49 protein-coding genes and 1 pseudogene (2 of these 50 cut by a window edge) are annotated in these 57,671 nt (G+C 56.5%); 20 read left to right on the top strand and 30 right to left on the bottom strand.

Annotated features, from left to right (window positions below; genetic code table 11):
* Both NB063_RS32455 and NB063_RS11040 read left to right on the top strand, forming a co-directional pair.
* Nucleotides 1-1,463: the 3' portion of a sensor histidine kinase gene (locus NB063_RS32455; RefSeq protein WP_250928785.1), read on the top strand. 682 nt of this gene lie to the left of the window's left edge; 1,463 of the gene's 2,145 nt are visible here — the last part of the coding sequence; its start codon lies beyond the left edge, outside the window; the stop codon is at nucleotides 1,461-1,463.
* Nucleotides 1,464-1,468: 5 nt separating this feature from the next.
* Nucleotides 1,469-2,818, top strand: a complete 1,350-nt coding sequence (locus NB063_RS11040) for a sigma-54-dependent transcriptional regulator (protein WP_250928784.1) — start codon at nucleotides 1,469-1,471, stop codon at nucleotides 2,816-2,818.
* A 64-nt stretch (nucleotides 2,819-2,882) separates the two neighbouring features.
* Here the strand turns inward: NB063_RS11040 and NB063_RS11035 are convergent, their stop codons facing one another.
* From NB063_RS11035 to NB063_RS10915, 25 genes are all read right to left on the bottom strand, one after another.
* Nucleotides 2,883-3,452 carry an adenylate kinase gene (locus NB063_RS11035; protein ID WP_250928783.1) on the bottom strand — a complete coding sequence of 190 codons (570 nt, stop codon included), beginning with the start codon at nucleotides 3,450-3,452 and terminating at the stop codon, nucleotides 2,883-2,885.
* 164 nt (nucleotides 3,453-3,616) lie between these two features.
* A complete protein-coding gene (gene secY, locus NB063_RS11030; RefSeq protein WP_250928782.1) occupies nucleotides 3,617-5,011 on the bottom strand; it encodes a preprotein translocase subunit SecY in 1,395 nt (464 codons plus the stop codon).
* Between the two features lie 304 nt (nucleotides 5,012-5,315).
* Nucleotides 5,316-5,813 (bottom strand): 50S ribosomal protein L15, encoded by a 498-nt coding sequence (gene rplO, locus NB063_RS11025; RefSeq protein ID WP_250928781.1) that lies wholly within the window; start codon nucleotides 5,811-5,813, stop codon nucleotides 5,316-5,318.
* Between the two features lie 104 nt (nucleotides 5,814-5,917).
* Nucleotides 5,918-6,454 carry a 30S ribosomal protein S5 gene (rpsE, locus tag NB063_RS11020; RefSeq protein ID WP_250928780.1) on the bottom strand — a complete coding sequence of 179 codons (537 nt, stop codon included), beginning with the start codon at nucleotides 6,452-6,454 and terminating at the stop codon, nucleotides 5,918-5,920.
* A gap of 81 nt (nucleotides 6,455-6,535) precedes the next feature.
* Entirely contained in the window at nucleotides 6,536-6,904 is a 369-nt protein-coding gene (gene rplR, locus NB063_RS11015; RefSeq protein ID WP_250928779.1) for a 50S ribosomal protein L18, read from the bottom strand.
* Between the two features lie 63 nt (nucleotides 6,905-6,967).
* Nucleotides 6,968-7,513 (bottom strand): 50S ribosomal protein L6, encoded by a 546-nt coding sequence (gene rplF, locus NB063_RS11010; RefSeq protein ID WP_250928778.1) that lies wholly within the window; start codon nucleotides 7,511-7,513, stop codon nucleotides 6,968-6,970.
* Between the two features lie 79 nt (nucleotides 7,514-7,592).
* On the bottom strand, nucleotides 7,593-7,988 hold the full coding sequence (gene rpsH / locus NB063_RS11005) for a 30S ribosomal protein S8 (RefSeq protein WP_009104912.1): 396 nt from the start codon (nucleotides 7,986-7,988) through the stop codon (nucleotides 7,593-7,595).
* A 31-nt stretch (nucleotides 7,989-8,019) separates the two neighbouring features.
* Nucleotides 8,020-8,205: a type Z 30S ribosomal protein S14 gene (locus tag NB063_RS11000; protein ID WP_008674324.1), complete on the bottom strand. Its 186-nt coding sequence runs from the start codon at nucleotides 8,203-8,205 to the stop codon at nucleotides 8,020-8,022.
* A 96-nt stretch (nucleotides 8,206-8,301) separates the two neighbouring features.
* On the bottom strand, nucleotides 8,302-8,877 hold the full coding sequence (gene rplE, locus NB063_RS10995) for a 50S ribosomal protein L5 (protein WP_250928777.1): 576 nt from the start codon (nucleotides 8,875-8,877) through the stop codon (nucleotides 8,302-8,304).
* Nucleotides 8,878-8,957: 80 nt separating this feature from the next.
* Nucleotides 8,958-9,305, bottom strand: coding sequence for a 50S ribosomal protein L24 (rplX, locus tag NB063_RS10990; protein WP_250928776.1), 348 nt, complete (start codon nucleotides 9,303-9,305; stop codon nucleotides 8,958-8,960).
* 102 nt (nucleotides 9,306-9,407) lie between these two features.
* A complete protein-coding gene (rplN, locus tag NB063_RS10985; protein ID WP_250928775.1) occupies nucleotides 9,408-9,776 on the bottom strand; it encodes a 50S ribosomal protein L14 in 369 nt (122 codons plus the stop codon).
* A gap of 90 nt (nucleotides 9,777-9,866) precedes the next feature.
* Nucleotides 9,867-10,223 (bottom strand): 30S ribosomal protein S17, encoded by a 357-nt coding sequence (rpsQ, locus tag NB063_RS10980; RefSeq protein ID WP_456061991.1) that lies wholly within the window; start codon nucleotides 10,221-10,223, stop codon nucleotides 9,867-9,869.
* Between the two features lie 84 nt (nucleotides 10,224-10,307).
* Nucleotides 10,308-10,514 (bottom strand): 50S ribosomal protein L29, encoded by a 207-nt coding sequence (gene rpmC / locus NB063_RS10975; protein WP_250928774.1) that lies wholly within the window; start codon nucleotides 10,512-10,514, stop codon nucleotides 10,308-10,310.
* Between the two features lie 66 nt (nucleotides 10,515-10,580).
* On the bottom strand, nucleotides 10,581-10,988 hold the full coding sequence (gene rplP / locus NB063_RS10970) for a 50S ribosomal protein L16 (protein ID WP_250928773.1): 408 nt from the start codon (nucleotides 10,986-10,988) through the stop codon (nucleotides 10,581-10,583).
* On the bottom strand, nucleotides 10,936-11,646 hold the full coding sequence (rpsC, locus tag NB063_RS10965; protein ID WP_250928772.1) for a 30S ribosomal protein S3: 711 nt from the start codon (nucleotides 11,644-11,646) through the stop codon (nucleotides 10,936-10,938). Before rpsC ends, rplP begins: the two co-directional genes overlap by 53 nt.
* A gap of 121 nt (nucleotides 11,647-11,767) precedes the next feature.
* Nucleotides 11,768-12,127 carry a 50S ribosomal protein L22 gene (gene rplV, locus NB063_RS10960; RefSeq protein ID WP_250928771.1) on the bottom strand — a complete coding sequence of 120 codons (360 nt, stop codon included), beginning with the start codon at nucleotides 12,125-12,127 and terminating at the stop codon, nucleotides 11,768-11,770.
* Between the two features lie 17 nt (nucleotides 12,128-12,144).
* Nucleotides 12,145-12,414: a 30S ribosomal protein S19 gene (gene rpsS / locus NB063_RS10955; RefSeq protein WP_044257302.1), complete on the bottom strand. Its 270-nt coding sequence runs from the start codon at nucleotides 12,412-12,414 to the stop codon at nucleotides 12,145-12,147.
* A 29-nt stretch (nucleotides 12,415-12,443) separates the two neighbouring features.
* Nucleotides 12,444-13,304 (bottom strand): 50S ribosomal protein L2, encoded by an 861-nt coding sequence (gene rplB / locus NB063_RS10950; protein ID WP_250928770.1) that lies wholly within the window; start codon nucleotides 13,302-13,304, stop codon nucleotides 12,444-12,446.
* A gap of 110 nt (nucleotides 13,305-13,414) precedes the next feature.
* A complete protein-coding gene (rplW, locus tag NB063_RS10945) occupies nucleotides 13,415-13,738 on the bottom strand; it encodes a 50S ribosomal protein L23 (protein WP_250928769.1) in 324 nt (107 codons plus the stop codon).
* A 54-nt stretch (nucleotides 13,739-13,792) separates the two neighbouring features.
* Complete coding sequence (rplD, locus tag NB063_RS10940) at nucleotides 13,793-14,464, bottom strand: 50S ribosomal protein L4 (protein WP_250928768.1); 672 nt, start codon at nucleotides 14,462-14,464, stop codon at nucleotides 13,793-13,795.
* An 11-nt stretch (nucleotides 14,465-14,475) separates the two neighbouring features.
* Entirely contained in the window at nucleotides 14,476-15,126 is a 651-nt protein-coding gene (rplC, locus tag NB063_RS10935; protein ID WP_250928896.1) for a 50S ribosomal protein L3, read from the bottom strand.
* 387 nt (nucleotides 15,127-15,513) lie between these two features.
* Nucleotides 15,514-15,840, bottom strand: coding sequence for a 30S ribosomal protein S10 (rpsJ, locus tag NB063_RS10930; protein ID WP_083905006.1), 327 nt, complete (start codon nucleotides 15,838-15,840; stop codon nucleotides 15,514-15,516).
* Nucleotides 15,841-15,985: 145 nt separating this feature from the next.
* Nucleotides 15,986-16,609 (bottom strand): LutC/YkgG family protein, encoded by a 624-nt coding sequence (locus NB063_RS10925; protein WP_250928767.1) that lies wholly within the window; start codon nucleotides 16,607-16,609, stop codon nucleotides 15,986-15,988.
* The gene (locus NB063_RS10920) at nucleotides 16,606-18,015 is read right to left on the bottom strand and encodes a lactate utilization protein B (RefSeq protein ID WP_250928766.1); all 1,410 of its coding nucleotides are present in this window, start codon (nucleotides 18,013-18,015) and stop codon (nucleotides 16,606-16,608) included. Before NB063_RS10920 ends, NB063_RS10925 begins: the two co-directional genes overlap by 4 nt.
* A gap of 143 nt (nucleotides 18,016-18,158) precedes the next feature.
* Nucleotides 18,159-18,932 carry a (Fe-S)-binding protein gene (locus NB063_RS10915; protein WP_250928765.1) on the bottom strand — a complete coding sequence of 258 codons (774 nt, stop codon included), beginning with the start codon at nucleotides 18,930-18,932 and terminating at the stop codon, nucleotides 18,159-18,161.
* Between the two features lie 261 nt (nucleotides 18,933-19,193).
* Here NB063_RS10915 and NB063_RS10910 point away from each other — a divergent pair, with 261 nt between their 5' ends.
* The 12 genes and pseudogenes from NB063_RS10910 (at nucleotide 19,194) to NB063_RS10855 (ending at nucleotide 42,781) form a co-directional block, all read left to right on the top strand.
* Nucleotides 19,194-20,807: an ABC transporter permease gene (locus NB063_RS10910; RefSeq protein WP_250928764.1), complete on the top strand. Its 1,614-nt coding sequence runs from the start codon at nucleotides 19,194-19,196 to the stop codon at nucleotides 20,805-20,807.
* Nucleotides 20,808-20,812: 5 nt separating this feature from the next.
* Nucleotides 20,813-21,616, top strand: a complete 804-nt coding sequence (locus tag NB063_RS10905; RefSeq protein WP_250928763.1) for an ABC transporter ATP-binding protein — start codon at nucleotides 20,813-20,815, stop codon at nucleotides 21,614-21,616.
* 289 nt (nucleotides 21,617-21,905) lie between these two features.
* Complete coding sequence (locus tag NB063_RS32450) at nucleotides 21,906-23,285, top strand: A24 family peptidase (RefSeq protein WP_322975116.1); 1,380 nt, start codon at nucleotides 21,906-21,908, stop codon at nucleotides 23,283-23,285.
* Nucleotides 23,286-23,348: 63 nt separating this feature from the next.
* Nucleotides 23,349-23,942, top strand: a complete 594-nt coding sequence (locus tag NB063_RS10895) for an RNA polymerase sigma factor (RefSeq protein ID WP_250928762.1) — start codon at nucleotides 23,349-23,351, stop codon at nucleotides 23,940-23,942.
* A gap of 451 nt (nucleotides 23,943-24,393) precedes the next feature.
* Nucleotides 24,394-25,857: a BON domain-containing protein gene (locus tag NB063_RS10890; RefSeq protein ID WP_250928761.1), complete on the top strand. Its 1,464-nt coding sequence runs from the start codon at nucleotides 24,394-24,396 to the stop codon at nucleotides 25,855-25,857.
* 263 nt (nucleotides 25,858-26,120) lie between these two features.
* On the top strand, nucleotides 26,121-26,621 hold the full coding sequence (locus NB063_RS10885; protein ID WP_250928760.1) for a Fur family transcriptional regulator: 501 nt from the start codon (nucleotides 26,121-26,123) through the stop codon (nucleotides 26,619-26,621).
* 253 nt (nucleotides 26,622-26,874) lie between these two features.
* Nucleotides 26,875-28,485 (top strand): 2,3-bisphosphoglycerate-independent phosphoglycerate mutase, encoded by a 1,611-nt coding sequence (gene gpmI / locus NB063_RS10880; RefSeq protein ID WP_250928759.1) that lies wholly within the window; start codon nucleotides 26,875-26,877, stop codon nucleotides 28,483-28,485.
* Between the two features lie 202 nt (nucleotides 28,486-28,687).
* Entirely contained in the window at nucleotides 28,688-30,085 is a 1,398-nt protein-coding gene (locus NB063_RS10875) for a glycosyltransferase family 87 protein (RefSeq protein WP_250928758.1), read from the top strand.
* A gap of 550 nt (nucleotides 30,086-30,635) precedes the next feature.
* Nucleotides 30,636-33,644, top strand: a complete 3,009-nt coding sequence (locus NB063_RS10870; RefSeq protein WP_250928757.1) for an AsmA-like C-terminal region-containing protein — start codon at nucleotides 30,636-30,638, stop codon at nucleotides 33,642-33,644.
* 160 nt (nucleotides 33,645-33,804) lie between these two features.
* On the top strand, nucleotides 33,805-34,938 hold the full coding sequence (locus tag NB063_RS10865) for a polysaccharide biosynthesis/export family protein (protein ID WP_250928756.1): 1,134 nt from the start codon (nucleotides 33,805-33,807) through the stop codon (nucleotides 34,936-34,938).
* 5 nt (nucleotides 34,939-34,943) lie between these two features.
* Nucleotides 34,944-35,095 (top strand): annotated as a pseudogene (locus NB063_RS10860) (transposase); the annotation flags it as partial.
* A gap of 624 nt (nucleotides 35,096-35,719) precedes the next feature.
* Nucleotides 35,720-42,781, top strand: a complete 7,062-nt coding sequence (locus tag NB063_RS10855) for a CARDB domain-containing protein (protein WP_250928755.1) — start codon at nucleotides 35,720-35,722, stop codon at nucleotides 42,779-42,781.
* Between the two features lie 260 nt (nucleotides 42,782-43,041).
* Here NB063_RS10855 and NB063_RS10850 read toward each other — a convergent pair whose 3' ends face one another.
* The gene (locus NB063_RS10850; RefSeq protein ID WP_250928754.1) at nucleotides 43,042-44,202 is read right to left on the bottom strand and encodes a transposase; all 1,161 of its coding nucleotides are present in this window, start codon (nucleotides 44,200-44,202) and stop codon (nucleotides 43,042-43,044) included.
* A gap of 277 nt (nucleotides 44,203-44,479) precedes the next feature.
* On the opposite strand from NB063_RS10850, the gene NB063_RS10845 reads away from it, so the two are divergent.
* The 5 genes from NB063_RS10845 (at nucleotide 44,480) to NB063_RS10825 (ending at nucleotide 50,019) form a co-directional block, all read left to right on the top strand.
* Entirely contained in the window at nucleotides 44,480-46,021 is a 1,542-nt protein-coding gene (locus NB063_RS10845; protein ID WP_250928753.1) for a YifB family Mg chelatase-like AAA ATPase, read from the top strand.
* A 10-nt stretch (nucleotides 46,022-46,031) separates the two neighbouring features.
* Entirely contained in the window at nucleotides 46,032-46,586 is a 555-nt protein-coding gene (locus NB063_RS10840; protein WP_250928752.1) for a hypothetical protein, read from the top strand.
* Nucleotides 46,587-46,996: 410 nt separating this feature from the next.
* Nucleotides 46,997-47,662, top strand: coding sequence for a zinc metallopeptidase (locus NB063_RS10835; RefSeq protein WP_250928751.1), 666 nt, complete (start codon nucleotides 46,997-46,999; stop codon nucleotides 47,660-47,662).
* Complete coding sequence (locus NB063_RS10830) at nucleotides 47,655-49,652, top strand: YjhG/YagF family D-xylonate dehydratase (protein WP_250928750.1); 1,998 nt, start codon at nucleotides 47,655-47,657, stop codon at nucleotides 49,650-49,652. The genes NB063_RS10835 and NB063_RS10830 overlap by 8 nt, the downstream gene beginning before the upstream one ends.
* 4 nt (nucleotides 49,653-49,656) lie before the next feature.
* Nucleotides 49,657-50,019, top strand: coding sequence for a DUF971 domain-containing protein (locus NB063_RS10825; RefSeq protein ID WP_250928749.1), 363 nt, complete (start codon nucleotides 49,657-49,659; stop codon nucleotides 50,017-50,019).
* Nucleotides 50,020-50,041: 22 nt separating this feature from the next.
* On the opposite strand, the gene NB063_RS10820 is transcribed toward NB063_RS10825, so the two are convergent.
* The 3 genes from NB063_RS10820 to NB063_RS10810 all read right to left on the bottom strand — a co-directional run bounded on the left by NB063_RS10820 (nucleotide 50,042) and on the right by NB063_RS10810 (nucleotide 54,570).
* Nucleotides 50,042-51,385: a tRNA modification GTPase gene (locus NB063_RS10820; RefSeq protein WP_250928748.1), complete on the bottom strand. Its 1,344-nt coding sequence runs from the start codon at nucleotides 51,383-51,385 to the stop codon at nucleotides 50,042-50,044.
* Nucleotides 51,386-51,646: 261 nt separating this feature from the next.
* Entirely contained in the window at nucleotides 51,647-53,266 is a 1,620-nt protein-coding gene (locus tag NB063_RS10815) for a di-heme oxidoredictase family protein (protein ID WP_250928747.1), read from the bottom strand.
* Nucleotides 53,263-54,570, bottom strand: coding sequence for a hypothetical protein (locus NB063_RS10810; protein WP_250928746.1), 1,308 nt, complete (start codon nucleotides 54,568-54,570; stop codon nucleotides 53,263-53,265). The genes NB063_RS10815 and NB063_RS10810 overlap by 4 nt, the downstream gene beginning before the upstream one ends.
* Before the next feature lie 597 nt (nucleotides 54,571-55,167).
* Here NB063_RS10810 and NB063_RS10805 point away from each other — a divergent pair.
* A complete protein-coding gene (locus NB063_RS10805) occupies nucleotides 55,168-56,730 on the top strand; it encodes an alpha-L-fucosidase (protein WP_250928745.1) in 1,563 nt (520 codons plus the stop codon).
* A 51-nt stretch (nucleotides 56,731-56,781) separates the two neighbouring features.
* On the opposite strand, the gene NB063_RS10800 is transcribed toward NB063_RS10805, so the two are convergent.
* A protein-coding gene (locus tag NB063_RS10800; protein WP_261367321.1) for a trypsin-like peptidase domain-containing protein crosses the window boundary here: on the bottom strand, nucleotides 56,782-57,671 show its 3' portion. 508 nt of this gene lie beyond the right edge of the window; only the last 890 of its 1,398 coding nucleotides appear in the window; its start codon lies off the right edge, out of view; its stop codon occupies nucleotides 56,782-56,784.

The following is a 57,671-nucleotide window of genomic DNA, read 5'->3' as shown; positions in this document are numbered from 1 at the left end:
CACTGCGTGGCCGACTGCTGCCCCTGATCATGGAACGCACCGTCGGCTATGCCGTGATCTTTGTCGGCATCATGCTGCTACATCGCTTAGCAATCGTTCCGTTGGTCCGGTCGATGGGTGCTAAGACGAATGTGGATTTTTTCTGGATCGAGGGCATGATGATCGCGGCCGTCGTGCTGTGCATTCCAACACTGCGACGCCGTGTCGGCGAGTCCCTTCGGTATCTCTTGAGCACTAACGTGAATCAAGTTCGCGACGAGATGCGTGGCCTAACCCTTCGCCTGGCACAGAATGGATCGAATGACCGAGCCGAGCTGCTGCGTTGGTTCGCCACGGATCTTCGCCGCTGTCTCGACTTGGACTATGTGACCATCACTCTCAACGGCGACGCTGCCATATCAGACGATATAAAGCCTGAAGCAATTGCGATTCGCGCCGATACCGGTTCAACGTCCTCGTCTGAGACTCAATTGACGGATCGACAACGACTCATCCACAACAGCGTATCGGATCATGTTCGCATCGCCGAACGAGGCACGCTGGAGTCACAAAAACTCGAACAAGCATTCACCGAAGAAGATGCCTTGATGGCGGTTCGATTGTCGTTCGGTTCCACCTGCGGATCGGTGGTGTTGGGCAATCGGCTCCGCAACGATCGTTTGACGAGCGATCAAATCGTCGTCCTCGCCCTGGTCATCGACCAATTCGCGGCCACCCTGCACCACCGGCATGAACAAAACATCCTTCAACAAACGCAGCGAAAAGTACTGCATCAAGAAAAGCTATCCGTGCTGGGTTTGCTCTCGGGATCGCTCGCCCATGAGCTTCGGAATCCGCTTTCATCGATTCGCACAATCACCACTCTGGCAATGGAGGATCTCGGCCCCTCACATGAATCCGTCTCGGACTTACGAATGGTGGTCGAAGAAATCGACCGTCTCACGCAAACAACCAACCAACTACTAGACTTCGCCAAACCCGACCAGCAAAGATCCGCTCTGGTTGAGATCGATCCAATCATCAATCGAATCGTTTGCATCCTCCGTCACTTAGCCAAACAATACGGGGTCGAATTGACGATTCAATTAGATTGTCCTGAGATTAAAATCGCATCGACCGAATCGAGTTTTTCGGAAATCGTTTTGAACCTAACCAAGAATGCGATCGAAGCGGCACGCGAAGTAGCAGATGGAAAGGTGACGGTATCCTCAAAAACAGACGAGCAACATCTCGTGGTGGCAGTCTGCGATAATGGCCCTGGGATCCCCGTCGAAAGCGAAACCGAACTGTATCAACCATTTGTCACGGCCAAATCCGACGGCAACGGATTGGGCCTGTTTGTGGTCGCTGAGCGTGTCAAAGAAATCGGTGGGACGATCACCTATCACCCGAACGAGCCTTGCGGTGCCCTGTTTGAACTTCGAGTGCCGATCCATTCGGTCGATTCAACTTCAGAACGATAGACGACATGATCATCCTGGTTGTCGATGACGAAAGACCGGCCCGTTACGCACTTTGTAAGACACTGCGTGGTGATGGACGAACGATTCTCGAGGCCGACAACGGTGAACTCGCCGTATCGGTGATCACCTCTCAATCTCCCGATTTGGTTTTCCTCGATCTGACCATGCCGGGTAAGGACGGTTTAGCCGTGCTCGATGAACTCTCGAGCCACAGCGAAAACGAGATACCCGAAATCGTAATCGTGACCGGAAGTGATTCGATCGCAAACGCCGTGCAATGTGTTCGTCGCGGGGCAACTGACTTCGTTACCAAACCATACGACGTCGAACACATCCGTTCGATCGCCTCCCGAACCGAGCACCGTGTTCGTCTCCAAGAACAACTCGCTCGACTCCGAGACGATTGTGCAAACTCCCATTCGCGAGGCCCCATCATCGGCGCCAGTCGAGCGATGCGACACATCTTTGAACAAATCGACCGCGCCGCAAACGCTAATCTGCCGGTATTGATTCGGGGCGAGAGTGGCACCGGCAAGGAACTCGTCGCTCAACAGCTACACGAACGCAGCGATCGTAAAAACGGTCCGTTCCTCCCCGTAAACACCGCTGCGATTTCGGCAACGTTGATTGAGAGCGAATTGTTCGGACATGTCAAAGGCGCGTTCACCGGTGCCGAACGATCACGCGAAGGGGTGTTTCGTCGCGCCGATGGTGGAACCTTGTTTCTGGATGAAATTGGCGACATGCCCGCCGAAGTTCAAACGCGACTGCTGAGGGTGCTACAAGAAAGCGTCGTCCAACCGGTGGGCAGCGAAGAGTCGATCCCGGTTGACGTGCGCATCATCAGCGCCACTCACCAAGACCTCGAATCAGCCATCGAAAACAAATTGTTTCGCCTGGATCTCTTTTACAGACTCCAAGGCATCGAGATCGCTCTGCCACCGCTGCGACAACGTCACGAAGACATCCTTTTGTTGGCAACCGACTTCCTCTCCAACTCTTCTCGTGAGCTTGACCGTTCGGCCGTTGCGGCTTTGGTCGCACACCACTGGCCCGGAAACGTTCGTGAACTGAAGCAGCGAATCCAATCGGCCGCGGCAATGTCACCGAACCCCAAAATCACCGCGCGTGACCTCGGGCTTTGTCCCGAAACATCGAAACTGAACGAACAACTCTTCAACGACTACTTCGACCTGCCGCTAACCGAGGCGCGAGAACAACTCTCAAGTGATTTCGAGCGTGCCGCCATCATCCGGGCCCTCGAACACTCCGAAGGGAACGTCAGCGCCGCCGCACGCTCATTGGGCATCCACCGGCAAAGCCTTCAACAAAAGATGACGAAGCTCGGTCTCTAGAGCAAACCGGAAGGCAACACACACTAGTCACGAAAACGCGACTCAATGCTGTTACACGACAGACTCATTGGCGCATCGAACCGTCGGTGATCGCCGCACAAATCCGCTCAAACACGCACTCAGGCGTCGACATCGCATCCACCGTGCGGACCTGCCCCCGCGCGCCATAATACTCCAGCAGCGGGGCCGTCCGTTCCTCGTAGATGCGAAACCGTTCATGAATGAATTCGGCCGAATCGTCCGAGCGTTCACCGCTGCGAGAACGCTCCATCAAACGACGCACCAACTCGTTCGCATCCACGACCAAATGAACAACGTGATCCAGCGTCTGTGACTGACGTTCCAAGGATTCGTCAAACGCTTTGGCCTGCACAAGTGTTCGCGGGAAACCATCCAGAAGGAAGCCTCCTCGACAATCATCCTGAGCCAGACGTTCGGCGACCATCTCCAAGATAAACTCGTCTGGGGCAAAATGCCCTCGATCAATCCGCAAACGGATCGCTTCCCCAGACTCGTTATCAAGAGACCGCAGCATCTCTCCGGTGCTAATGTGCGGGATCCCGAGGTGGGCACTCAGCAGGCTACACTGCGTCCCCTTTCCAGCGCCAGGCGGCCCGATGAAAACGATCTTCACAACTCAGGACCGCCGGACGAAAGAGAATCTTCCTAGTGCGTGCGAATGACTTACCGCGAGTGCCACGGGGACACATAGCACTCAGTCATCAAGCTCGCCGCCGCTCGATGCAGGGCCGGAGATCATCAAACCTCCGACACAATCATGAACATCGCGGCGAAGCGTTAAACTACAGGAGCGGTACCACCACCAGCACCTTCCAGCAGTCCTCGATAGTTTCGCATCACGAGGTGGCTGTCAATCTTCTGCACCAAGTCAAACGCCACGCTCACTGCGATCAACAAACCCGTACCGCCGTAGAAACCGGCGATCGAGTAAGGCACGCCGAGCGAACCGTAAACAATGGTCGGAACAATCGCGATCAATCCGAGGAACGCAGCACCAACGTACGTGATCCGAACCATCACCTTCTCAAGGTAGTCCGTCGTTCGACGCCCCGGACGATAACCCGGGATGAAGGTTCCGCTTTCCTTCAGGTTGTCACTCATCTCTTTCGGGTTGAACGTGATAGCTGTCCAGAAGTAACAGAAGAAGAAAATCAGCCCGACATAAAGCAGGTTGAAGAAGTAGGACGTTTGATCGCCCATCGTCAAGCTGATCAAGTTCAATCCGCGGAACAAAGCACCCGACGAATCAAATTGGCCTGCCAGGAATCCGAAGAACACACCCGGGATCATCAACAAACTGCTGGCGAAAATGATCGGCATCACGCCTGCTTGGTTGATTCGCAAAGGCAAGTGTTGGCGGGTTCCGCCATACACACGACGTCCTCGCGTGAACTTCGCCGACTGCGTCGGAATTTTTCGCTGGCCCAACGTGATGAACACCACGCCAAACACAACGACCACAAACAAAATGACAAGGATAATCAGCGTTTCGATACCCACCTGCCCCTTTGCCAAACCGGTCAATTCGGGCTTCATTCCTAGCACCAACTCATAGAGAGCTTTTGGCATCTGGGCCAAGATACCTGCCATGATCAACAAACTGATCCCGTTACCGATGCCATACTCATCGATCTGCTCACCAAGCCACATCAGGAACACGGTACCCGTGGTCATGGTCAAAACGGCAACGATCTGCCAACCAAAATACAGTTGCTGGTCCGCGTTCATGAAGAACGGGTTGATATTGCTTTGTCCCCCGGCTCCCGTCATCAACATGAACTTGAGGTACATGTAGCTCTGCACGAGGCAGATCACAACGGTGAGATAGCGGGTGTATTCATTGAGTTTTTTACGGCCCGCTTCGCCTTCTTTCTTCAATTCCTCGAGCGGTTTGTAAACGCTTCCGAGGAGCTGGAAGATAATCGACGCCGAGATATACGGCATGATTCCCAGACCGAAGATGGTCGCCTGGCGAAGATCGCTCGCCGCGAACACGCTGACCTTCTCGAAGAAGTCTGCGGCACCACCGCCGGCAGCATCTTCCAGGTTGGTCGCAATCATCGGAAGCGGGATGTGAAACCCGATCCGATACACCGCGAGAAGTCCAATCGTCAGAAAGACTTTCTTGCGTAGTTCAGGAATCGAGAAAATGATCCGAAGCTTTTCAAACATCGATCTGTCCGTCGTCGATCGGTTAAAGGTGAGGCCAGTAGTGGCAAGACGGGAAGTCTAGCGATCCCGGAGCCTCACCACGAGAGTGATTTGTAAACAGTTATAATGAAACTACCATGGACTCGGCACCACCTCGACAGAATCGCCGTCGTGGAGTCTGGAGGCCAGAGGCGTGGCTCCGCGAGCGAAGCCAACGGCGAGACTCATTACATGGCCGGCAATGCCGACGTCTCCGACGCCGGTGCGTTGGGTTCCCCGGGGCAGTCCAATGACACTGCCAACGCCAAGGGCAACTCAGAGGCGACTAGGCCTTGGCGTTCTTCAGGTCCGCGACCCGTTCGTCTGGTGTCCGCTTGGGAGCGATCTTTTCGATCGTTCCGCCCGCAGCAGTGATCTTCTCTTCGGCCGACTTGCTGAAGCGGTGAGCCTGTACGGTCAGCTTTTTGGAGATTTCGCCATCTCCGAGGATCTTCACCTCGTCAAAGGTACCCTTGGCGAGATTTTTCGCTGACAACGATTCCAATGTTACGGTTTCGCCGTCGTTGAACGCTTCGTTCAAGCGGCTGACGTTGACCGCGAAGACGGTCACGGACCACTTGTTATTGAAACCGCGTTTTGGAATGCGACGGAACATCGGCATCGCACCACCCTGGAAGTTGGGTTTGCGGCTGTAGCCGCTGCGGCTCTTATGCCCCTTGTGTCCACGACCCGAGGTTTTGCCCGTGCCGCTACCAGGTCCACGACCAATACGCTTGCGATTGCGGTGCTTCGTAATTCCGCGATGAACGTCGTTGAGTTGCATAGTAAATGATCTACTTTTGAACGGACTTCACGGCCGAGACAGTCTCCGGGACGCGATCCTTCTGATGGTTGTCAAGATTGGACGATTAGGTCCAACGAAAGGTATTAGGCTTCGATGAGTTCGTCTGGGCTGAGTCCACGCAAAGCAGCAATCTGCTCACGGGTCCGCAGCTTGCTCATCGCGTCGAGCGTGGCCTTGACCAACGTGACGGGATTATTGGTTCCGTAGGACTTTGTCAAAATGTCGTGGATGCCACATGCTTCACAGACCGCACGAACGGCTTGTCCGGCGATGATACCGGTACCAGCACCCGCTGGGATCAACAGCACCTTGGCGGCACCGAACTGGCCCCACACTTGGTGAGGGATCGATCCGTCTACCAACGGCACGTGAATCATGCTGCGTGAAGCTTGCTTGGTCGCCTTCTGAACGCTCGGCGGAACTTCGTTCGCTTTTCCGTATCCCCAGCCGACTTGTCCGTTGCTGTTACCGACAACCACCATCGCTGCAAAGCTAAACCGACGACCGCCTTTGACCACGGCCGCACAACGCTTGATCTTGACGATGCGATCAACCAAGTCACTGGGCAAACTCGGTTCTTCGTTTTTATTCCGTCGGCTGTTGCTGCGTGAATTACTCATTTGTGCAATTTGTCTGCTGGAAGGGTTGCAGAGGGCATATTCGGGTGGGCCACTGCGATTGATGTGTACGTGGTATTGAACCTAGAACTGCAGTCCGGCTTCACGCGCGGCATCTGCAAATGCTTTGACTCGGCCGTGATATTTGTTGTGACCACGATCGAGCTGGGCCAGCTTGATACCGGCTTCCGTTGCACGCTCGGCGAGCAGCTTACCAACCAAGGCCGCTGCGTCACAGTTGCCACCTTGCTTGACTTGGTCACGGACGCTCTTGTCGCGGGTACTCACGCTGACGATCGTCCTGCCTTGCTCATCGTCAATCACTTGACAGGCAAAGTGCTTCAATGACCGCTGAATGCAAAGCCGCGGCTGCGTCGCATCGCCACGCAATTTATTGCGAACGTGACGACGACGTCGAAGACGCTTCGACTGAATTTTCTTGTTCTTATCCATGACAGTAAACCGTTCGGGGAAAGGTCCTCGATGGAACCGTTTTCCCAGGTGATGGTGAAATGATTATTTGCTAGCCGACTTACCAGGCTTGATCTTGACGTATTCGCCTTGGTAACGAACACCCTTGCCCTTGTAGGGCTCAGGTTTCCGCAGCGAACGGATCTCCGCTGCAAACTGACCGACCTTTTGCTTATCACAGCCTTGCACGACGACATGCGTTTGGTCAGGGCAGGTGACGGTCAAATCCGCCGGAATTTTACGATGCAGTTCGTTGGCGTAACCGACGCGGAGTTGCAGCGTGTCACCGCTGATCGCAGCCAAGTAACCGACGCCGACGATTTCGAGTTTCTTCTCATAACCTTGCGTGACACCGACGATCATGTTCGCCAGTATCGCACGGGTCAAACCGTGGAATTCGCGCGAAGGGCGGGTGTCGTCGGCACGGGCAACGTTAACTTCCTTGGCATCTGTATCGATGTTTACGGAAACCTCAGGACGGTGCGTGAACGACAATTTGCCCTTGGGGCCTTCGACGTCGAGCGTCCGATCGTTAACCGTGATCGTCACGCCGGCGGGGATCGCGACGGGCTTTTTACCGATGCGGCTCATGGCTGATTCGCTTGATGAAACAGGAGGGTGTTTGGAATCGACCTCACCGGTGCGAGGTCATGGAAGGGACAACTCAGGATCAGGAAACTTCGCAAAGCACTTCGCCGCCGATCTTATCGCGGCGAGCTTCCCGGTCGCTGACAACGCCCTTACTGGTACTAATGATTCGGATACCAAGTCCGCCGAGTACCGGACGCAGTTCTTTGCTGCGCGAGTACAAGCGTCGGCCCGGTTTACTGACTCGTTTGATCGTCTGAATAACGCGTTCGCCGTTGGGGCCGTATTTCAGCTCCAAACGCAGCGTCTTGACTGGTTCGGTGTCTTCTTCTTTCCAGTCCCAAATGAAGCCTTCTCGCTTCAGGACGTCGGCCAAACCACGTTTTACGCGGCTAGCAGGAATATCAACATAAGGCCGTTCAACACGTACCGCGTTACGGATTCGTGTGAGCATGTCGGCAATGGGGTCGGTCATCATAGCTGTGGGTTCCCTTTTTTTGTTTCCAAACTCACCAACTGGCCTTACGCACACCAGGGATCAACCCGGCGTTCGCATTCAAGCGAAAGCAAATACGGCACAAACCGAACTTGCGATAGACCGACCGCGGACGACCACAATAATTGCAACGGTTTTCTTTCCGTGAGGAAAACTTTGGCGTACGAGACGCCTTGGCGATTTTGGATTTGCTTGCCACGAAAGGACCTGCGGTGAACGGAGCGGGCGACAATGCCCAACTGGGAAACGTAACGGTGATGTGTATTAAACGATATAATTCACGTGAACGACGGCACTATGCCGCGTCCGACTTCTCTTTCGGCTGCTTAAACGGCATACCGAATTGCTCGAGCAACGCCCGGCCTTCGTCGTTGTTTGCGGCCGACGTGATGAAGCTGATGTTCATCCCTTGAGGCCGTACAAACTTGTCTGGGTTGAGTTCGGGGAACACCAATTGTTCGTTCAAACCCAAGGTGTAGTTACCGCGGCCATCGAAGGCCGTGCGGCTGATCCCACGAAAGTCACGAACGCGCGGAAGCGCGACCGAAATCACTCGATCGAGAAACTCATACATCCGCTGACGTCGCAGGGTGACCATGCAACCGATCGGCATGCCTTCACGCAAACGGAACGTTGCGATCGACTTGCGGGCGAGGGTCAAAACCGGCTTTTGTCCAGCGATTTGGGTCATCGACTCGAACGCCATGTCGAGGACTTTTTTGTCCGCGACCGCCGCACCGATACCCATGTTCAGAGTGATTTTCTCGAGCCGAGGAATCTGGTGAGGGTTCGTGTACCCGAACTGTTCCTTCAATGCTGCGCGGATCGATTCCTCGTAGCGGAGCTGCAATCGTGGTTTAGTGTTGGACATGGGAGGCAACAAGCCGATCTAAATGACTGTGGGAATTAAAATTTTGAAGTCGCTGCCGGATGATTCGGCAACCTAGAACTTTACTTCGAGGCCCGACTCGCCTTGGCGGGGGCAATCTGACCGAGACTCGCTCCACTTCTCTTTGCGTATCGTTCTTTGCTGCCGTCCGGCAGGTAACGCAGACCGATGCGGGACGGCTTGCCGTCGGACGGATCAACAATCAGGACATTGCTCGCACTGATCGGCATCTCTTTGTTGAGCCGACCACCTTGAGGGTTCTTTTGACTTTGGCGAACGTGCTTCCATACTTTGGCCGCACCTTCGACGATGACTTTATTTGCGTCGCGATCGATCTTGATAATCTTCCCGCGGTGACCTTTGTCAGCACCGGTAATCACGATCACTTCGTCGTCAATTCGGAAATTCATGTTAGTAGCTTTTAGCAATTAGCGTTGAGCGTGTGTTTTGTGTTCGTTGTCTTTTGATTGAGGCCGGAGCTAACAGCAATCTGCTCTACCGGAACCTCATGCTCATACGACTTCGTTAGCCAGACTGACGATCTTGGTAAACTTCTGATCGCGAAGCTCTCTTGCGACCGCACCAAAGATCCGGGTACCACGTGGGTTGCGGTCCTTGTCAACCAACACGACCGCGTTGGAATCGAATCGGATATAGCTGCCATCGGGGCGGCGGGTCGGTGTCTTGGTGCGAACGATCACCGCACGCACGACAGACTTCTTCTTGACTTCGCTACCGGGAATGACACTTTTGACACTGCAAACGATCACATCGCCGACCGTCGCAAACCGTCGACGAGTTCCGCCGAGCACCTTGATGCACATCACCTGACGGGCACCGGTGTTGTCCGCAACGTCGAGTCGAGATTCTTGTTGGATCATTTAATTTTCTTCAACGACAAAAATTTGTTACAGGCGTCCTGCCCCGGCTACTACATCTAGCCTGGGCAACACGGGATTAAGCCATACCACCTACGACGCGTTATCCGAGGAACCATCACCCGCGTGGGCGGCTTCAATCGTTTCACTTTCGGCGGCGTTCATCGCTTCTTTACGAGCAGCACGCAGTGCCACCACGTCGACGGCGGTGCTCTTCTCAAGAACACGAACCAATCGCCACCGCTTGAGCTTGCTGAGCGGCTCAGATTCGATGATCTCGACGCGATCACCCACGCCCGATTGGTTGTCTTCGTCATGGACGTGACAGACCGTACGGCGACGGAGGTATTTCTTGTACTTCGGATGCTTGACCACGCGATTGATTTCGACGCGTCGCGTCTTGTTCATCTTGTCGCTGGTGACGACTCCGGCTAACACGCGTTTAGGCATGACGTTTCGGACAATTCATTGGGAGGGTATTACAGGTGAGGCCGATCACGGCCTCAATGGGTTACTAGTTCGTTCCGACAGGTGCTACGCGGACTGCGTGGCACGCTCTCGTTGTGTTTGGATCGTTTTGATCCGAGCGATCAAGCGTCGGTTCTTGCGAATCTCGCTTGGCGTGTTGAGCCGCTCGGACTGCGATTGAAAACGCAGCCGAAACAAGGTCTCCGCCGCTTCTTTCGCAGTCGCATCGAGCTGCTCATCGCTCATTTCGTGAAGTTCAGTCAATGATGTCATCGGTTCAACAAACGAAAAAAGGGAATGAGTTTATGGGTTAGGTCGTGCCACCGGCTCGTCCGCCACCTAGGCTGAACGCCGGGAGACAAACCGAACCTTGACTGGCATCTTGCTGGCCAAACGAGCGAAACAAACTTTTGCTTGCTGTTCGGTCACACCGCTGAGTTCGTACAAAATGGTTCCCGGCTTGACGACCGCGGCCCAGAAGTCAGGCTCACCTTTCCCCTTACCCATCCGAGTTTCCAGCGGAGTGCTGGTCACTGACTTGTCTGGGAAGATTCGAATGTAGAGCTTGCCTTCGCCGCGAACGTATTGCTGGGCTGCGATCCGGCCGGCTTCGATCGTTGTAGCTTTGATCCATCCGGCGTCCAGGGACTGAATTCCGAAATCGCCAAAAACGACCGTATTGCCGCGAGTCGCGTTACCTTTTATACGACCTCTTTGGCTTTTTCGATGCTTGACCCGTTTGGGCATCAACGCCATCGTTGTCGTCTCCGTAAGTACCTTGGTTAATCCAAACCTGAATCCCGATGTGCCCCTGTGGCGTCATCGCTTCAGTGAAACCGTAATCAATCATTGCCTGCAGTGTGCTCAGCGGAATTGATCCGGCGCTTTGTTTCTCACGACGAGCCATTTCCGCTCCACCGAGCCGACCCGCCATCTGGATTTTGATGCCCTTGGCACCAGCGTCCATCGTCTGCTCCAGGGAGCGTTTCATCGTCCGGCGGAAACTTGATCGCTTCGCCAGTTGTTGAGCAATGTCTTCGGCGACGAGTTGAGCTTGCAACTCAGGACGGCCGACTTCTTCCACCTTCAGATTGATACGGCGACCGACCAGGTTCTGAAGTTCAGCTTGCAGGATCTCAATTTCTTGACCCTTCTTGCCGATGATCAAACCGGGGCGAGCGACGAACATCATCACGCGGACTTCGTCACGGGTGCGTTCGATCTCGATCCGATCGATACCCGCTGCTTTGTATTGTGTTTTCTGGGGGTGCTTCGTGATGAAATCACGAATCTTCTTGTCTTCGACCAGCAAAGCCGCGTAGTCCTGCTTGGACGCGTACCAACGACTGCTCCAACCGCGTGTGACGCCGGTTCGAAATGCGATCGGGTTGACTTTTTGACCCATGGTGAAAGTTCTGTGGGCTAAGGACTTAGGACTGAATAAATGTTGTGCGTTTGTCGTTAACGGAGCCGACCGCGGACCTTGGAGCTTTCTGCGTCCAAAACCCTTAGCCGCGATTCCGTTCTTATATTTCGTCGATGTGGGTCAATCCGACGCGGATGTGACTGGAGCGTTTCTTGACCATGAACGCCATGCCGCGGGCACGAGGACGGATTCGCTTGAACATCGGCCCACCATCGACACGAACGTCGGTAAGGACCAACTCTTCAATCTTGAAACCGCGACCATTGTTCTGATCGGGATCTTGAGCGTTTCCGACTGCGCTTTTGATGACCTTCTCGAGCATGCGAGCCCCACGTTGCGGCTGATACTTGAGAGTATCGAGCGCCTCGTCGGCATACATGCCACGGACCATATTGGCCACCAAACGCACTTTCTGTGCGCTGATGCGGGCGTTTTTGTGATATGCGTTGAATTGTGACATGTTTACCGATTCCTACCTTATCGCTTGCCTTTGCCACCGTGACCGCGGAAAGTCCGCGTCGGTGAGAACTCGCCGAGCTTGTGACCGACCATGTCTTCGGTAACCAACACCTTCACGTGCTGACGTCCGTTGTGAACCATGAAGGTCACATTGACGAACTCAGGCACGATCGTGCAGGCGCGGGACCAGGTCTTGATCGGCTCACTCGAACCGGCCTCGGCCGCCTTTTGGACCTTGAAAAATAACTTCGGGTCTACGAAAGGACCCTTTTTACTGCTTCGACTCATGATTGATTCTCAGACGCTTGCTGGTCGGCCTACTTGTGAAGTTTCAATTGACCATAACGACGACTCTTACGCCGGCGAACGATCGACGAGTTGCTCGGCTTACGCTTCTGACGCGTTGCTCCGCCCTTGGCACTCTTACCTTGCGGACTCACCGGATGGCGACCGCCCTTGGTACGACCTTCACCACCACCGTGCGGGTGATCGATCGGGTTCATCGCGGTACCACGGACGTGCGGACGACGTCCGAGCCAACGTGCCCGACCGGCCTTACCCAGGCGGACGTTCATGTGATCGTTGTTTCCGACCTGACCAACCGTTGCACGGCATGCACTCGGCACACGACGGACTTCACCGCTTGGCAACATCAACTGTGCCCAATCGGCTTCACGTGCCTGCAGAGTCGCCTGCGTCCCGGCCGAGCGGCACATCACTGCACCGCGACCAGCCCGCATTTCGATACAGCAAACCGAAGTACCCAACGGGATGTTCTTCAGCGGCAGACAGTTGCCGATGTTCGGCGACGCGTCCGGGCCGTTCTCCAAGCGATCACCGGCCTTCAGGCCTTGCGGTGCGATCACATAGACTTTTTCGCCATCAGCGTACTTAACCAATGCGATTCGAGCCGAACGATTGGGGTCATACTGAACCGACTCAACCACTCCAACCACTCCGTCTTTCAGACGGCGGAAGTCGATGACGCGGTACATTTGCTTGTGACCGCCGCCACGGTGCCGCGACGTGATCTTACCTTGGTTATTTCGACCGCCCGTCTTCTTCTTCGGACGCAACAAGGAACGCTCAGGCTTGTAGCCTTTCGTCAAGTCCTTGAAGTCGCTAACCGACGCGTTGCGTCGACCGGCGCTGGTCGGCTTGTAGATTCGAATGCCCATGAGACAGTACTGAGATCGGAGTTTTAAGTTTTAAGTGGTACTCTGTGTCAAATTTCTCGACCCCGTGCCGCGACTGTTCTCACAGCCACCAGCCAGGACCATTGCATCGGCTAGAAGAAGTCGATGCGGTGATCTTCGTGCAACTGCACGATCGCCTTCTTCCAGTCGGCGGTGCGACCCATCTTGTTTCGGAAACGACGAAACTTGCCCTTACGCGTCTGCGTTCGCACGGCGGTGACCTTGACGTCAAACAACGACTCGACGGCTGCTCGCACGTCAAGCTTGGTCGCATCGCGATGAATCTGGAACGCGTATTGATTGTTACGCGAAGCGCGGTGAACACCCTTCTCAGTAACGAGCGGGCGAAGCAGAACCTGGTGAGGCTCGAGCTTAATAGTCCGTTCGGCTGGCTGTGGAGGTTTGATAGCTGACATAATTAATTCCGACTAGAGATCTGAGGCATAGAGCTTTAACTCACTCAAACCCGACTAGGCGACGGCCTCCTCTTTACTGGCATCGGCTGACGAAGCACTTGCGAAGGTGCCATCCTTAATCTTGTCCAAAGCCGCCGTCGTGAACAACACCTTCTTAGGCGTCAAAACCGACAACGCATTGAGCTGACGAACAGGCTCGACACACACACCGGAGATATTACGGCCACTCTTGTAAACAGCCGAATCATCTTCCGAGGTTGCGATCAAGGTCGTCACGCCTTCGAGGCCGAGACTGCGAAGAACGCTGGCCATCTGGCTCGTCTTGGGCGACTCGATACCAAAGCCATCGATCAACACCACTTCGCCGTCATCGATTCGCGAACGGATCGCCATGCGGGTCGCCAGCTTGATCGCCTTCTTCGGGTGACGGTAGCTATAGTCACGCGGCTTAACGGTTCGTGCAACACCACCACCACGACGAACGTTCGTTCGCTTACCACCAGCACGAGCGTTACCCGTACCTTTCTGGCGATACATCTTTTTCTTGTGACCGCTCACCTGGCCGCGAGTACGCGTGTTGTGCGAACCCTGACGCTTGTTGGCCTGGTACATCACGACAACATCGTGAAGCAATTGCTTACTGACGCGATCCGCAATCTCAGCAGTATCGATCTCGTAAGTGCCGACCTCTTGGCCGGACGCATTCAGAACTGGAATAGTTGCCATTATCTCCGCCCTCAGACTTTGTTGGTTTGACGGATAGAAACGAACCCGCCATTAGGGCCGGGAACAGCTCCACGCAGGAGCAGCAGATTATTTTCGACGTCGACGCTAACCACTTGCAGGTTACGGGTCGTCACGCGGGAGTTGCCATACTGACCCGCCATTCGCTTACCTTTGAATGTGCGACTCGGGTAGGCACTCATACCAGTACCACCGGCGTGACGGTGACATTTCTTAACACCGTGCGTGGCACGCTGGCCGGCGAAGTTATGTCGCTTCATGACACCAGAGAAACCGCGACCCTTGCTCGTGCCCGTGACATCGACCTTGGCGACATCAGCAAACTGCTCAACGGTCAACGCGTCGCCAACACTCACGCTGGCGGGTCCGCGAAACTCGCGAACAAATCGCTGGGGCTCACAATCAGCCTTGGCGGATAACTCAACGCCTGCTGCAGCCCGAGCCTTGGACCGCTTGCTTTCGATCGCGGCCACTTGACCACGCTCACTTCGCGACGCCAAACGGCGAGGCTTGTCCTCGAATCCTAACTGAACCGCTTCATAGCCGTCTCGCTCGACGCTGCGAACCTGCAAAACATGACAGGGACCGGCCTGCACGACAGTGACCGGGACAGCAGTGCCGTCCTCGAGGAAGACCTGCGTCATCCCCACTTTTCGGCCTAAAATAGATGGTAACATAACAATTCCTGCCCGCCGTTTAAGCGGCGAGCTACCTGCGATTTCGTTAGGAGTTCCGGGACTGCTCGACGATTCGCTTGAGCCAGCTCATTTAGCAAGAGCAACCCAAGAGGTATCGCCGCAGCTTCCGACCATACGGAAAACCGTGACTGCAAAAAGTAACGAACGAACCCGCCGCCAACGATTAGCGACAAGCCTGACTCAAACGAACTCTCACCACTGAACAGCAGCGGAAGAGGACCGGCTAAACAACACCCACTCGGTTAAGAGCAGGCAAACTGGCAACAAGACGGCTCGGACACCCGGGAGAGACAAAGCTCAACCGAACGCGGCGTCGTTGTCACGAGGACCAGATCAGCGGGCGGACGCCTTAATCTTGATGTCGACCCCAGCCGGCAGACTGAGTTTATTCAACGCTTCAATGGTCTTGGCCGAAGCCTGGACGATATCAACCAAACGCTTGTGCGTCCGGATCTCAAATTGCTGCCGTGCTTTCTTGTTCACAAACGGACTCGACAAAACCGTGTACCGCTCAATGCGGGTCGGCAATGGAATCGGACCATGAACAATACTCGCGGTCGCCTTGACAGTGTCAACGATATCGCGGGCACTCTGATCCAGAACAGCATGGTCGTATGCTTCCATACGAATGCGGATTACTTCGCTGGCACCAGTTGACACGATCGAAACCTAACTTCAATGACGACGGACAGGGATCCCACATCGCAAACCATTTGGTGTGGGGAGGCGAGAATGTAGGGGCGAGTCGCGAAAGCGTCAACGGCTTTTGAACATTTGATGAAAAAATATTGCTGAAAACAGCGGTTCAAGGCAGCAAAAAGACTTGCAACTTGCGACAACCGTGCGCCCCGAGCACGAGTGATTGCTCGATATCGGCGGTTTTGCTGGGACCAGACACGAAAACACCGAACCCCGGACTAGGCGCCCCAATCCGCGCATACGCCTCATGCATGTTGTCGACGATCTCGCTCCTGGAAACCACGAGGGCGAGGTACTGGGCGATAAAAATCATCACCCGGTGCGGCAACGTGCGACCGTCGACCCAAATCGCCCCATTCTCAGCCACCCCAAACTCGCCCTTGACGATCGTCCAATCGAGAGTTGATAGCAAATGAGGATCACTCACCTGCGATAAATCAACCGTCGGCTCGACCGCCTCAGGGAATGTCGACGCGATCCGATCGGCGGCGGAGAACACTTCAATGCCCTCCAATATCTCGCGAATTTGAGCGGGCGAGTCGACGAAGTGACTCTCACCACCTACGAACTTGAGCGTTTCACAAAACTGCGAGACGCGATCGGGGTATCGGATCAATCGGTCGGGGTCGAGCTCGGGCAACCCCGGCGATTCGACCACGCGGCCTCGCAGACGGTCGAGAATGACCTGCTTGCTGCCGCTCGGTTCTTTGTCGTTCGCTTCTGCGATCATTCAGACTGCTCCGCTTGGGTGTTCTTTCGGTTTTGCGCATACCATGCCCGGAAACTCTGCTTGGGAGGATCAGGCAGGTCGCGGTCGATGGCCCACTCGTTGAGCCGGTTGTGCGTCAGAGACTTCGGCAGGTACCGCAATGCCATCCGGGCCGAATAGCCAGCAGCGGCAAACACGCGAGGATGTCTAAACAGCCAAGACGCCGCCTTCATCCCCACCCGCTTATTCCACGCCAACAACCGCTGACCAACGAGCACTTTTCGCCAGGCGAGCAATTGGTGGTGCAACGGGATTTTCACCGGGCAGACATCGGTACATGATCCGCACAAGCTACACGCATACGGCAGGCTCTTGTGCGCCTTCATGTCTTTGCTCGGACCCAAAACACTGCCGATCGGCCCCGGTACCGTCGCCCGATAGCTGTGCCCACCGCTGCGCCGATACACCGGGCACGTGTTCATGCAGGCACCGCAGCGGATGCAATTGAGCGAGTCACGGAACGTGTCGCTGTCACGGATTCGCGTCCGGCCGTTATCAACCAACACGATATGCAATTCGCTGTCGGCGTCACGCGGCCCGTGAAAGTGCGACGTGTAACTGGTGATCGGCTGGCCAGTCGCACTGCGGGCGAGCAACCGCGTGAAGACGGCGAGGTTCTCGAACCGGGGCAGTAATTTCTCGATCCCCATGCACGCGATATGGATTCGTGGCAGCGAAACCCCCAAATCGGCATTGCCTTCGTTGGTGCAGACAACGATCCCCCCCGTTTCGGCAATCGCGAAGTTCACGCCGGTGATCCCGACCTCTCCGTCGAGGAATTTACCCCGGAGGTGACCGCGTGCCGCCTCGGTGAGCACCTGCGGGTCAGCCTCTCCTTTGCGAGTCCCGAGGTGCTGGTGAAACGTTTCACCGACTTCTTCCTTCTTGATATGAATCGCGGGCAACACGATATGGCTAGGCGTTTCGCCACGCAATTGCACGATCCGCTCGCCCAGATCGGTGTCGACCACGTCGATCCCGTTTTCGATCAGGTATTCGTTGAGGCCACACTCCTCGGTCAGCATGGACTTGCTTTTGATGATCCGGTGAGTCTCGTTTCTACGCAGCAACCCGAGCACGATTTCATTGTGCTCGGCGGCATCGGCGGCCCAGTGAACGACGGCCCCCATCCGGGTTGCATTGGCCTCGAACTCCTGCAGATAGTCCGCCAAATTGGCGATCGTGTGCCGCTTGATCGCCGACGCGGTCTCTCGCAAATACTCCCACTCGGGCAGCGACTGGGCTTGGCGGTCTCGTTTGCTACGAACAAACCACAGGGAATCGTCATGCCAATGCGACCGCGGCACGTTGTTGACGAAATCCTTGGCCGCCTGAGGGTGATCGACGATCGGCAGTGCGATGGACATGAAGCTTTATCGCTGGTTGATTAAAAACAGGATGAATTGAAGGAGTAAGTCTGGCTGCACGCATCGAGAGCGTGCACCCGGATTGATTTCGAATAGCCACTGACCGGACGAACTGCGTTCGAACGCCTCGTCCGTGCCCCGAGCTAACGGGCTGAGACCGCTGGTGAACTCGGCAGCGGTCGACCGGCGAGCACTTCGGCGATGTGCATGACTCGCATCGGCATTTCGCGGCGACTGATTAGCCCCTGCATGTGCATTAAGCAACTCATGTCACCGCCGATCATCACCTCGCTGCCCGATTCGACATGGTCTTGGACGCGGTCCACCCCCATCGCAACGCTGGTCTCTCGTTCAGTAACCGCAAAGGTTCCGCCGAAACCACAGCATTCGTCTTGCCGACGGATGGATTCTATTTCGACTCCCTCGAGCGACTCCAACAGGATCCGTAATTTATTCTCACGCGGGACCATCTGTTCACTGCTCGGGCCGAGGCGCAATTCCCGCAATCCGTGGCAGCTCGAATGAATACTCACCCGATGTGGGAAACTCCCCTCAATCTTTCGAATGCCCAATCGATCGACGAGAAATTCGCACAATTCGAAGGTGGAATCCCGCAGCTGATTAAACCGCTCGTCATCAGCGGCGAAGTATTCCTGGTAGTGATTGCGAATCATCGATGTGCAACTGCCCGAGGGGCATACCACGGCGTCGAAGCCGGAGAACATCTCGACAAATTTCCGAGCCACTGGAGCCGCATCGGCGTTGCAACCGGTGTTCGCCATCGGCTGGCCACAACACGTCTGGAACTCGGGAAACGAGACCGAAACCCCCTGGGATTCGAGCAATTCAAGGGTTGAGATCGCGACGTCAGGAAAGAATTGGTCGATGTAGCAGGGTACAAACAGAGCGACGTTCATTGGGCAATTAGCGTTGGCTAGACTAGTTAGTGGCGGTACATAAGACGTTCGCGGCCGATTCCGGGGGCGAGATGTCATTTGCCCATAATACGTGATGGACTGTGTCGACGGCTCGAGAAACCATTCAAAGTGTATACATTTCACATCCGATCATGAACAGATATTGACGTTGTTGCAACCGACGCCTCACGCGTAGACTCCGCCAAAGCCCGAAAATGTGGGCCTTTGCCGAGCTGACTATCGTCGTATCAAGGGACACGGATGTACCGCCTGCTACTTTGTTTTCGCTATTTGCGCACCCGATATATCGCGTTGGCGTCGATTATCAGCGTAACCCTTGGCGTCGCGACGTTGATCGTGGTCAACAGCGTGATGGCCGGTTTTTCCGCCGAAATGCATGAACGCCTGCACGGTCTCGCCTCTGATATTCTCATCGAATGTCACGCCAGCGGCGGGATGCCCGATCCGGACGCCCATTTGGCCGAAATCCGACGCGTCGTCGGTGACGACATCGAGGGGGCCTCCGTCAGCGTTCACGTCCCCAGCATGCTGGGCATCGATTTCAATGGTCAACTGATCACACGCCATGTTAACCTCGTCGGCATCGACGCGGCGACCTATGACACCGTCAGCCATTTCGGACGGTATTTAATTCACCCGGAGAACCAGAAACAGGTCGACTTCAACCTGAGAGAGTCTGGTTTCGCCGAAAACCGCGAAAACTTCCCCGCTTCGGGCTGGCACTATCGCAAGGCACGAGTCGCTTACGAACGCGCACTTTCCGAAGAAAGGGCCCGCGTCGAAGCGATGAACCGCGAAGTCGAGAAACTCAGCAGCGGACGACCGACAGCAACCTCCGCGACTTCGCAAGACGGTTTGATCGAAGACAACGCGGCGGAAGACCTCGCATCGGCAGGCCCATTACTCGGTCCGCTCCTGCCACCGGAAATGAACGGCGGCGAGACCGGTGGAGTGGCCGCAATCTTCGACCCGGCCACCGAACAATATCCCGGTATCATCCTGGGGATCTCGACATGCAGCAACAAATTGCGTGACGATGCGGGCAACGTCCGCGACCACTACTACTGCCGTCCCGGCGACGACGTCCGGATGATGTTCCCGAGTGCCTCGGAAAACCCCAAAGTCCTCAATCAAAAATTCACCGTTGTCGATCTCTACGAATCGGGAATGAGCGAGTACGACAGCACGTTTGCGTTCGTTCGGCTCGACCAACTGCAAGAGTTCCGCGGGATGATCGATCCGATCTCGGGCGTCAAAAGCGTCACCACGATCCAGCTCAAACTGGTCGAGGGAGCCGACCTCAACGCGGTGCGTGACGCCCTGCGAAAAAGATTCCCTCCGGACACGTTCGCCTACAGCATTCAAACTTGGCGTGACATGCAGGGTCCCCTGCTCGCGGCGGTGCGTTTGGAAACGACGATCCTCAACATTCTGTTGTTCCTGATCATCGCGGTTGCCGGCTTCGGGATTTTGGCGACGTTCTTCATGATCGTCGTGGAAAAGACTCGTGACATCGGCACCCTCAAAGCCCTTGGCGCGAGCGGCAGCGGGGTGATGAGCATCTTCCTCAGCTACGGATTGTTGCTCGGCATCGTCGGCAGCGGCGTGGGTCTGCTCGGCGGTATCCTCTTCGTCGACAACATCAACGAAATCGCCGGCGTGATCGAACGCATCACGGGCCAAGAAGTCTTTGACCCGACCGTTTATTACTTCACCGAAATCCCCACCATCCTGAACCCGTTCACACTCGCGTGGGTGATGGCGGGAGCGGTTGCGATCGCGACTGCCGCCTCGGTGCTGCCCGCCATGCGTGCGGCCCGCATGCACCCCGTCACCGCCCTCCGATTCGAGTAGTCCCCATGAGCAGCACCCTCACGAATCCGATCCTGCAAGCCCGCGGGATTCGCAAGAGCTATTACAAAAACCACATCGAATTGCCCGTTCTGCGTGGCGTGGATGTGGCCTTCGCGCGTGGCGAAATGTCAGCATTGGTGGGACGCAGCGGTAGCGGCAAGAGCACCTTGATGCACTTGCTCGCGACGCTTGATCAACCCGATGAAGGCGAGGTTTGGTTTGACGGACAACGCGTCGACAACTTGCCCCGACGCGGACGCGATCAGTATCGCAACCGCGAGATCGGCATCATCTTTCAGTTCTATCACTTGCTGCCGGAACTTTCGGCACTCGAGAACGTGCTCGCGCCGGCCATGATCTCACGCAGCGTGCTGGGGTATTTCCGTCAACGCAAATCGCTCACCGCACGCGCCGAAGCGATGCTCGATCGGGTCGGATTGCTGGACCGCAAAACACACAAACCGTCCGAAATGTCCGGCGGCGAAATGCAACGCGTCGCGATCGCTCGGTCGTTGATGAGCGAACCGAAACTGCTGCTTGCCGATGAACCGACCGGCAACCTCGACACCGAAACGGGCGAATCGATCCTGCAGCTGCTTCGCCAACTCAACACCGAAGACGGTCTGACCGTCGTGATGATCACTCATGATGACACGATCGCCGAACGAGCCGATCGTTGTTACCGCATGCAGGACGGATTGCTGGTGGACCGGTTTACAAACGAACCGTCACAAGACGCGGCAACGTCGCCATCGGCTCGCACGAGCGACCAGTCGCCTGCACCATCCCGGGCTGTCAGCGCAGCCTAGCGATTCCCCTTTGCCGTCACGGACGAGCCTGATTCTGCCGTCGCCGGCTCTGCCATAGACGCCCTGTCATCGCCACCGGGCAGCCGCGGCGATAAAGTGGAGCGTTCATGCGGGCCTTCTCAAGGCAAATGGTTCGGATTGGTCGCATCAGATCTTGCTATCGATCGCTCGTCAGCGGACCCTTGTTCAAGATGCGTTCCGCCAGCGGTGCGAGATGACACCGGTAATGAATCGCGGCCCGTCGCATCCCCATCTCCTGTGTGAACCGCATTGAGGGAATCCACCTAAATTGTCCCGCCAGCGTCGCCCCTATCGCTCGATCGCGTTCTTAGTGCTGATCGGATACATCGCCGTGGCGGCGGTCTATGCGTTCGCTGCCGCTTGGGCGGTCGCAAACGGCCATCTGCAATCCACAGGGCATTGGCACGGTTCGTTCGCCCAAACGCTGCTGCCGCGAATCAACGACGTCGTCGTGTTCACGTTCTTCCTGATCTGCGGAGCCAGCGTGGGGAGTTTCTTGAACGTGGTCGTGTGGCGAATGCCGCAGGGATTGAGCGTCAACGGTCATTCGTTCTGCCCGAGATGCCGCAATACGCTGCGTGCGCGCGACAACGTGCCGGTATTCGGATGGTTGTGGCTGGGCGGCCGTTGCCGCGATTGTCGCCTACCGATTTCACCTCGCTATCCGATCGTCGAAGCTTTGGTAGCGTTGACGTTCGCCCTCGTCGGCACGGCAGAAATCTACGGATGGAATTTGCCCTACCGATCCACCGGATTTCAACTCGCAATGGCCTCGCCGCTGGTTGAACCGGGGCAGCTCGTGATCGGTCTCTATCATCTCGTCGGATTCGCGATCGCGTGGTCGATGGGATTGATCCGATACGACCGCAATCGGATTCCAGGACGCCTGATCACCTTTGCGGCAATTTGGCTTATCGGCGGGATGCTGATCGTGCCATCGACGGCGATCGTGCCGTGGCAATTATCGGTTCCGTTGCAATGGCCGCCACGCGACTGGACGTTCGCCGGAGGTGGCCGGTTTGATCCGGCCACGTTGGTCCAATCGCTCCTGCGGGTGCTCACGGCATTGGTGGCCGCGGGCTTTTACGCTCGCGTGCTGGCCAAATCATTCTGCCCGCGGGCGGACCTCAAACTCGATCCGCTCGGTGATCAAACGGCGAGATTCCTCGATTTGGTGCTGTTGATCGCGGTGGTTTCGATTCTCGTCGGATGGCAGGCGACGAGCGGTGTGTTGATCGCCGCATCGGTGCTGGCGTGGCTGCTCGGCCGAATCCTGTCGCGCCGGGCGAACGTTCCACGACCGCTGGATAACGATGAATCTGAATTGGCGATATCGTCAACTGATGTTCCCGCAAAGACACGTGCGGCGACCGGATTCGTCGAGGCTCACACCGACGCACTGGGGCGATTCTCGCTATGCCTACCGGTAGCGTTGTTGTTGCAGATCCTGTTTTGGCGATCCCTTTCTCTGTCTGGCTGGTGGCCGAGTGAACAGGCGCCACGCAGCGTGTTATTGGGATTCGCTCTCGCCACGCTCTTGATCCCGCTGTGGCTCCGCGAACGACGGCAACCGGATCGGTCAAGTTTTCAAAACGATGATTTTCAAACCGATAATCCTACCGATGAATTAAACTCGGGCTCGCCCTGATGAACTCTCGACCGGTTCACCGCGTCCCATTGAAAAATCATTTCTTAGGTTCTGAGCAACGAATTGACCGAGAGCGACGAAGTCGAACTGATTCGCCGAGCCTTGGCGGGCGAAGAGCAAGCGTTCGAGTCGCTGGTCCTCGAACACCAAGACCGGCTCTTTAGCGCGATGACGCAAGTCACCGGTTCGATTCATGACGCGGAGGAGGTGACGCAGGAAGCATTCATCCGTGCATTCCTCAAGCTCGACACCTTCCAACAAAACAGCCAATTTTTCACCTGGCTGTACCGCGTCGCCTTCAACATCGCGCTGTCGCGCAAACGACGAAAACGCGCCAAAATTTCGCTCGACCAACAACGAGAGGACATCGGCAATGACGTGGTCGATCGGGGAGAATCGGTCGATGCCGGCATGATCCGGCAGGACCAAATCAGCCTCGTCCAAACCGCCATGGGCCGGCTCAGTGAGCAACATCGCGGAATTCTGGTCTTGCGGGAAATGAACGATGCATCCTACGAGGAAATCTCTGAGATATTGGAATTATCAATTGGTACCGTTCGCAGCCGGCTCAATCGTGCCCGCAAACAGCTGCGGATCTCCATCGAAGAACTCCAATCCGATGTTTCCCCGGACGATGCGACTGATGGCGAGGACTGAACCTCATGCACTCAAGAGAAAATTCACGGCCAGGTGAATTCTTTGACGCCTCGAGCGACCCAGCACCCTCCAGCAACCCTGAATCTGGCCGCCAGATCCGCCCTTTTCTGGGGATTCAGTTTCGTTGCTGCCGCACCTATGGGCGGATTTACCGTGACGACGAGCGAACGCAGTACAAAGGTTGCTGCCCACGATGTGGCTCGCGGGTGACCGTCCCGATCGGTCCCGGAGGCCAAGGTTCGCGGTTCTTCTCTGCCGGTTGATGGGTGTTTGCGTAGTTTTACCGACAAAATCGGAAAAAACCTGCCGGGAATGCCCCCTCACAACCGAAACAGTCCATAGCACCGTTTGAATCAACAGGCGATTACAGCGATTCCGCCGCGCCGTTTGGCGTACTTGAGGAAACATCGCAGTGCGAAAACCACATATAGGGCCGTAGGGAGGCATTTCAATGCGACGCAAATATTTTGGACTGGCGATGGCTGCCGTTGCCACCCTGGGCCCTGCTCAGGCGTTTGGAGGCGACCGCGAAATCGCACAGTCAATCATCGAACGACTCAAGGTGAGCCGTGACGCTGGTGACTTAAAAGGTTTCTCACTCGACATGAAAGTCGACGAAGGTGTTGTACTCTTCCGAGGCAAAGTCTCGGGTGACCAACAACGTGCCATCGTTCTGGCAACTTCGGAAGGCATCGAAGGCGTCCGCGACATCGTCGATGAACTCGAAGTCGCACCGCAAGAAATCTTGACCAGCAAACCTGCAAAAATCTACAAGCCGAAATCGGCTGCGATGGCGATTGCTCCCGAGCAGTCCGCAAACGAAGAGAGCGGATTCGATTTCGCTGGTGCTCTCGCCGATGAAGCCGCCGAGCCTGCCCCAGCGGTCTCGACCGTGAAGTTGGCTCAGGCAGTTCCGAATGTGAAATTGGCTCAGGCAGTTCCGAACGTGGAATTGGCTAAGGCCGTTCCGAACGTGAACCTCACGCCTGTCGAAGAAATCGTACCGCAACCTGAGCCGACTCACACCGCTCAAGAAGTCGTGCCGGGCATCGTCCTGCCGACCGCCGCCTATGAGGGCGATGCGATGGACGTTCCCGCTCCATTGCCACAACCTGTGGTGAACGCGGTTGAAGCTCCTGAACCGATGGCCCCAGAAATGATGGCCCCCGAAATGACGGCCCCGCAAGTTCGTCCTGCGATGAACGACGAACAACTCACCTCGGCCGTCGTTCGTGCGATCGGTCGGGCTCAAGCCGAAGGTCACCTGAAGAACTTCGGTGTCGACGTCAACGCCTACAACGGCGTGATCGAACTGAAGGGCAAAGCCGCTTCGAACCAACAACGCGAATTCATCGAGATGGTCGCACAACACGCTCCGGGTGCCCGGGGTGTGAAAAACATGATCGAAGTCACCGAACCACGCCGCGGCTCGATCGCTGCTCGTCCGGTCGGTCATCGTGCCTCGATGCCAACCATGGCTCCTGCCATGTCGCAACCGAGCCGTGGTTTGCAGCCGATGCCGCAACACATGCAAGCCCGACAAGCATCCTACGGTGGTCAGCAAATGATCAACGGCGAAATGGTTGTCCCCGGCAGCATCGTCAACCACAGCGGACCGATCGACGGACAGGTCGTTGCTGGCGGAGCCCCGATGATGGGCCAACCCGTCCCGATGGCTCCTGCCGCTCCAGTCGGTGCTCCTCGGTACGACTCGCCAAACCTGCCCAACTACGCTTGGCCAGGCTACGCCGCTCACCCGAACTACGCCGCTCTGTCGTACCCACAACAGTACAGCCCCTCGGCATTCCCGTTCATCGGCCCCTTCTATCCCTACCCACAGGTTCCTTTGGGATGGCGTAAGGTCAGCCTCGAATGGGACGACGGTTGGTGGTTCCTCGACTTCACTGACAAATAGTCCTGTGAGTCGCAGCTAGCCCCTCTGGCGGGCACGTTCATCGAACGCGGTGTTTTTAACGAAACACCGCGTTTTTTCGTTTTCCCATGGAAAGCCAGCCGTTGATGGCGAGAATTGTGTCGCGTTTTGGAGACGGCTGCGAATTGTTGCCTCAGGCCGATCGGCCAGTTTGCTAGGGACAATTCTTGCCTAAATTGCTATGCTGGAAGGCCGAAAGCCGAATTCTCGGATCAGTCAGCCATCCGCCAACTGTCATTTATTTCATGTCAAGCGCCGAATCCCTCGAACGCCTGGAAGTCGCTCTGTCGCCTCAGGAACGATTCGAAGAGTATCTGCAGAGTCGCGGACAGCGGCAAACGAAGCCCCGGAAGTTCTTGGTCGAGACGATCTTCTCCCAACACGAACACTTCGACGCCGACGAACTGATCGAAAAATTGCCACGCAAAGGGGAACCGGACTACGTCAGCTCAGCAACCGTCTATCGGTCGCTGCGGGAATTCGTTGACGCCGGGCTGCTGAACAGCTTTCAGCTCGACGGCCGGACCGTGTACGAACTCGACTACGGCTACCCGCAACATGATCACCTGTACTGCACCCGCTGCCGGAAATTGATCGAATTCCGCAGCGAATCGTTAGTCGAAATCCGCGACGCGGTCGCTTCCGAACACGGCTTTCGGGTCACCGGACATCGGCTGATCGTCCAAGGCGTGTGCCGCGATTGCGCGGGCAGTCGGCGGAAAAAACGCAAACAGGACCTCGTCTAAAACCGGTCGGTTCGGTAATTCCGCGCCGACACACGGTCGCCGCCGATTCTCTCCGCCCCGCGTCGCCGACCACCCCACCGGCACGGCTGACAGCCGTACAGGCCCACACACGGGTTCGCGTCATGGCGACAAATCGCCCAGGGATTTTCGGGTCGCCGGACGGTCGATATGGTGTTGGCAGTGAAGCACTGGTGCCCATCGCTACCTCGCATTTACGCATTTTTGATCCTCTTCCGCTGACTCGAGTACTGACGTGACTCAACTACGCCGCCGCCCTGTCGTTCTGATCATCCGTGATGGCTGGGGCAAAAACCCCGACCCGAAATGGAATGACAGCAATGCCGTCCATCTCGCCAACACACCCGTCGATGAAAAACTCACTGCCGAATACCCGTCGGTCTTGATCGCGACGTCAGGCGAGGACGTGGGATTACCCGACGGCGTGATGGGCAACAGTGAAGTCGGACACCAGAACATCGGCGCCGGACGCATCGTCGACCAAGAAGTCATGCGGATCACCCGCGCGATCCGCGACGATTCGTTTTTCACCAACCCGGTTGTCACGGGCGCGATCAAACACATCGAAAAGTCAGGCGGACGACTCCACTTACTCGGTTTAATGTCCGATGGCCGTGTGCACAGCGATCTGCAACATGGGATGGCGATCATCGATCTGGCCAAACGCAACGGCCTGACCGGCGACCGATTGGCAATCCATGCGATCACCGACGGACGCGATACCTCGCCTCATGGCGGACTCGGGTTCGTAAAAAGCCTCGAAGATAAATGTCAGGAAGCCGGCGTGGGCGTGGTCGCTTCGGTAATCGGTCGCTTCTACGCGATGGACCGTGACCTGCGTTGGGAACGCGTCCAAGCGGCCTACGACATGCTCACCAAAGGCGCCGAGCGAACCGCGCCGACGGCGTCCGAAGCGATCCAGGATTACTACGACAATCCGACCGACTCCAACCGCACCGGAGACGAGTTCATCGTCGCGACGTCGATCGCTGCCGAAGGAAAATCGCCGGTCGTGATCGCTCCCGGCGATGCCGTGATTTTCATGAACTATCGCGGTGACCGAACGCGTGAAATCACCAAAGCGTTCACGTTCGATGAAGACGCTTGGAAAGACATCCCCGGCGGCGGATTTGATCGTGGTGGCAAGATCGCCGATCTGTACTTCGCCACCATGACCGGTTACGAAACCGGCTTGCCCGTCGAAGTCATCTTCGAAAAACCACCTAAGATGCCACACATCCTCGGCGAAGTGATCGCATCAGCGGGACTGAAACAATTCCGCTGCGCCGAAACCGAAAAATACCCGCACGTCACATTCTTCTTCAACGACTACCGAGACGCGCCTTTCGGCGGCGAAGACTGGGGCATGGCACCCTCGCCGCGGGATGTTTCGACCTACGACCAAAAACCCGAAATGTCGGCCGAAGGGATCACCGAACAAGTTCTCGAACAACTCAAGAAGGGTGAAGAGGATCTCTATATCGTCAACTTCGCCAACGGTGACATGGTCGGACACACCGGTGTCCTCGCGGCGGCAATCAAAGCCGTCGAGAAAGTCGACAACTGCGTGGGCCGAATCGTCGACGCCACGCTGGCGGCCCGAGGCAGTTTGGTGGTGACAGCCGACCACGGTAACTGCGAGCAAATGATTGATCCCGAAACCGGCGGTCCCCACACGGCGCACACGACCTACACCGTGCCGCTGATTGTGGTCGACCCAGAAGCGAAAGGCAAAACACTCCGCACCGGCGGCCGACTCGCCGACATCGCGCCAACCGTGCTGGCACTGTTTGGGATCGAAAAACCATCCGAAATGACGGGAGAATCACTGCTCGAAATCTCGTAGCGACTGCGGCGAATCGTCAAAATAACCCGCTGGTGCGAAACCGCGGGCGGTAAACGGGCGAAATTTCGCGGGCAAGATCCGGGCCGATCCCCCACTGCTGAGCTATACTTCGTGAGACTCCCGGTCCCACGAAGTATTCCGCGCGGCGCGGTCCCTTGGCAACACGCCCGCGCGCCGTCTCGCTCGTTTCTTCCGTCGCCTCATGCCCACTGCCGATATCGCTACCGAAATGACCAAGGCAGACGCCCCGTCATCGGCGTCTTTGGGTTGCGATGCCGGGCGTGATTCTGTCAACGACGGACGATGGCGTGTGGGCAATCGAATGCTCGCGATCGTATCGGCATTGATGCTCGTGATCGGAATAGGCGCGACGGGATATCGGACGGTCAAAAACTACCAGGTCCCCGGTCCTTTCACGCCGGAAAAGCAGGGTCTCTGTGACTTTCACAACGGCATCTACTTCCCGGCTCGCGCCGTGTTCGCCGGCGAGAGCCCGTACAGCGATGCGTATGCGGCAAAGTATCCGGTCGCCAGGCAGATCCCGTTCTTTTCGCCTGTGATCCTGTTGATGCACGCGCCCCTCGCAATACTGCCGCTGCATTTCGCCGAAATGCTCAACACGCTCTTGCAGGTTGCGATGCTGTTTGCGATCGCCGCTGTCTCCGCGCACGCTGCGGGCTATCGTCGACGTTTGGACGTGGTACTCGCCATCGCCGCCGTCATGATTTTCACCCGCGGCGGTCATATTACTCTGTTCAACGGCTACTTCACCTTTCAGTTGGTACTCGCAACCTTCCTCGCCGTGGTCTGGGCGGAACGCCGGCCGGTCACCTCAGGATGGATGCTGATGATCGTTTCGGCGAAGCCAACCTACATTCTTCCGCTCGGTTTTCTCATGCTCGCCCGCGGTAACGTGCGTGCGTTGGTCGTCGGTGCAGTGCTGAGTATCGTCGCCGCCACAGTACCTCTCGGTTGGATCGCATACAACGAAGGCGGTGGCAATCTCAACGAAGGCGTATCAATCCTCGTTAACCAAATCGTCGACACCCAAGAAGTTCATCGCTCGATGGAAGACGAGTCGCCCCTGTACTCGTGGACGCGATTAGACCTGTTCGCGATCATCGCCAAATGGTCCGGCAATGACCCCGGTGACCTGCCCCACTTGATGGTCATGTTCGGTCTGCTGGCGCTGCCCATGCTCGTCCTCTATCGCCGGATGCAGATCGGAATCGATGACGGCCTCGCCGGATGGACCGGCACGTTATTGATGCTCGGCCTGTTGGTGAGTCTCTATCACCAGTCCTATGACTCGCTCCTGATGACCGCGCCGATCGCGGGCGCAGTCGGAATGCGATTAACCGCTTGGCAAGAACTCCGCCCCCGCGTGCGATGGATGATGATCGCGCTGATGATGTTGCCGGCGATGAACTATCTCTCCACGCGAACCTTTCTCAATCGCTTTGAGCTGTCTGAAACGATGACCCGGGTCTTCACCAGCCTCAGCGGAATCAGCCTCGCGGTCGCATTGCTTGTCATCTGTGTCCTCGCTTGGCCCACCAAACCCGCCACCGAAAAAATCTCCAACACGCAAGTTTCATAGCCTAGAAACCGACGGCGTCTCATCTCGTCAAAACGAGATGTTTCACAATCGGTCGGGGTTGGAACAGGAGACGGATCCTCATTGCCGCCGGTCAACCTTGCGACGTCGATTGTATAACTGAAGGATTTCAAACGTAGCGGAACGGCGCGAGCCGTCCGGTGACTCGGGACCGGACGGCTTGCGCCGTTCCGCTAAAAAAGGCACTAAAACAATCAACGTCCCTCGGTTGAAGCCAACTGCTTTTCCCTATTCCAGAGAGTGCATCGAGACCGACGGAGCCCCACGTCCACGGCTCACGAAGGTACAGCACCCACCCGCGACTGCAAGAATCCAGCACTTGCAGATTCCAGACCACCTGGGAACCCACGAATCGGGTTGGCAGCGATCATTGCGGATTCGGTACGCTAATCGCGGTGCTCGCTAGGTCTTGCAACGACTGGCTCAGTTTCACGAGCCGGCCCCCCCGCGAAGACTCACCTCGCAGTTTGTTGATTCACCTGAGTCAGTCGCAAACTGCGAACACCCACCACGAGGTTTAGGAATCATTCTCATGCCGATATGCCACTCGCAAGGGACCGCTTCGATCGGGCGTTACTTGCTTCTGACATGTTTGCTGGCATGTTTCCCTACCGTCTCGACCGCTCAGCAACCGCGCGACCCGAATGCGGTACCTGCCAATGCGGTACCTGCCAATGCCCAACCGCGGTATTGGACGACAAACTGGTCCTTTGAAGATATCAACGTCGGGAAACTGGCTGACCGGTTGGACGCCATCGACATTGACATCGGTGTTAACTTGCGGGGGAAGGTCTCAGTCCAGTTCGAAGTTGGAATCCCAGTAACGTCGTTGGGGGATGCAGCGGCCTACCGGTTTGACGGAACCTTGACCAGCCCGTCGCTCGTCGTCGATGGTGTGCTCTTGAAGGACCTCAGCACGAGCGTCTCGTATCGCGATGGAATGGTGACTCTTGAGAACCTCAGCTCATTGGTGATCGATCAAGATGAATCGACGAAATCGCCTGGCTACATCAAGGGCAGAGCGACTGCTGAGTTGGTCCCGCGAGAGGACGTTACCGCTGAAATCGCAATCAACAATCTTGCGGTTGCTCCGCTGGCTGATCTGCTAGCGAAGTATTTGGGGCAGCCTCAAGACACACTGCCCGGTGAGGGAACGTTATCGGGAAACGTCAAATTTCGCGTGCCGCTCAACACCGCAGGTGACATCGCAACTTATCAATTGGACGGCAACCTGAGCGGACGCGGACTCCGCGTGGCCAGTCTTCCAGCCGCTGATTTTGATTTCCGGCGCGTCCGCATCCAAGACGAAACACTCCTTGTCGATGATTTTTCACTGACCGCAATTGCGAACGATCGCTCCGGCCAATCGATTCGTTTACTGGGCAATGCCAGCTTTCCACTCTCCTCCCAAGGCGAATTCACCGTCGAACTGTTCGGCGACGACATCCCCGTTGGAACCGTCGCCGAATGGTTTGTTCCACGCAGCGACGCTAACGCCATCCCGTTGGTCCGCGGCAAGGTCGACTTTCAGATCACCGGAAACGGAAAACTAGCTGAGACAATCGAGCGATCACAATGGAATATCCGTGGTGCAATTGCATCGCCGCAACTTCACGTCGCCGGAGTCGATTTGGGAACGATCGAACACCATGTCGAGTTGACCGCGAGCGAATTCAACATCTCTCCCATACGCGACCTGACGAACTTGCCGAAATCGGTTCGGATCGGTGAATTAAAATCACGCTACTCGCTCAGCGACGAAGCGTTAACCATCGAACAGGTGGACGCAACTCTCTTTAGCGGCAGTCTTTCAGGTTCCGCCAACATTCCGTTTTCTCAGTCGGGTATCGCACGGGCGAATCTGAGCATCACCGCAATCAAACCAAGGCTGCAGACGTTTGTCGCAGGACGACGACTGAATGTCTCGGCGACTCTCGATGGCGACGTTGACTGGCAGGTACCACTCGCTGCCGTTGACCAACCGAGCGAACACAGCGGACAGGCGAAACTGGCACTATCGGACGTCACGATCGGCGAAGCCAACATTGGCAGCATGCGAGCATCGGCATCCGCTGACACCGGCGACATCTCGTTCACCGCCAACGGTCGATTATTTGATGGCAAAATCACAGTCGCCACGACCGCCAAAATGTTCGCCGACGATCGCTGGTCCGATTTACCATTACGACTCGCCGCAACCGTCTTCAAGTTCGATGACGTGTCCCTGGATAGACTTTACGAAATCGCAACCGGAACACGACTCGATCTGACCGGATCGGCTTCGGGTGAAGTGAACATTGTTGACTGGAACCCAATCGGCGGAAAGAACGCAACACTTCCCTCGGCGGATATTCGACTTGCACTCTCGCGTGTTTCCTATCGGTCACGTCTGCTTTCGCGGTCCATGCGGCTAAACAGCCGACTGCGAAACAACGCCCTCCAAATCATTTCGCTAACGGGTGATTATGCCGACGGGAGTGCCCGCATCAACGGACGCGTGTACCTCTTCGACGAGCACACGACGTTGCGTCCACGCGCGGACCTCCACATTTCAGCAAGCCGCATCAACCTTCAACACGGACTGTGGTTTCTGGGTGACGCGGCGGGCGATTTCCAAGGGCGAGCGTCCATTGCCGCGACCGTGGCGGGATATCAAGATTCCATTCGCGTGCGCGGCAATGCCGATGGCCGCGATTTAGTGATCTACGGAATGCAGCTTGGCAACGCACACAGCGGCTTGACGGCGGAGGCAAACGTGTTGCGGCAAAGCTGGAAGGTTCGCTTCGCTTCGGTCCGATCGAGCCAAGGTGGCGGGGAGGTCGAAGGTGAACTCTCGCTCGCATCCACGCGCCGCGGCAGCGGTGGTGTCGATTTGGAAAGTCGGTGGCATACCCGACGAGTGGATTTCGTTCGCCTGACTCAGCAACTCGGACGATCCACTTCTGTTGCCCGGGGCGAGATCACCGGAGATTTGACGCTGAACGGAAAATCCATCCAAAGCGTCGATGACTTAAACGGACGTTTTCGGTTCGCACTCGGCCAAACTCGAGGGTCGGCGATTCCTGGAATGGTCGGTGTTTCACGCTTCCTCGGCCCGGTGTCACTCGTCAACCAACGATTCGATGTCGGCGAAGCCAAGGGGTTCATCGGCCGCGGTGCGATCACGTTCGATGAATTCTGGGTCGGTTCGGATTCCGCGCTTGTTCAGGCCGACGGCAAAGTTTTCATACGCAGTGGGCGGATGGATCTCAATGCGTTGATCGCAACCGGCGACTACCGCGACATCGCCGCAAACTTTGCGCAGTTGGCACAACAGTACGCACTCCGCTCACTATTGCCAGCCTCGGCAATTCTGGACATTTCTGAATTGCTTCGTGATCGCACTTTGGTCGTCCACGTCATCGGCACGGTTCAAGATCCCGTCGTGCGTGTTCAGTCCGTCCAAACGTTCCGCGAAGAAGCAGCGAGATTCCTCTTGCGCGAAGGTCAACGGTTGATTCTGACAGGCATCACCGCGGGCGCCGTGGACGGTCTCGACTGAAACGAACAGTCTCAATTCAAACTAGTCCACTGAATTCTGCCTCGCGTTCCGATTGTTCCGATTCTATCCATTGCATCGCGTCAGTCGATTGAGCAGCGTTCCGTCAGCCTGCTGAGCCGATTGTTCTCATGGAAGCGATTTCACGGGAACAGGTGGTAAGATGACTTGCAGCGATAAAGACGTCCAGCATGCCAACCGAGTACGTGTGTGGATGTTGGGTGCGATGGCTTGCTGTTTGCTACTGAGCGGATGCAGCACGTTGGGCCTATCGCTGTATCCGTCGAATTCGATGCTGACGCGAGAATCCGAAGCCGTCCTCGACGCGTCACGGATTCCCCAAGGTCTGCCGCGGGAAAACGCGAAATCCGTGCTGCCACCTCACGCCATCGAACCCGGCGATGCGTTGCTGATTGAACCCGTCAATCTGGAACGCGACCTGCGACTGCCGGCCGATCAAATCGTGCTCGCCGACGGAACCGTCGATCTGGGTCCCTATGGGCGAGTAATCGTTGCGGGGCAAAGTCTTGAGCAAGCCGAATCGATGATTGAACAGCAGATCGCGTATCAGATCCGGCAACAGCGAGAAGCGTGCAAGCAATTCGCGAGCGAAGAGGACCGTACCGCAATCGATGCAGCCGCCTTGCCAAGCGACTGCGATGCGATCGCGGTCAACGTCAGAATGCTCGACCCCGTTCATCGCTACTACGTGCTCGGCGAAGTAAACGCGCCGGGTGCCTATCCTTTAGTGGGATACGAGACGGTTCTTGACGCGATCGTGACGGCGGGCGGTTTGACCAGCAGTTCGAATCCGTGCAAGATTCTGCTCGCCCGTCCAACCGATCCCTGCGAATGCCGTGTGACGTTACCGGTCTGTTATCGTGAGATCGTGCAGCTCGGCAACACCTCGTCAAACTATCAACTGCAACCGGGAGACCGCATCTTCGTATCGTCGCGATCTTGCATGGACGAACTCATGTTTTGGCGAGCCAGTCGCACGTGTTCGCGATGTTCCGGTTGCAACCGAGCCTGCCAAAACCCGCCGCTCGTCACGGCGCAGCCAATGCCTCCCGTGCTCAACACCATGATCTCACCCGGCAGCGTCGGATGGATGCGACTGGCCAACGACCCGCTGCGTCCGAATGGTCTCGTCGAACCCGACCGATACAATTCGAGCGAACCAAGTTCAACCTTAAAAGATTACCTCAGCCCCAACACTCACCCCCGCACCCCCACCCCATCATCACCTCCGTCCGACATCGACGGCGAACTCAGCTTCCCATCACTGTCGCAATAGCAAGCACCCAGTCAGCAGGAGTTGCCCAGCAGTATTCAGGGACTGCCAGCCGAATCGAGAATTGCCAGATTGGTGTCTTTCTGACTTATCGCTCTTCCAAGGGCATGCGTTCATTGATCGCGAACTCTACTTGCCCAAAGCGTGGTGCGATGACCGTGCTCTTTGAACAGTCAAAGCAGGAAACGGGCTTGGACGAATATGAAGTTCGCAATTGGCATGCGTAGTGCCGTCACATCACTCTCTCGATGTTCGCTCATGCGATTCTCTGCACTGTTCGCAGCCACGAGAATTCACTTGATTAAAAAAAGCGGGAACTCTGATTCCGTTGACCGTACCAGAAGTTCGTCGCCTCTTGGTGCGTCTCGTGTTGCATCGGATCAATGACACTCAGCATACGCTCGAATTCTTCTGTTGGAGGAGCCTTCATCAGGCCAAAGCAATGATCTCCCACTTCAAGACAAGAGGCTCTCCCGTTCCTCCATGAAGAAAGTGCGCTTGTAGATACGAGGAATGCTGTTGCGATGTCGCGTGTCGGAGCGAGGCAGCCGGAACAGGTTGAGAACCCCTGAAAATGATCATTTTCAGGTTTGTGGCAGAAATATGCTGAAACCGCTCGACTCTCATGCCCAGGGGGGGCACAATCGATAATGTAGGAAGCCCTGTTTTGTGCGAGCATGAAACACGCGGCATTCAACCTGTCGGTGTCCGATCGAATGCCATTCCTGCTAGCGAATTTTTCGCATGCAGTGCCGTCCGCAACTCTCTAACCATGAGTGCTGGAATGAGCCGGCTATCCAAATTTGTCTCGCGACGTCGACGACTGTTCGTCGAAACTCTGGAACAACGACGTTTGTTGGCCACCTACACGGTCAATTCGGCCGGTGGAGACGGCGACAGCTTTGGGGATGACGGGGCGTGCGATACCGCGTTCAACCCCAACACCACACCACCGACGCCGGCCAACAATGTATGCACCCTGCGTGCCGCGCTCGAACAATCGGCGATCAATGGCGGTGGCGATACGATCATTTTCGCAATCCCCGGTGACGCGAACTTTGTACCGGAGATCCCGGGCGGGTTAGGAATCGCGGCGAACGTCACCTTGGACGGTACAACTCAAGCGTCGGGCCGCGTCATCATTCAAGGCAACATTGTTACCTTTGGCGATGGTGCCACGGTGAAAGGCCTCTTCGTTCAAGACACGTTCACCGTGCCGACGAATAACAATACGATTCAAGATGTGATTGCTGAATCACTGCATGTGCCGGGCAACGGCAATCAAATCGGCGGCACAGGCACCAACGACTCGGTCGTCGTTCTCGCCGGTGGACTATCGATCACGGGAAACACGAACGTCGTCGAAGGCAGTTTCATCGGTTTCAATCCTGAAACGCAATCCGTCGACGCGAATCCTAACGCCGCTGGCATCGCTATCCTCGCAGGCACCGGTCCGACCAATACGGCAACCGGCAACCGAATCGGTGGTTCGGCACCTGGAGCCGGCAATGTGATCGGTGGCTTCAACATCGGCATCGACGTCGGAAGCATCTCCCTCAACAATCCTGTTGCGGCGGCAGGCAATATTATTCAAGGCAACTGGATCGGCATCGATCCCTCGGGTGCTCCGATACCCAATGTCACCGCGGGCATTTCTGTCCAAGCCATGGGTGGCAATCAGATCGGTGGAAGCGAGGCAGGCGAAGGCAACGTGATTTCGAGCAGTGGGATCGGAATCCGTTTGCTGGAGAACGCGTCCAACAATACGATCCAAGGCAACTTCATCGGTACCAATGTCGAAGGCACCGCAGCGCTGCCTGATCAACGTGTCGGCATCGTACTGGACTCCCAAGGGCGCCCTCCCTTCGGCCCTTCGTCGAACGTGATCGGCGGCACTGATCCGGGAGCAGGAAATGTCATTGCGGGCCACGCCGAGGCAGGAATACGCATCAACAATGGTCCGACACTCAACACCATCGACGGCAATCTGATCGGACTGAGTGCATTCGAGGACCCGCTACCCAATGGTATCGGGGTCGATGTTTTGTTCGCCGGCGCCAATACCATCGGTGGCCCGGTCGGAAACACCATCTCCGCCAACCAGACAGGCATTTTGATTGCCGGATCAACCTCTGCAGCCAACAAAATCCAGGGCAATCGGATTGGTACAAATATTGATGGTGATGTAGCCATCGGAAACAATACTGGCATCCTGATCAATGATGCCCCCGGCACCCTGATCGGCGGACCGATCTCAGAAGGTTCATCCACAATCCTTGGGAACGTGATCAGCGGATCGATCGCATTGCCCGCGGAGAATATCTTTGGACATGGCATCTTCATCGCCAACTCGAATGCTCGCAACACGGTAGTGCAGGGCAATCGTATCGGCACCAACGCCGCCGGTGATGCCGCGCTTCCCAACGCGGGTGATGGTGTCTTAGTCGTCAGCGCCAACGGAACTCATGTCGGTGGCGACGGAGGTGGGTTGGGAAATCTCATTTCGGGAAACGGTGGCGACGGCGTCACGTTCTTTGGTGCTTCGGCGGCTCCGGTCATCATGGACGCCGTCATCGAAGGAAACATGATTGGCACCAACGCGTCTGGTGACGCGGCCATTCCGAACGGAGCCAGGGGCGTTCACCTAGACAGTAATATCCAAGGCACGCGGGTGGGCGGTGACAAGCCGGGGATGCGAAACCTCATCTCGGGGAATGCCGCCGATGGCATCATCATTTTCGGCAATGCCGCCCAAGAAAATGAGATATACGGTAACACGATTGGACTCGACGCTACCGGGACAGAAAGGATCCCCAATGGCGAATCGGGCATTCTGATTCAAGACTCTTCGAACAATCTCATTGGCAAAGTCATCGACACCGATGTGCATGGGAATCTGATTTCCGGCAACAGGGCCGATGGACTGCGGATCGATGGACAGCTAGCGACAGGAAACCTCGTGATCGGAAACCACATCGGTGTCGGCATCATCGGCGACGAGCAACTCGGTAACCGCGACCACGGCGTACGGATCATCGACGCCCGCGACAATCGCATCGGCCCCTACGCCAACGTGCCCGTGGGATCATTCCCGACCGCCGGCAACATCATTTCCGATAACCTCGATAGCGGGATTCGTATCGAAGGATCGGCGAGCGGAAATCAGATCCTGGGTAACGGCATTGGGACCGCTGCACTCGGGTTCGTAGATGAAAAACTTCTCGTGCTCGGAAATCTCGAAAACGGAATCGATATCGAGGACGCATCCAACAATTGGATCGGAGGAAAGCCGACCGTTGCGATTCCTGCATCGGCGAGCATCCCCGAAAAAGTCGCAGGCAATGTCATTGCCACCAACAGTTTGGATGGCGTGCGGGTCACCGGTGAGACAGCCATCGGCAATCGCATCTCGAACAATTCGATCTTCTTAAATGGCTCTCAAGGTATCGACCTCGGACCACCTGATATCACCGACAACGACGGAGCCGAGGGCCAAGGATTCCCCGATACGGACACCGGACCGAACCTCCTGCAGAACTTTCCCGTGATCGAGGATCTCCAACCATCAGCCGATCGATCCACGATTCGGTTAGTCAGCCGCTTGGAAACCACGCCCAATAAAACGTACACAGTAGAAGTCTTTGGAAACTTTCGACGTGAAGTTGCCGGACAGGGACGCATCCCGCTGACGACGATCGATGTTGCCGTCGGACCGACCGGCGTTGCCAACTTCACCGTCGACGTGCCGGCACCACAACCGGTCCCGTCACGCGGTGGTCAGCGGGCAAACTCCTTTGCGATGACGGCGACGGACCCGGATGGCAACACCAGCGAATTCTCGGCGTCGGTGTCAGCCCCCGAATTAGTCATCGAGGATCTCGACTTCACGCTCGAAAAGATCTCGTTTGAGAATGGCGCCTTCCTATTTCGTGACACGATTATCGTTCGCAACGAAGGCGGACGCGACGCATCAGGAGTACTCGTTCAATTCCGCGACCAGGATGGCAACACACTCGGCCCCGTGGATCAGGATCAGTTTGTCAACCTTCCCGCGCCGCTTGATGAGCCGATCGATGTCATGATCGATATCGAATGGGACATCACCGATATTTTGTTAGATTCCGGCGGCAGCAAGAACCTGCAACTGATCGCCACCATTGATCCCAACAACACAATCAAGGAACTGGTCGACGACGTCGAAAACAACACGCAAAGCGAATCTCTCTTCGTCAACATCCGTCCGGTAATCAAAGAGTCGGATGTCAAAACTGAATACAAACCGGGAGCATTCTTTGCGGGAGTCAATCTGGAAAACGACGTCATTGTCGAGGCGATCGATTGGAACGGAAATTTGCCGGGTGACGATCTCGGCGCAGGTGTTACGCGAACGCTCGCTTTCAACGCGGGCACCGCAACGCAATCGACCATAATCTTCGGCGCCAGTACGCCGCCATTCGAATACACCTTCGACATCGGCGAGGACCTCTCGCCGGGGACCACGCTCGTGACGTTGACGGCAACGTCCTTTTCGGACTTGCCCCCCACTGTATTCGGAATCAACTACACACAGATCGAGAACCCCGCGTGGATCGGCGACACCTTTGTCACTGTCGAAGACGTCGGCAACGGCCCCTATGACAAAGTCGCGAAGTATCACGCCGGTTTCGGCTTCCCCGGATTCACTACCGACGGATTCTTCGAGCTACCAGTTTCGGTGAAAATCGGAAGCGGCAACCTCGGACCGGAAATCGGATCGTACCAAGTAGATTTGGACTTCCGGAGTGATGGGATTGCAACGTTGACGGGCACCGCACCTTGGTCAGGCGTGATCGCGGGACGAAAAGTGCTGCCGGAAGTGGATGTGGAATTGAGCGGTACTGCGCGCCCCGCCAATGGCACACTCGAAATCGTCGAAGTGTCGACCACAGTGAGTTTGGCGGGTGATGTGGAAACCCCATCGGTTCCGCTTCCGCCACCGGTCAGCTTCCTCAGTGCACACGGGGAACTCAGCGGATCTCTGAACGCCACGCTATCCGTTGCAGAGAGCTTTGATGGCACGCTTGATTGGCAACCGGCGGGTTTTGGAATCGGCGTCGGGGCTGCCCTCAAGATCTCCGCCGGATATCAAGGCCTCGCCTATGCCGAAGGCGGTATCGGCGGCAACATCAATGCCAATTTCAACCTGCCCGCGACCCCCTGTCTACTCGATTCCGTGACGTTGCAATTCGCCTTGACCGCCGAGGTCCAGGTGCTCGTCGCGACCGCATCCTATGAATTCAATTTCCCCGATCCTCCGTTCATGCTTGCCGGTTGTGGCGGCGGAGGCAGCGGAGAGCAGATTGCTGCGTTACTGGCCCAGGGCGAGAACGTCACCCCCACGCTCAAACTGGCCCAGAGCACCGCGGGGGAACACTTCGCAACACTCACGAACGACGGCTTACCCGATATTCGCTATCGCTACGCGGCGCCCTCACTGGCCGTGCACGACGACGGCACGAAAACTCTCGTATGGGTGGACGAAGATCCAACCAAACCCGTCGAGGGTCAACTCGAAATCCTCGCTGCTCGCGAAGTCGATGGCGTTTGGCAAACACCCCAAACGATCACCGATGATGGCTTGATCGACGTTCAGCCGACCGTTTCACTGATGCCTGACGGAACACCGGTCGCGGTTTGGTCTCATGTCGGAGCATCGATTGTAGACCCGCTGAATCCGGACCCCTACGCGTTGCTGGGTTCCATGGACCTCTTCTATTCGACCTTTAACGCGACTGACGGTTTGTGGTCGGCTCCGGCGCTGCTGACGTCGAGCGTTGGGATGGATTACCTGCCGCGGCTGACCCCAACAGATACCGGCGTGGCCGCGGCATTCTTGACGGACGTAGACGGTGATACGTCCCTGTTCCCCGATGACGGAAAGACAATCGACAGCACACTCCGAATCGTTGAATTCGACGGTACCGACTGGACCACTCCCGCAACGATTGCCTCCGGGGTGGACGCGACCACGGCACCTCAGGCGATACTTGCCGATTTGGGCGACGGCGTAGACGGGCTGGCCGCTTGGGATAGCGGATCGCTCGACAGTGGACCGGGGATGCGAGTCGCCATCAGTCGTGGTGGAACGTGGCAACCCACCCTGTTACTGGCGGACCAACCCGAGGCGGTGACGCCCCAAATCATTAAACTTCCGGGATCCGATGCGGCAGGATTGGCTTGGCTGAACGAACAGATCTCCGATGGACCTCGTCCCGAAAACACCATCGACGCGTTGTATTATGCGACGTTTGAGAACGGACAATTGGGAACACCCAACCTCGTCGCCAAATCAGCGGGAATCTCCGATCCTGTGATGACGCTGGATGATTCGGGACGCGTCGTCATCGCATGGATCGAATCGTTCTCCAACGCGGTCGGTATTGGCTATGCGGTGCAAGACGTCGACGGAGTCTGGGGAAGCCCGCAGAGGCTCTCGACCCCCGATGGCCAGTTGCCATGGTGGTTACTTCCCTATGTCGAAGATAACGCACTCCATGTATTGAATATCAGTCGCACGATCACGACCAACATTGGACCAGGTCAGGGCGAACATATCCCTGGGGACACGCCGATTTTGACGACGCCCTCGCTGGGTCAATCGACGGCACTGATCGCCCCCGACCTTGTTGCCTCAGCGTTGACAACTTCTTCACCCGCGCCCGGAACGCTTCGCGTCTCGTCCACAATCACCAACACCGGTGATTTGGCCAGCACGGCGACCACCGCTCACCTGGAGGCCGATGGAACCGTATTCGGCACCGCGATCAACATCGGAGCCCTGGCGCCAGGGGAATCGCTGGACGTCATGTTTGACTGGAGCGAACCGGCCAATCCCCTAAGCACCGTTGAACTGTCCGTCGTAGCTGATCCCGATAACACCGTTACGGAAAAGAACGAGTCGAACAACACAGCGTCGATTCAGAGATTCTTGCCCGACCTAGCTTCTAAAAACGTTGTTGCCAACCTTGACGGCGAGGACATCGTCGTTTCCGGAGAAGTCATTTCGACCGGAGATATTCCCAGTGGCGTTGACGCAGTTGTTCGACTGATGCTTGATGATCCAGACAACGGCGAAGTCTTCGCTGAAATCACCGTAGGCTCACTGACCGTAGGCGGAGTGTCCGCATTCTCCTTCACCATCCCCAACGCCCGCACGCGATTGGGCGGTGTACGAACGGGATACATCATTGTTGACGCAAACCATGCCGTCGCTGAACAAAACGAGCGGTTCGACAACATTGAAATTGTCGCGCTGAACCCTTTCCGGTCGTGGACAAATCCGGACGATCCATTCGATGTTGAGGGCACCAACGGACATACCGCATTGGACGCTTTGGTCATCATTAATGAGCTCAACCGAAACCGAGATCGCAAATTGCCGGTTCCTCCAACGCCGAAACCCTTCTATGACCCCAACGGCGACGGATTCGTCACCGAACTCGATGCGCTGGTTATCATCAATCAACTCAACCGCGAGTCTGCGGCAGCGTTTTTCGGTGAACCCATCGTCGAGACATCCGAACTAAGCTCGGCTCCCCAAACCGTTGCCCCCGAATCCACCCGAACGGAGCCTGCTCCGCAAGTCAGTTTGCTCGTCCTGACTAAAAAAGAGACTCCGGATGTCATCGAGCAGCTCGCCGAAAACATGCATCTTCCATCGAAATGGATCAGCCGAGCCGCAGTCTCAGACCGCGTGCTACGTGAACTCCTACTGGATGCGGAGGAGGGCTGGTCATCCCGTCCCGCTGATGAACGGTGGCGTCCGATCGACTCTGATTGGATACGGGAACTCACGGAGCTCAATTGATCGAACGCCCTCACGGCGTGCCGTCGCTATTGGCAACTCGGAAAGGCAATTCGGGCAATTCGGTGCCACGCATCTTTCATCTGATGATTTGACGTTGTGGACTCGTAGTGTGCTCTCCGAAAGCGTACCTATCGCGACCTCTATCCGTCGTCTTTCAATGTGATGTCGCAGTTTTTCCATCAACTGAGAGGGATCGCATTGATCGGCGCAGAAGATGAGCCCATTGCTACCGGCGTTTCAGAGTCGAGCAGCCATTGGAGCTAGATAAAACAGGCAGATGCGGAAGCTTGGCCTTGGTGATGATGCTTGCCACAACGTTTCGCGTCGAGGCGCATCGAATCGGGCGAACCGACACAGCTCGATTTGCCAAAATACTTCTGCCAATTCCAAACAAGGTCTCGCCACATCGATGCGTCGATTCCGAGTTGCGTCAGTGTGCTTGCAAGCGAACTAGGTATCGCTGCCGCCATTCCGTCGATGTTCTGTTTCGCTGTCCAACGCAGCAGCCTCAGGTATTCGCGCACCGACACCTGGAGGAACCCTTTGTCGCTCGCTCGCACTCCGTCTCTGTTTACTTCCGCATCACCGGATAGTTTGTCGGGCGACAGCGTCAGCGGCGCCAACCAAGCGTCGCGTTTGATCCGCTTTCCTGTCGGATTGCGTTTCTTGGCTTTCCGTTGCTCGCGTAGTTCATCAACAGGCGTTTCACGGATCTGTTTGGCCGCTTCCTCGGTAGGGACCGGTTTTAGGTCGAACGCCGCGGAATCGATTCGTTTGCCTTGGCTCGCCTGAATGCGGTCAAACGCTGATGTGTGCGGAGCCTTCTCGGGATCTGACGTCATTGCAGCACGAACCGGATTGAGATCCACGTACATGCTGCACGCCAACAACCCGGCCTCGTCGACAATCCGCTGAGCCTTGAATCGTCCCTCCCAAAACCGGCCCGTACATTCGTCCTGCTTGTTGGCCAAGCGAGAAATCGGTTCGGCGAGCGACCGCATGAACCAGGAGATATCCGACATTCTCAGTCGAATTTCAGCGATCCGTTCCGAGTTTGCGGCTAGCACTTTGACTTCATGCTCGGTCGGTTCCGCGAGATGCTCTTCCATCCGCCGTCCAGGAAAAACTCGTAGCCATCGGATCGCAACCTCAGCGTCACTCCAACTGGCGACCACGTCAGGACGATTGCGCAAGATCACATGCAAGTGGTTGCTCATGATGGCATACGAGAGCACATCAATGCCGAAAACCGAAGCAAGTGCCTCCATTCTTCGGCGAATCCACTCTTTTCGATACGAGTAGTCCTTCCCCGTCGCAGCATCAACACCAGCGAGAAACGCACGCCGCACGCATCGCTGGACGGCATGGACAATACAGATCTCTCCCGTCTCAAACTGTTCTTCTCGATTAGGTCTCGGCATTTTTCCGGCTCGTGGAAAGAGAAGTGTTGCTGATTAAGTGTACGCATCACCCATCTCGGGTCAACTACTAGGTGGGTGGCACCATCTGGGAGCGGGTCAACTAGTAGGTGGGTGGCACCATTTGGGAGGAGGGTTGGTGACGTCAATTTGTTTTGGGGATTGCCGGGCTCACTTTTCTCCCCTGTTGCGTCGCGTTTTGGTGGGCGTCAGGATAAGTAAACGCCGGTGCGATTGGGGCGACTGACGTGGATGCCGTTTTGGGTCGGGGGATGACGCAATGCTAGCACGACTGAAAACATTCACGTTGCTCGGGATCGAGGCGATGGCGGTGGATGTCGAGGTTGATATCTCACCCGCCGCCATGCCCAAAACGATCCTCGTTGGGTTGCCCGACACGGCCGTCAAAGAGTCCACCCACAGGGTCGAACGGGCGATCTCCAACAGCGGTTACATCCGGCCGCATGACCGCGTTGTCATCAATTTGGCACCGGGTGATCTCCCAAAACAAGCTCCCTCGTTTGACCTGCCGATCGCCTTGGGTGTGCTCGCCGGAAGCGGACAACTCGATGCCGAGCGACTCGAAGACTACGCCGTGGTCGGCGAACTGGCCCTCGAGGGAATCACTCGTCCGATCAAGGGAGTATTGTCGATCGCCATCGAAGCGGCCAAAGATCAATCACTCAAAGGACTGATCGTTCCGGCAGAGAACGCTCCCGAAGCCGCAGTCGTCGAAGACCTCGAAGTCATCGCGGTCGATTCTCTGGCACAGTGCGTCGCCTTCTTGGCCGGCGAAATCGACATCCCCGCCGTTCCAAGCCGTATCGAAGAATTGTTCGAACGCTTCAGCGAATACGACGTCGACTTTGCCGACGTTCGCGGCCAAGAAATGGCCAAACGTGCGATGACGCTCGCAGCCGCCGGACGACATAATCTGCTGATGATCGGGCCGCCGGGGTCGGGCAAAACGATGCTTGCCAAACGCATCCCGACGATCCTACCGCAGTTGGTTCCCGCCGAATCGATCGAGACGACGCGGATTTACAGTGCTGTCGGCCAATTACCGGCGAAGCAGCCGTTGATCGCAAAACGCCCCTTTCGATGCCCGCATCACACGATCAGCGATGCGGGTTTGGTCGGAGGCGGCAGCCCGCCTTCTCCCGGCGAGATCAGCAAAGCTCACAACGGGATTCTGTTTCTCGATGAACTGCCGGAGTTCAATCGCAAGACGCTCGAGGTGATGCGGCAACCACTCGAAGACGGCATCGTGACCATCTCACGTGCACTTCGAAGCACCACGTTCCCCGCCGATTTCATGTTGATCGCGGCCGCCAACCCGTGTCCGTGCGGGTACCGCAGCGATCCGCGACGCAGTTGTAATTGCACGCCACCCCAAATCGAACGGTACATGGGAAAGATTAGTGGCCCCTTATTAGACAGGATCGACATTCACATCGAAGTGCCCGCGGTCCCGTTCGAGGAATTGTCGGCAAAAACGACAACGAGTGAGAGCAGCGAGATGATGCGGGAAAACGTGATGCGTGCCCGCGAAGCACAAAGCGAACGATTCCGCGATAGTCCAGTAAGATACAACGCCCAAATGACGAGTCGCCAAGTGAGGCAGTACTGCGAATTGGAACCGGCCAGCGTACAATTGCTACGTGCGGGCGTCGAATCGCTAGGGCTCTCCGCTCGGGCACACGATAAGATCCTACGGGTGGCGCGAACCATTGCCGACATCGCGGGCAGCCACCGAATCGGTGAAGAACATCTCGCCGAAGCGATCAGCTACCGAAACCTTGACGCCGATTTGTGGGTATAGCAACTTAACGATGAAACTCATTTCGCTCTGCTGCAATCATTGCGGCGCCCCCATCGAAGTTCGCAAGTCGGCCAAGTTCGTCACCTGCGGATACTGCAACGCCCACCTCGCGATTCATCATACCGGCAGCAGTTACTCGACCGAGCTGTTGGAAGAAATCAAACAAACGACGAACGCACTCGTGCGCGACGTCGAAATGCTCAAGGGCGACTCTGAAATCGACCGACTCGACCGCGAGTGGGAACGCGATCGCCGCGAACTCATGGTCACCAATAAGAACGGCAGCGAGAGCGTTCCCGAAAAAGGGGTAACAGTTGTCGTGGGAGGCTTTGTCGTTGCCTTTGGCATTTTCTGGACGTTCGTAGCTGGAATCGCGTTTCCACCGATGGCGTTGTTTGGAATCCTATTTGTCTGCATGGCAATCTTCGGGATCATCTCAACCTGCAAAAAGGCCGATGACTACGAGCGACGCAAACGGCGATACCATGAACGCCGCCGTCAACTAATCGCTGAACGAAATCGGCGCCACGTGGCCCCAACTCGATCACACGAAACAAGGACTTAATATTCGGAGTGCCACTTCCGGAGTTTTTCACGGACAACGCCCACAAATCTCTCTTCAACCCCACCCACCTTTCCGTAAAAACAGGCCTATCAAGATTGAGACCAACCAACAGGTTTGACCGTTCGAGGCCCCATCAGCTCCCAAGTCCGCTGGTCAGCGTCTGGTGCCTGCGGATCCGTCGTCCGTTGTTTCCTGGTAGACCGACGCACACCAACGACGCCGTAACCGCCCTAACCAGAACGACTTAACTCCGATTTGGTATCGTCCTGGGTCGAGGATGCGAACGTTGGTCCGATTGTTGCGTATTAGATGAGACAGTATTGAATAGCTGCCGAAATGGCGGTTGACTCCATTTGGATACTTTTCCGAGCGGGGTCTCTCCTTTCACTTAACCAACGAACAAACCACCGATGATCTATTTCCTGTTTGTGCTTCCTCCGTTTTTGCTCGGGCTCTACGCCCAGTGGAAAGTTAAGTCGTCGTTCGCGGCGATGAGCCAAGTGCCAGCGAGAATGTCGGGAGCTACCGCCGCCCGGCGGATGCTCGATGCGGCTGGATTGCAATCCGTCGGCATCGAACAGGTTCCTGGCCAACTATCGGATCACTACGACCCGCGGTCCAAGGTATTGCGATTGAGCCCGGACGTTTATGGGGGACACTCGATGGCGGCGCTCGGGGTAGCCTGCCACGAAGCTGGCCACGCCTTCCAAGACGCGCAAGGGTACGCCCCGCTGGTCGTTCGGAACCTCGCCGTTCCAGCAGCAAACTTTGGTAGCGGCATCGGCGCGACACTCTTGTTCGTGGGAGCGATTTTTTCGTTCCCAGCATTGATGTGGGTCGGCGTGGCCTTGTTCTCGGCTGTGGTGTTTTTCCAAGTCGTGAACTTGCCGGTTGAGTTCAACGCATCGAGTCGTGCCCGTGAACACTTGGTCGAGTACGGCTTGATCACCGCACAAGAAGAAAAGTACGTCGCCAAGGTCCTCAATGCGGCTGCTCTCACCTACGTCGCGGCGACTTTGCAGTCGATCATGACACTCGCCTACTACCTCTACATCCTGACAGGACGTCGTGATTGAAAAGCGACCGGTCACGCCTCCTCCCCGTCCTGACTACTTTTCAGCCCTCGATCCGCCCGAGTCGTTAGCGACAAAGGCGGACGGGCCTCAAGGCAGTTTGCCACTCAGCGACGAGATCCTGCGCGAATGGACCAGCGGGGATCTCTTCGGTCTAACGCAAAGTGTCGGCATGGGATTCGACCCGCGCCGCGTGCTCGGCGATCAGTATTTGATCATGAGCACGCAAGGGGGCGTCCGGAATCCCGACGGCACGCCCGTGGCACTCGGCTATCACACCGGCCATTGGGAAGTTGGCCTGCTCGTCCGCGCCGCCGCGGAACAGATTGAGACGCACGGCGGCGTCCCGTTCGCCGCGTTCGTCAGTGACCCGTGTGACGGTCGAACGCAGGGCACGCACGGCATGTTTGATTCGTTGCCCTATCGCAACGACGCCGCGATCGTGATGCGTCGATTGATCCGTTCGTTGCCCCAACGCAAAGGCGTGATCGGCATCGCGACGTGCGACAAAGGACTACCCGCCATGATGATGGCGCTCGCGGGAACCGGTCATCTGGCGAACGTTTTGGTTCCCGGCGGCGTGACCTTACCACCGACAATCGGCGAAGACGCTGGAAAAGTGCAAACGATCGGCGCCCGTTATTCGCGCGGCGAAATGTCGCTCGAAGAAGCTTCTGTTGCGGGATGCCGCGCTTGCGGGACTCCCGGTGGCGGGTGCCAGTTTCTCGGCACAGCGGCGACAAGCCAAGTCATCGCAGAAGCACTCGGCATGACGGTTCCGCATGCGGCGCTCGCTCCGAGTGGACAACCAATCTGGACCCGTTTGGCTCGAGATTCCGCTACGGCCGCTGCGGCGATGCACGCGTCGGGGATCACGCTAAGCGATATCCTGACCGAAGCAGCGTTTGAAAACGCGATGCGAATGCACGCTGCGGTCGGGGGCAGCACCAATCTGTTGCTGCACATCGCTGCGATCGCCGCAGCGGCGGGAATTCGACGTCCCAACGTGGATGATTTCTCGCGGATCAATCAACAAGTTCCCCGGTTCGTCGACTGCCTCCCCAACGGCCCAGTGGGCCATCCGACGGTGCAATTTTTCTTGGCCGGTGGAGTCCCCGAAGTCGCGTTACATCTCCGCCGGGCAGGATTGTGGAACACCGACGCGAAGACGGTTTCCGGCATGACTTGGGACGAGATTCTCGATGCGTGGGAAACATCACCACGGCGAGAGGTATGTCGTGAACGATTGCGATTGGCCGACGGCGTGGACCCCGATGACGTGATCATGTCACCTACCGTGGCCCGCAAAGCAGGACTGACGAGTACTGTATGTTTCCCCAAAGGAAACTTGTGCCCAGAAGGCTCCGTGATCAAAGCCACCTCGATCGACCCAAGTGTGATCGATGAAGACGGCGTGTACCGCAAGCGAGGAAGGGCACGCGTCTTCACCACAGAACGTGACGCGATACGCGCGGTGAAAGGGCAAACGGATTCGCCGATCGAATCGGGCGACGTGATCGTGCTGATCGGGCGTGGCCCCATCGGATGCGGGATGGAAGAGACTTACCAAATCACGTCTGCGTTAAAGTACCTGTCGTTCGGCAAAGAGGTCGCGTTGATCACCGACGCGAGGTTCTCCGGCGTTAGCACGGGCGCCTGCATCGGACACGTTGGCCCAGAGGCACTCGCGGATGGTCCGATCGGACGTGTCCGAGATGGGGACGTGATCGAAATCGAAATCAACCGCAGCACTCTTGAGGGACACGTCGACCTAGTCGAAACCCATGACGGCGTTCTGCCGACCGAGGCTCTTGCCACACGTTCACGCCATCCTCATCTGCAAGTCGATGCGGCGATCCCCGACGACACGCGACTCTGGGCGGCGTTGCAACAGATCGGTGGCGGAACCTGGGGCGGGTGTGTGTATGATGTCGATGAAATTCTGGCAACGCTCGAGGCGGGCAAGACGGCTCGCGAAAACACCAAAAGATAAAACGATGAAAATGGACGATCCGGTGGCATACTCACCCAAAGCGATCGAGCGAATCGGCGACACCGGCATTCGAATCACGTGGAGTGATGGAGAGGTGACGCAGTGGACCGCGCAGCAACTGCGCAACGCGTGCCCCTGCGCAACATGCCGCGAAAAACGCGGCCAACTTCACGGCGATGATGAGGTCGCGGAATCGACTCAGAAGGCCAAACCGATCGGGCTGCCCGTACTCAGCGCCGCCGAAGCTCGGCCGACGCGAATCGAAGGAATGCAACCGGTGGGCACCTACGCGTACAACATCGCATTCAGCGACGGGCATCACTCAGGACTGTATACGTTCGCAAGATTGCGACGCGAAGACGACTGAGTGACCTGCGACAACCGTCGAGCTACTTCCCAATACAAAACCGGCTGAACACTCGGTCGAGTAGATCGTCGGTGTAGACTTCTCCCGTGACGTCGCCGATCAGTTCCGCCGCGGAACGTATTTCGGTGGCGACGAGTTCATGCCCGGCTTGCGTTTGCGTCGCGTCAATGGCGCGCACAATCGCGTCGATCGCTCCCATCAACGAACCACGACATCGGGCAGCGGTACCGATCACGCTGCCTACTTCCGTCGCGTCGATCCGCTCGGCGGCCGCGGCAATTTTGTTGCCGAGTTCACTCATGCCGGTGCCCGCTAGCGTGCTGATCATCATCGACTCAATCCCCATCGAGCCGAGAACATCGATCCATTTGGGAGGCTCCGACACCAAATCCGCCTTCGTCAGCAACACCCAATTCTCGATCGATTTTTTGTGAGGTTGGCGGTCCGTGATCATCGCTTGCAGATTCTCCAGCGCAGATTCTGGTTCCTGACTATTGGCGTCAACACACCACAAGCACAAATCGGCACGGGACGCCGCTTCGATCGCTTGTCGCTGGGCCTTTTCTAATACCGCCGCGTCGGGATCGTTCGCCGCCCGCCATTCAATCCCGGCTGTGTCGGTTACTCGAACCGAATATCCATCGACTTCAAACGAAACGGAGATACTGTCGCGAGTCGTACCGGCTTGTTCGGTAACGATCGCGGATTCAGTTTGCGACAAGGCGTTCAGCAAACAGCTCTTACCCGCGTTGGGAAGCCCTCGCAAAACAATTTCAAGTGAGGACGTCGAGGCCGAACGTTCGCGAAGTTGTTCACTCGTGCGGCCGAGCAAGTTGCGGAGTTGTTCGAGCCGATCGATCAGGTCGGCATCCTCAATGAACTCAATGTCTTCATCGACGAAATCCAGCCCCGCTTCGACATCGGCGAGCAGATCGAGCAACTCCCCGCGAGCAGTCTGAAGAGGGCGTGAGAGATTGCCGGCGAGTTGCGAGAGAGCCTGATTCAGCGTGCCCGGATCTTCCGCATCGATAACCCCTAACACCGCTTCGGCCTGCGGCAAATCCAGTCGTCCCGCCAAAAAGGAACGCATAGTGAATTCACCCGCACGCGCCGCGCGGCCTCCGGCGGCGATCAACCGATCGACCACCGCATCGAGAATCGGCAGCGACCCGATCAGGTGCAGTTCCGCGGAGGGTTGCCCGGTGTAACTCCGAGACGTCGGCCACAACATCACGTCCACATCGATCTCGCCGAGCAAATCGCCCAAATCGAGACGAGACGGATAACGCCGCGTCCGACGGTCGGCCAATTCACCCGCGATCAAATTCACCCGCTGCAGAATCGCAACGACCTGCCCGCCCGACATCCGCACAATTCCGCGGGGGGCCGGAGCGAGCGGCGAGGCGACTGCGATGATCGTGTCGTCCAGAGTTAGGTGGTTAATGGCGGCATACCTGTACGGGCGCGAACGTGATTGCGGAGAACGAACCGCGTATCATCGACGCCCGCCGTCAGGTTTGCAACGCGTAATCCATTTCGCCTACGCAGTCCGCAACTCCCAGCTCCCAGCTCCCAGCTCCCAGCTCCCAGCTCCCAGCTCAGATCGCGTTTAGCGGCCACCACCGTCTTACGGCGCCACCAACGTTTCAAGAAACGCGATCAGGTCTTGCCGATCTTCGTAGGACGACGAAAGAAACCGGTCTCGCGTTCCCGCGGCTTCCCCGTCATGCATCGCGATCGATTCAAGCAGAGTCTCCGCTCGACCATCATGCATATAAGGGGCCGAATCACGCAGTCCCCACAGAGGAGGCGTTCGCCATTCTTGGTTGAAGTTGGTCGGCTCGATTTCCATTCGCTCATAACGATCAATCCGCGTAGCGACACTACGAGACCTCTGCCGAGCGACGGAGTTGTTCTCAGTATCGGGATTGAGTGCCGAGTCGATCAAACGAAACGACACCAACGTCTCTGGTTGACTCGGAGAAACAAAATCGAACGAATTTGGCGATCGGTAACTCCTAACCGGCGAATCCGGTAACACGTCAATATTTGTTGGCTTGGCGACGGGTAAAGGTAACAAAGTCGCCGGTCCATAGTACGGCGTCCGGCCTACGACGGAACCGGCCGCATACGTACTGTCGACTTCATTATCCATGATGGTTCGTCGCACCACGTAAGGCTCAGCATGATTCAGATCGATTGATTCGCTTCCCATGTCATGCAGCAACAGGTCGCTGTAAATCCCTTTGGCGACGCCCATATCACGGACATGGCATACCGCACAACCAACGCGATTAAAGACCGCTTCGCCGTTGCGGACCGAAGCGAGGTGAGCCTGATCATGCGTGACATACCGTGTCGGTGCCGGCAGTGCGGCGACAAACTGCGTCAGCGCCTCGACCTGCCCATCGGTGATATCAAACGAAGCGTTGCTGTACGCTCGATTGGTTGCGTCATCAGACTGTTTTTTACGTCGCGTTTGCAGTCCCATCTCGTTCGCACAAGCCTGATCGTTGAATTCGAACAATGACGCAACGTTTGCTCGCCACCCAAATTTGCCGTAACGGCCATCGGGGAGTGTTGAGGGTCGGCCGCTAATTTCAGGGTGCTGTTGTTGGATACGAACTTGTCGATCGAGCAATTTGTCCGGAACGCGGTCAATCAATCCGCTGCCAAAAAGTGCGGTCGTGTTACGCCCATACATGCGAGCGGTGATGCGAACTTGATAACCATCGATATTCTGCTCAAAGACGATTGGTGACGCGTTGGCGATTCGCACTTCCGATGCATCGATCGGGCCTCCTGATTCCGAATAATCGGCTGAGGTAACCAACGTCATGGCATCATGAAGTTTGCGAGCCACGTCCGTGCCGCCGTGATGAGCCAGCGGCAAGACATTGAGGATACTTCCCTCTGCGATCACAAATCCCGGATGGAAACGCGAGATCATTTCGGCCAGTCGCGCGCTCGTTAATCCGCTCCCTTGAATCTTGATCGACTCGATCCCGATCGATTTGGCATTAAATTCCGCTTCGCCACCGCCGCCGACACCGCCTTGTCGATGGCAGGTCGCACAGGACGTGGCATTGAACAACGGCCCCAAACCATCACTGCCGAGGGCGGGGTTCTGCGACTGCCACTCATGCTCGAATAGCTGAGATCCGAGCAAAAGGGCATTGGGAGCCACCGCCGACGCGGTCACGGGAACCATCGCCAAAACGAGACAGCAGAGAAACCGTGAGTTCATTTTTGCACCTGTCGTATCATCGTGATCGAACGAGCGGGAGGTTCGCCGTCACGAATCGGGTAGGGGTGATCCTTCGAAGATCGGAAAAACAAGTAACGAGCACGACTTGGTCGACTCAGATCGAGCGGACGTTCGTTGTGGCGTAGCAACCAAGCCGCTAACTCACGGTTGGTAACTTGGCGAATCGGACTCTCGCTGAGCGCCGCATCCAAATCCTTCCAACCGAAACCACGACGTCGGGCGATGGCGGATACCGGGGCGAGTTGCATTTCGCCACGTTCGGATAGCAGTGGTAAGCGAATTTCCAAAGCGAACGGATGTTGTTCACCAAGTTGCGAAATCCATTTGCCGAGCGATTCATCGCCTTTTGAATCTTCTCCTGGGTGACCGAGTGACATCACTTGCCGATCCCAGACGATTTCGATCAAGTCCAAATAGACGCTTTTCAAATCCGCTCCGGCAAGGAAGGGTGTGATCGTCAAGGTCCACGGCATCCGTGTCGCCGAGTGCTGCTCCAGCACGATGAGCCGTTCAAAATCACTCAATTGTGTTAGACCAAAACGCAATTGAACGTCTTTGAGGTAAAGGGTTTGTAGTTGAGCGGCAAGTGGACCAAAACGAACCTTGACGTCTTCGGTGAATCGTTCGTTGTCCTCGATCAATCCCGCGTCATCCTGATCGGGCGATTCACCCATCGCGATTAACTGTCGATCGAGTTCCCTCTTCCACAGCCGACTCATGCGCTCGCGATTTCGGTCAGCGATCTGCTTCGTGAAATCGCTCGGCTGAGTTACGTTTTGGCGCATCCATCTCCGTGTGTCTTCGGCATCACCGAGCAAACGAGAGAGCTCTTCATCACTCGGTATACCAACGAACAATTCGAGTATTCGATAGTCACCGTCGGTAACCACCACGACAGCCCGCCCTGGTTCAATCACTTTTTCACCGCCAGTCAAGATTGGCGGTAAACCGACCGGCCAATGTTGCCAGTACACAGGAGCGGATGAATGAAATAATCCCGACGGGATTCCCGAAACAGCCTTCAAGAACGGCGAACGACACCAACACAACTCACCGGCAGACGTGCGTCGCGACACCTTCCCTTCCGCCCATTCGGTTGCGACATCGTTCGTGATCAAGACCACCACTAACGCATGATCGAGATTCTCGTCGGGCAATTCGCTCAATGGTGGTAACCACTGATGCTCGACTGCCAACGCGACCTGACAGAGTCCGAGACTCATCACCGAGAGCAATACCCCCGCAACGCGTTGCAATAACAAATGACAACTACGATTTCCCACGAGATCGTCCGCGTCCGCAAGTGACAAGAGTGAAAACAAACCGCCCCATTCGCTCTATTTCGACACACTGCAAGCCGTTTGACCGGCTTCGTACTCAGTCAGCCCCGTGTACTGAGATGTCGGTTACTAAGAAACAAGAAACTTAGTCACAACACATTGCCTAGCCATATTGCGTTGGAAACCCTTTGGTATATCCGATGCATAGAGCCCAGTCAAAATAATTCCGACGCATGTCAAACAACAATACAGACGTCCACATAAGCGTGGCTTGCGATGATGTCATCTAGGGCCTCGCGCAACGACAACACCATGTTTCAGTCTCTGTGATCGAGACAATTCTGACGAACGTATAGATCTCACGTTACGGCTTCACTTCTTTGCTTCGGCGACGATTGATCGCGTCTGCAAACGTGACGATGTGCCACTGTCAAAACTGGCGATAACGTCACTAAATGAATCGGCGATTGAGCTAAAATTAGCGCCGCTTGAAATTCCTCCAACGATTCCCCCGCCTACACGATCTCTCTTCCGAAGTAATCGTTGTCGTTGTGAAAGACCGTTTCCTCACCTCGCCTGCCGTCGATGAAGGATCCCACCATGCATCGCCTCATCCGAACTCTGGTTCTTACCGTCGCCAGCCTGCTACCGCTTTTCGAAGCTTCATCCACTGAACCAAGCATCCAAGACAGCCCTGCCAACTCAGCCCCATTTGAAACTACTTGGTCTTCGCTTCAAAAATACGAGTGCCCGCAATGGTTTCGTGATGCGAAATTTGGAATCTATACACACTGGGGCCCGTACAGCGTTCCCACCTACCCCGGCAATACCGACTGGTACTCGCGGAACATGTACCTTCCAGGAAACGAGGCCCGATTATTCCATGAGAAAACATACGGATCGCTGACGCAGTTCGGCTACAAAGACTTTGTCCCGATGTTCACGGCAAAGAAGTTTGACGCCGAAGCATGGGCGGAAGTGTTCGCTCAATCGGGGGCTCGTTTCGCCGGCCCCGTGGCCGAACATGCAGACGGATTTTCGATGTGGCCGAGTGAAAGGTTTCCCTGGAACGCGGGTTCGATGGGGCCGCAACGCGACATCGTTGGCGAGTTGCAAACGGCGATCCGTGGTCGAGGGATGAAATTCATGACCTCGTTTCACCATCAATGGAAATGGGCTTGGTATCCGACGGGCCGACCGGGCTCGGATGCCGGCGATCCAAGGTACGCATCCCTTTACGGTCCGCCAACGAAGCAGGATACATTCCAGCGATCCAACGCCCATCTTTTACGAAACGAGCTACCCGCCGACGCGTTACCGCCCGAATCGTTTGCCGATGATTGGCTCGCCAAGGTCATCGAAGTCGTGGACCGATATGAGCCGGACCTGTTGTGGTTTGACAATCGGATGAATGTCATTCCCGAGACGCATCTACGCCGGATGGTGTCTCATTTCTACAACGTATCAGCCGCCTCTGATCGCGAAGTGGTACTCACCTACAAATTCCATGATCTGGAACCAGGTACCGCAGTGTTGGATTTAGAGCGTTCGCGAATGCCGGAGATCTATCCCGAGCCATGGTTATGCGATACATCGATCGCAGAGAACTCGTGGAGTTACAGCCCCACGTTGGAGTACTATTCGACCCAACGTTTGTTACACGATCTGATTGACATCGTCAGCAAGAACGGTTGCGTGCTGTTGAACGTCGCGCCGCATCCCGACGGAACCATTCCGATCGAACAACAAACACGATTACGTGAAATCGGGAGCTGGTTGAAAGTAAACGGCGAAGCGATCTACGCCACTCGCCCTTGGCGAGTTTTTGGTGAGGGCCCGACACAAACTGTCAACGGCCACTTGGCCGATCTCCGCTTCGATGGCTTTTCCGACAAAGACATTCGATTCACGACGAAAGGGAACGTGCTATACGCCAGTGTGCTCGGATGGCCTGGCGAGGGTGAAACGATCATGATCGAATCGCTCGGCAAGAATGCTCCGTCAACCGACGGCAAACCTGTGGGGACCATCACGGCGGTTACCATGCTCGGCAGCAACGAGACGTTGCAGCACGAGCAAACCGACACGCATTGGTCCGTTGTCATGCCCGCCAAACCCGTTCACGCTGAAGCCATCGTCTTTAAAATCCGATTCGCCGACTGAGCGAGTTGATCGAACCGCGGCGAACCCATCAAGATCGCGGAAGAGGTTTGTCTATCGCATTGCCGCTTGGCGAATCTGTTGCACCAAGCGTGCGTCGGGTTGCCGTAGCGTCAACACTTCTTCGCGAACGTTACCGTCCCGGTCACGGAGGATCACGATCATCTCGCTGTCGCTGGCGTCCATCGACGCAGCGTCATTGGCACTTTGGCTAGCGAACTGGTTCATTGCCGGCTCAAATGATGCAGGTGCAACGGCGTCGTTCATACTGCCCATGCCCGCGTCGGTGCTCGCAAATGACTCGCTTTCGTTTCCTTGATAAAGGCGTGACAACTGAACGCGATCGAGCTGCCAATGGATCGATCCGGGACCGGTGTAGATTCCGATGTCGGATTTATAATCGGCCGCGTTGCAGACGCCGATCAGCACTCCACGTTCGTCAAACAATCCACCGCCACTGCGTCCGTCGATCGGTGCACCCGCAATTTCAAGATTCGAGGCGTTGATGTTTTGATTGTATTTGTCGACACCGGTGATGCGTGTGTCCCGACGTGACGGAGGGTCGCCTCGGTCGCAACCGAAACTGAATGCGGTTTGGCCGACTTTCATTTTTTCGCTGGCGGTAACCACTTTGACCGGCTGCACTGGCATGCCTGGGCGGATCGCGACGAGACCGATGTCGCGGTCACCCGCATCGTAATCAACAAGCTGACCGGTCACCGTATGAGGTTCACCGCCGACAAAAAGGTCGACTTCGATTTTGTCTTTCCCGTCACCATCACGGAACAAGTGGCCACAGGTCAGCACGAGTGCCTCTTCACCGTGAACGTCAATAATCGTTCCGGTGCCTGCACCATAGCCGCGACCGTCGTAGACGCGCAATCGAACCGTTGCAGCGTGTGCCCGCTCAACCGCGTCGGCTAAGGAAACACTCGGCATCGCCT

This window comes from Aporhodopirellula aestuarii (genome assembly GCF_023701485.1).
In the GTDB taxonomy this organism is placed as follows: domain Bacteria; phylum Planctomycetota; class Planctomycetia; order Pirellulales; family Pirellulaceae; genus Rhodopirellula; species Rhodopirellula aestuarii.
Note: the sequence above shows the minus strand (reverse complement) of the source record. Positions and strands in the feature narration are given on the sequence as shown.

Coding starts and splice junctions, on each gene's coding strand:
- rplO (WP_250928781.1), bottom strand. CDS start 5,813: ATGCAACTCAACGACGTTCATCGCGGAATTACGAAGCACCGCAATCGC.
- NB063_RS10855 (WP_250928755.1), top strand. CDS start 35,720: ATGAGCCGGCTATCCAAATTTGTCTCGCGACGTCGACGACTGTTCGTC.
- NB063_RS10875 (WP_250928758.1), top strand. CDS start 28,688: ATGCCCACTGCCGATATCGCTACCGAAATGACCAAGGCAGACGCCCCG.
- rplN (WP_250928775.1), bottom strand. CDS start 9,776: ATGATCCAACAAGAATCTCGACTCGACGTTGCGGACAACACCGGTGCC.
- NB063_RS10905 (WP_250928763.1), top strand. CDS start 20,813: ATGAGCAGCACCCTCACGAATCCGATCCTGCAAGCCCGCGGGATTCGC.
- rpsC (WP_250928772.1), bottom strand. CDS start 11,646: ATGGGTCAAAAAGTCAACCCGATCGCATTTCGAACCGGCGTCACACGC.
- rpsQ (WP_456061991.1), bottom strand. CDS start 10,223: ATGCCTAAACGCGTGTTAGCCGGAGTCGTCACCAGCGACAAGATGAAC.
- rplV (WP_250928771.1), bottom strand. CDS start 12,127: ATGTCACAATTCAACGCATATCACAAAAACGCCCGCATCAGCGCACAG.
- rpsH (WP_009104912.1), bottom strand. CDS start 7,988: ATGATGACCGACCCCATTGCCGACATGCTCACACGAATCCGTAACGCG.
- NB063_RS10870 (WP_250928757.1), top strand. CDS start 30,636: ATGCCGATATGCCACTCGCAAGGGACCGCTTCGATCGGGCGTTACTTG.
- NB063_RS10835 (WP_250928751.1), top strand. CDS start 46,997: ATGATCTATTTCCTGTTTGTGCTTCCTCCGTTTTTGCTCGGGCTCTAC.
- rplX (WP_250928776.1), bottom strand. CDS start 9,305: ATGAATTTCCGAATTGACGACGAAGTGATCGTGATTACCGGTGCTGAC.
- NB063_RS10840 (WP_250928752.1), top strand. CDS start 46,032: ATGAAACTCATTTCGCTCTGCTGCAATCATTGCGGCGCCCCCATCGAA.
- NB063_RS10850 (WP_250928754.1), bottom strand. CDS start 44,202: ATGCCGAGACCTAATCGAGAAGAACAGTTTGAGACGGGAGAGATCTGT.
- secY (WP_250928782.1), bottom strand. CDS start 5,011: ATGTTTGAAAAGCTTCGGATCATTTTCTCGATTCCTGAACTACGCAAG.
- NB063_RS11040 (WP_250928784.1), top strand. CDS start 1,469: ATGATCATCCTGGTTGTCGATGACGAAAGACCGGCCCGTTACGCACTT.
- NB063_RS10815 (WP_250928747.1), bottom strand. CDS start 53,266: ATGAACTCACGGTTTCTCTGCTGTCTCGTTTTGGCGATGGTTCCCGTG.
- NB063_RS10910 (WP_250928764.1), top strand. CDS start 19,194: ATGTACCGCCTGCTACTTTGTTTTCGCTATTTGCGCACCCGATATATC.
- NB063_RS10845 (WP_250928753.1), top strand. CDS start 44,480: ATGCTAGCACGACTGAAAACATTCACGTTGCTCGGGATCGAGGCGATG.
- rplR (WP_250928779.1), bottom strand. CDS start 6,904: ATGGATAAGAACAAGAAAATTCAGTCGAAGCGTCTTCGACGTCGTCGT.
- NB063_RS10920 (WP_250928766.1), bottom strand. CDS start 18,015: ATGTCCATCGCACTGCCGATCGTCGATCACCCTCAGGCGGCCAAGGAT.
- NB063_RS10805 (WP_250928745.1), top strand. CDS start 55,168: ATGCATCGCCTCATCCGAACTCTGGTTCTTACCGTCGCCAGCCTGCTA.
- rplC (WP_250928896.1), bottom strand. CDS start 15,126: ATGACGCAGGTCTTCCTCGAGGACGGCACTGCTGTCCCGGTCACTGTC.
- rplF (WP_250928778.1), bottom strand. CDS start 7,513: ATGAGCCGCATCGGTAAAAAGCCCGTCGCGATCCCCGCCGGCGTGACG.
- rplD (WP_250928768.1), bottom strand. CDS start 14,464: ATGGCAACTATTCCAGTTCTGAATGCGTCCGGCCAAGAGGTCGGCACT.
- rpmC (WP_250928774.1), bottom strand. CDS start 10,514: ATGACATCATTGACTGAACTTCACGAAATGAGCGATGAGCAGCTCGAT.
- rplE (WP_250928777.1), bottom strand. CDS start 8,877: ATGTCCAACACTAAACCACGATTGCAGCTCCGCTACGAGGAATCGATC.
- NB063_RS10890 (WP_250928761.1), top strand. CDS start 24,394: ATGCGACGCAAATATTTTGGACTGGCGATGGCTGCCGTTGCCACCCTG.
- NB063_RS10820 (WP_250928748.1), bottom strand. CDS start 51,385: ATGTCGGGCGGGCAGGTCGTTGCGATTCTGCAGCGGGTGAATTTGATC.
- NB063_RS10885 (WP_250928760.1), top strand. CDS start 26,121: ATGTCAAGCGCCGAATCCCTCGAACGCCTGGAAGTCGCTCTGTCGCCT.
- NB063_RS10865 (WP_250928756.1), top strand. CDS start 33,805: ATGACTTGCAGCGATAAAGACGTCCAGCATGCCAACCGAGTACGTGTG.
- rpsS (WP_044257302.1), bottom strand. CDS start 12,414: ATGAGTCGAAGCAGTAAAAAGGGTCCTTTCGTAGACCCGAAGTTATTT.
- rpsE (WP_250928780.1), bottom strand. CDS start 6,454: ATGAGTAATTCACGCAGCAACAGCCGACGGAATAAAAACGAAGAACCG.
- rplW (WP_250928769.1), bottom strand. CDS start 13,738: ATGTCAGCTATCAAACCTCCACAGCCAGCCGAACGGACTATTAAGCTC.
- NB063_RS10925 (WP_250928767.1), bottom strand. CDS start 16,609: ATGATCGCAGAAGCGAACGACAAAGAACCGAGCGGCAGCAAGCAGGTC.
- NB063_RS10915 (WP_250928765.1), bottom strand. CDS start 18,932: ATGAACGTCGCTCTGTTTGTACCCTGCTACATCGACCAATTCTTTCCT.
- rplP (WP_250928773.1), bottom strand. CDS start 10,988: ATGCCCAAACGGGTCAAGCATCGAAAAAGCCAAAGAGGTCGTATAAAA.
- NB063_RS10825 (WP_250928749.1), top strand. CDS start 49,657: ATGAAAATGGACGATCCGGTGGCATACTCACCCAAAGCGATCGAGCGA.
- rplB (WP_250928770.1), bottom strand. CDS start 13,304: ATGGGCATTCGAATCTACAAGCCGACCAGCGCCGGTCGACGCAACGCG.